The organism is Mucilaginibacter conchicola, assembly GCF_003432115.1.
GTDB lineage: Bacteria > Bacteroidota > Bacteroidia > Sphingobacteriales > Sphingobacteriaceae > Mucilaginibacter > Mucilaginibacter conchicola.
Map to the genome: position 1 here is coordinate 749,304 of NZ_QWDC01000001.1, position 57,509 is coordinate 806,812.

Sequence of the window (57,509 nt, forward strand, 5' to 3'; positions counted from 1 at the left end):
ATATTTTGCTGGGTGGCCGTGTCTAAAAACAAATCTAAACTGGCTAAAGACGCCGCACAAGCAACGGGATTAGCGGTATAAGAATGCCCGTGAAAAAGCGTTTTCATCTTATCGTCAGATAAAAAAGCATTGTATATTTCCTGCGTACAGGTTGTTAAACCGAATGCCATGGTACCGCCAGTCAATCCTTTAGAAAAACACATGATGTCCGGCTGGGTTTGCACATGGTTGCAGGCAAATGGTTTACCCGTACGGCCAAAACCGGTGAATACCTCATCATCTATCAGCAACACACCCTCTCGTTTGCAATGTGCCATTAAAGTTTCCAGATGGCGTGCTTCGTACATGATCATCCCTGCTGATCCTTGTACCAGCGGCTCGAAAATAAAGCAGGCTAACTGAGATTTGAGATGCGAGATCTGAGATTTGAGACTATCAACGTTATCGTCGGTAGGCAGATCGATAAACTCTACCTCGAACAATAAGCTATCGAAAGCAGCGGTAAAAGCACTCCTGCCACTAACGGACATGGCACCGAAGGTATCGCCGTGATAGGCATTCTTGAAGGCTAATATCTTTGTGCGCTGCTCGCCCTTGTTGTGCCAGTACTGCAGGCACATTTTTATAGCCACCTCAATAGCGGTTGAGCCATTGTCAGAATAGAAAGCTTTCTTTTGATTATCAGGCAGGATAGCTAAAAGCCGCTCGGCCAGTTCAACTGCGCCGGGATGGGTAAAGCCGGCAAATATCACATGCTCAAGTCGGGTCAATTGCTCAGCTACTTTTTGAGCAATGTAAGGGTGCGAATGCCCGTGAATATTTACCCACCATGATGATACGGCGTCGATATATTTTTTACCGTCCTCGTCAAATACACAGGTACCCTCGCCACGCACTATCGGGATAGGCGGTTGGGCGGTTTTCATTTGAGTATAGGGGTGCCATATTACGGCAAGGTCGCGTTCTGATAAATTCATAGGCTTTTAATTAATAGCTCAGCCACGTGCTGGTCTATCGGGAAAGTAAAATCTTCAACGGTAAGTTCGCTCAGTTTAACCCAGCGAAAGGATTGCAGAATATCTCCTTCACCGTCAAAATCAAACACATTGGTTTTGATGATAAAACGCAGATCAGAGACAGCCTTAACGGTATAATAAACACTGATGATCTGCGAATCGTTAAAGGCTGATTTTACAAAGAAATCCGTAGTGTAAAAATGGTCGACTATCTCAATTTCAGTATTGCATTCTTCAACAAACTCGCGCTTAAGGCCTTCAATCAGGCCTTCGCCGTATTCTAAGCCGCCACCGGGCAGTTTGGTAAAACGCATACCCTGCTCCTGCTCGTCGCTTATCAGCAACTCATTATTATCGTTAATGAGCAGGCCATAAACCCGCACATTGAAAAAACCTTTACTGCTCATAATGTTTCTTGTTTGCCATCACGTTCTCTAAAGTCCATGGTATATCCTCGCGTTTGGCCTCGCTGCGTATAGGGCAGTTAGGCATGCTGCAGTAGTGGCAGCAATACGGCAGACAGGGGTCGGTGTGGATAAAGAACTCCGTACGGATACCAGCATTCTCGTTGATCAGTTTATCTACCAGTTTAACCTCATCATGCACCCTGTTCAGGTCGAAGTAATTTGGTAGCGTTAAATGGCAATCGATATGCAATTCGTGGCCATATTTCTGTGCACGCAGGTTGTGGATATCTATCCATTCCTCGTGGCGTTGCTCGCTCAATACTTTTACTACTTCGGTAACAATATCAAAGTCGGTTTCATCCATCAAACCTGCTACCGAACGGCGAATGAGTTTATAACCGGTAAATACAATATAAATACCCACTAAAATTGACAGTGCGCTATCCAGCCAAAGTATTTTGGTAAAGTAGATAAGCAATAAGCCCACTACTAAACCAGCGCTGGTAACAGTATCTGTCAATAAATGACGGCCATCAGCCTCAATAGTGATAGATGGGATGGATTTACCTTTCTGGATCATGTAATAGCCCAGCAAACCGTTTACTAAGCCAGTAACGCCGATGATGCTGGCACCCAACAACAGATCATGGATTTCCTCGGGATTAAAAAAGCTATAAGCCGATTTTAGGATGATCATCACCCCGGCAATGCCTATCAGCGCACCTTCAATAAATACTGAGAAAAACTCTACTTTACCGTGCCCGTAAGGGTGATTTTCATCACGCGGCATTGATGCCAGGTAAATACTGTAAAACGCAAAACCACTGGCCACAACGTTCACAATGCTTTCGGCAGCATCAGTCAGTACAAAGTTGGAGTTGGTAAGCAGGTAGGCGCTAAACTTTAACACCATTAAGATGATGCCGGTAATTAACGAGACGAGGATTATCCGTTTTTGCTGTTTCAAAACCTGCTTTTATTTGGATGGGCAAACTTAGTAAAATTTACCCTTGAGCGCGCTCTGAAATTGTAACGATTGAGTTAGTGGATGGTTTAAAGAGATTTAAATATCAGAAACCCGACACCAATATATTTAAAGCGGTTGACTGGCTGCACTTTTGATATTTAACGTAAGCAGCCACTGCCCTGTTTCTTATTTGCTTATTAGACTCATTATTAAGATAACCCGTTATCGCATCATGCAGAGTATACGCTTCCGGGCACATCAGGCTGGCCGTCCACACTAAAGGTTTGGCTTTCGCATTCTTTATAAAATAACCGAAATATTTTTGACTGGTACAGGCCAATATAATGCAGTCGCGGGTTTTGCCATCAGCATTATTGAACTTATCGCTAAGGCTAAAGTTCATTAAGCCATCGTGACCTATATAGGATAGCAATTGGGCATTTCCACCAATGCCAATCACCTTATCTTTATAATGCACGGTATCTTTCAGTTGTCCTGCACAGCTGAACAGAAACTCTTCTGTTGTTTTTTCAATGGTTCTCCCATCCCAGGCATCGGCAACCAGATAAACGTTTTGCTTGCGGTGCTTGTAGATAACACGCTCTAACAACTGGTTCTTCTGCTTACGTTTTTGCAGCAATTGCCAATCTTTACTTTTATTAAAGTAGGTACGCACACCATTATCACATCCCCAATACAGGTTGGTTTCGGGGTCTTGTCCATTACCTATGGCTTTGGGTACGGGTACAATTCCCTGGTATTTATTATCGCATAAGGCAACAAATACATGGATAACTTTGGCTGATGGATCCGTGTACGCGATATTCTTAAGCTTTGCTGAACCTTTAACCGCGTTACCTTCCACAGGTTTATCTGCGGCCGGTTGCGTGCACCCGCAAATACCTACGATAGACAACAGGATTAATGCGGTGTTTGCAAAGCGGTGCATAAGGCTTTAGTTTAAGCCAATATAACTAAATAATATAACATCATCCTGGCCTGCCGCATTATCAATTCGTTTATGCATCCCCCTTAATTACATCCCGATTTATCATTTTCTTAAAAGTTAGTAAATCAACAGGGTCTTCGGCCCATGGGCAAACTAATTTTTTATATTTGCCGCACTAACATAAATTATATGAGCGCATTAAGTAACAGGATAAACAACCTGTCAGAATCTCAGACCATTAAAATGGCAAAAATGGGCCGCGAACTGGCGGCTAAAGGCGTAGATGTGATAAGCCTTAGTTTTGGTGAACCCGATTTTCATACCCCTGAGTATGTAAAGGATGCTGCCAAGACCGCCATGGATAAGAACTTTACTTACTACACCCCTGTTGCGGGCTACCCAGATCTGCGCAAGGCTGTTGTAAAGAAGCTGAAGGATGAGAACAACCTGGATTATACTGATACGCAAATTGTAGTTTCAACCGGTGCTAAACAAGCTATTGCCAACGCGGTACTTTGTTTGGTTAACCCCGGCGAAGAAGTTATTATCCCTACTCCTTACTGGGTATCATATTCTGAGGTAGTTAAACTGGCCGAAGGCGTAAGCGTTTTCATTGATACTACTGTTGAAACCAATTTTAAAATTACACCTGAGCAATTAGAGGCAGCTATTACGCTAAAAACTAAACTGTTCATGTTTTCATCACCATGTAACCCAACGGGTAGCGTTTACAGCAAAGATGAACTGGAAGGTTTGGCTAAAGTATTTGAGAAAAACCCTCATGTATACATCATGAGTGATGAGATATACGAGCACATCAACTTTATTGGTGGCCACGAATCTATTGCGCAGTTTGAGAGCATTAAGGACCGCGTAGTGATCATCAACGGTTGGTCTAAGGCATTTGCCATGACAGGCTGGAGAATTGGTTACACTGCATCAAACAGCGAATTTGCAGCTGCTTTTGATAAGATGCAGGGGCAGGTTACCTCAGGTACTTGCTCTATCACCCAAAAAGCTGGTGTTGCCGCTTATGAAGGTGGTTTAGAAACCGTTCACCAAATGCGCGATGAGTTCCAGAAACGCCGCGACCTGGTTTACGGCTTATTAAAAGATATCCCGGGTATTGAGGTTAACCTGCCCGATGGTGCTTTCTACTTCTTCCCTAACGTTACTGCATTCTTCGGCAAAAGCTACAATGGCAAAACCATTAAAGATGCCGATGAACTATCTATTTTCCTGTTAGAAGAAGCGCACGTTGCTACTGTAGGTGGCGATTCATTCGGTGATAAAAAATCTATCCGTATCTCTTACGCAGCTGCAGAAGATAAATTGGTAGAAGCAGTAAGCAGAATTAAAGCTGCACTGGCGAAGTTAGTCTGAACCCGAATTAATTGAATTGAAAGAATTAAAAAAGCCCTTCCGGATATTCGGAAGGGCTTTTCTTTTAACTTATTCTCTTAGTAGGTTTGGTTACAATGGGAAACCGTAAGCTATGCGCAGGCCAACTGTACCGTAGTTGTTGCTTTGGCCAGAGAAGTTCTCGTAACGCGCACCTACATCCCAGCTACTGTTAGCCCAACCAATACCTGGTGATGCGATCAGCTTGGTGTTACCATTTTCACGGGTTTCAAAACCGGCACCTATCTCAGCACCTAAGTAGATATTGTTAGCTACGAAAGCTTTGATACCAGCTTTAACCGGTACTATACCTAAATCATCGCCTTTAATGCCATTTACTTCTTTAGCGAAGAAATTATAGTAACCTGATGTTAATGATAACGCTACGTTTGAGCCAAGGCCATATTGTAGGCGGGCAGTACCACCTAAACCAAAGTTAGAGCCTGTATGCAGATCACCAACCGGTGCTAAACCTTCTACACCTATACCTAATCTCCAGTTACTTTTTGGAGTGGTTTGTGCGTTTACATTTGTTCCGATAAATAAAGCTGCTGCGGTAAATGCTGCAGCTATCAGTTTGTTTACTTTTTTCATTGTCGTGTTGTTTTAGATTAAACAATATTTCAATTGTGATATACCCCCTTAATCAAATACTTTGCCAATTAATGCCAAATGCATGCAAAACAATACAGCGACAGCTAAGGACTAATGTTAATTTTTACACGTGAAAATATAATTTATATACTGATAATCAATTTGGTTCATCGGTTTTAAAGGGCTTAATTACGCTTTTGAAAGCTATATGAAATAATATTGGTCTGCATATTTTTTCGTGTATGATATGATACAAAAGTGTATGGTGATAGATATAGCATAGATATCAGGCCTTGTAATTTTCATCTCTTTTTCATGCCATTCTAATCAAATACCAACAAAAAAGTCCCAACTAATGAGTCGGGACTTTGAATATTATTGACTGTCGTGGTCGAGATGCGGATCGGGCTTATAATTTTTCTCAAGCTCGGCCAGCTTTTCTTTGCCATAGGCAAACTTTGTAATGATATAGTATAATACCGGTACGATGAATATAGCTAAGGATGTTGCGGCCAACATACCACCAAACACCGTCCAACCGATAGTTTTACGCGACTCGGCACCTGCACCTGATGCAAATAGCAATGGCACAACACCCAGGATAAACGCAAGCGATGTCATCACAATAGGGCGCAAACGGAGCCTTACTGCTTCTAATGTTGCTTTCTCCAGTTCCATACCTCTATCTACACGCTCTTTGGCAAACTCCACAATAAGGATGGCATTCTTAGCAGCCAAACCTATCAGGGTAATCAAACCTATCTGCGCGTAAACGTTGTTGGTTAGTTTTGGCCAAAAGGTAAGGAACAATATCGCGCCAAACGCACCAAGCGGTACAGCTAACAATACCGAGAACGGTACCGACCAGCTCTCATACAACGCGGCCAGGAACAGGAATACGAATACGATAGATAATATGAATATGTATACGGTTTTAGATCCCGATAGCAATTCCTCGCGGCTTAAGCCCGAGAACTCGTAACCGTAACCTTGCGGCAGGTTCTGCGCAGCAACTTCCTGCAAGGCCTTAATAGCGTCGCCGCTACTGTAACCCGGTGCAGCGTTACCGTTTATCTCTGCAGAACGGAACAAGTTATAGTGCGATATCAGCGGTGCATTTTCTATTACCTTATAAGTAGTAAGCGTGCTTAATGGCACCATGGCACCAGCATCATTACGTACAAAGTATTGGCCAATGTTGCCAATGCTGGTACGGTAGTTAGTATCTGCCTGTGTAACTACCCTGAAGTTACGACCGTAGATGGTAAAGTCGTTAACGTAAGAGCTACCCATGTATGTTTGCAGGGCGTTATTTACGTCAGATAGCTTTACACCCAGCTTTTTGGTCTTCTCACGGTCTATGGTGAGCTGGTAAGCCGGTGTATGCGCAGTAAAGAATGAGAAAGCTTTAGATATCTCAGGGCGCTTATTAACCTCGGCCAAAAAACCTTGCAGTACCTTCTCAAAGTTAGTGATCTCACCGCCTGCTTCCTTTTCTTGCAAGATGAACGAGAAACCGCCCGTATTACCCAAACCCGGAATTGCCGGCGGAGATATTACCACCACACTTGCCTCTTTGGTTTTAGAAAGCTTTTTCTGCATGATACTGATCAGCGAGTCTTTCTGTGTCTCAGGGGTTTTACGCTCGTCCCAAGGTTTTAGCTGAACGAATATGGTAGCACTGTTTGATTTGGTTGCAAAGTTAACCGCGTTTAAGCCGCCCAACGCTGCATAGTGATTTATACCCGGGATGCTGTCCAATTGCTTCATCATCGTGTGCAATACATCTACGGTACGCTCAGTTGCAGAACCTTCAGGTAAGTCGTAAGTGATAATGATACGCCCCTCATCTTCCAAGGGTATGAAACCTGATGATTTACCCTTAAACAGTAGGATAGTTCCAATAATGATACACACCAATACGATAATAACGTACTTAGAGCCTTTGATGCTCTTATCAACAGCGTTACGGTAACGGCCCGTTACCCTATCAAACCATTGGTTGAATTTGTAGAAGAACTTATTTAAACCACCAGAGTTCTCATCAATCTTATGCGGACGTAATAATAAGGTACACAATGCAGGTGTAAGCGATAACGCCACGAAAGCCGAGATCAATACCGAAATAGCGATGGTGATAGCGAACTGTTGGTACAGCCTGCCCACAATACCCGGCACAAAACCTACCGGCACAAATACCGCCGCCAGGATCAATGCAATGGCAATTACCGGTGCCGAGATCTCCTTCATGGCTTCATGCGTAGCATCCTTAGGGCTCATGCCGTTCTCGTCCATGTTATGCTGCACGGCCTCAACCACTACGATCGCATCATCTACCACAATACCTATGGCGAGTACGAAACCGAAGAGGGTAAGCGTATTGATGGTAAAGCCTAACGGGATGAAGAAGATGAACGTACCTACAATAGATACAGGGATAGCCAATACCGGAATAAGTGTTGTGCGCCAGTTTTGCAGGAATAAGAACACCACCACAATTACCAGCCCCAAAGCAATAACCAAAGTCTCGATCACCTCATGCAATGATACACGCACCACAGTTACCGACTCAAATGGCACCACATAAGCAATATCCTTAGGGAACGACTTTTTAAGCTGTTCCATAGTTGCAGTTACGTTATCAGCAGTTTCGATAGCGTTGCTACCCGGTGCCTGGTATATCAACAGGTATGAAGCTCTTTTGCCATCAATAAATGAGTTACCTGCGTAGTTAAATTTACCTAACTGCACACGGGCTACATCTTTAAGGTGAACTATAGTACCACTGCTCGGGATAGTTTTTACAACTATATTTTCAAATTCTTCTGGCTTTACTAAACGGCCTTTTACCAATACGGTGTACTCAAAGGTTTGCCCTTTGGTTTGTGGTGTAGCACCTACCGTACCTGCGGCTACCTGCGCGTTCTGCTCTGATAACGCAGCGGTAACATCGGCGGCTGTCATGCCAAGGGCTGCAAGTTTATCAGGCTTAAGCCAAATACGCATACTAAAATCATCGGCGCGTGTAAATACGTCGCCCACACCTTTAGTACGCAACAGAGCATCCTTAACAAATATATTAGCGTAGTTGTCAGTAAACGTTACGTCGTGGGTGCCATTGGGTGCATACAAAGCCACAAGCATCAATATACTTGGGTTACGTTTACGCACTGTTAAACCTAAACGCTGTACTTCTTGCGGTAGGGTTGGCTGTGCAATACCTACACGGTTCTGCACGTCCAAAGCAGCAATATTAATGTCTGTACCCACTTCAAAGTTAACGGTCATGCTCATTTGGCCGTTACCTGTGCTGTTACTTTGCAGGTAGGTCATGCCGGGTGTACCGTTTACCTGCACCTCTACCGGGGTAGCTACGGTTTGTTCAACCGTTAACGCATCAGCACCGGTGTAGTTACCGGTAACCTGTACGGTTGGCGGCGTAATTTCAGGGTATTGCCCAATAGGCAGGCTCGATATAGCCAGCACCCCTACTATGAGGATCACCAGCGATATCACGATTGCGGTTACCGGGCGTCGTATAAAAGTATCTGCGATCATTGTTTATGTCTTTTTTCGGTAGTTGCGGCAGGGCCGCCAAATAACTTTAGTTCTTGATGTCGGTACTACTTAGCTTGTGCACCGGCCTTAGCACCATCCTTACCTTGCGCAGCAGCGCCTGCAGGTGGGCCAAGTGTTATTTTGCCGCCATCGCGTAAGCGTTGGAAACCTTCTGTTATCACCTTATCGCCTTGTTGCACGCCATCCATAATAACTACGTTAGCTTGTATGCGTGGGCCTAAAACAACTTTACGTTGCTCGGCCACAGTATCTTTGGAGATAAACACAAAGAACTCGCCCATTTGCTCGGTAATAGCTTTGTAAGGGATCTGTACACGGTTACCAGAATTATCATTCAGTACTTGTAGCACGCCGCTCATACCATCTTTTAACTCATCGTTAGGATTGGCAAACTCAACACGCACTTTTATGCTACCGCTTTGGTCAGTTACACCACGATCAATAGCGAATATCTTACCTGTTTTATTATAAATATTGCCATCAGCCAGTTGCAACTTGAATGTTGTGTCTGTATAGGCTTTTTGAAGTTTATAAAAACGGTTAATGTCTTGCTCATTCACCACCACATCAATACCTATAGGATTACCGCTTGATATAGTGTTTAATAAGGTAGTACCCGGACTAACCTGTGCGCCCAGCTTAACCTGCGATATACCAATGCGGCCGGTGAATGGTGCACGGATAGTAGCGTAAGAAAGATCGGTACCGGCAGATTCAACACCTGCTTTTGCAACCGCCACCTGGCTTTTTGCAGTTTCGTAAGCTGCGGCAGCCTGGTCAACCGTTTGGCGGGCAACGGCATCATTCTTTAACAACATATCATAACGGTCAATATCCTTTTGCGCTTTGCTAAGGTTTGCTTTAGCGCTTATGAGGTTTGCCTGTGCCTGCTGATAGGCAGCTTCGTACTTACGCTTATCTATCTCATATAAAGGCGTGCCCTTGGTAACTACTGTACCTTCTTTAAAGAATATACCGGTAATAAAGCCCGATACCTGGCTACGCAATTCAACATTGTTAAGCGCAACAACGGTACCCTGGTATTTATCGTAATACAAGGCGTCGGCCTTTTTGGCCTCAATAACATTTACCGGGGTTGGTGGCATAGCAGCGGCTTGCTTACCGGATTTGCTTTTACAGGCAGATACCGACAATAAAGCAAGCGCGGCGATGCAGTAATTATATGTGTTTTTCATTTTATGTGTTGTCTCGTGTTGAGTGATGATGTTTGAGTTTTCTTGAGTTTTTATTGTACAGGTAAAGTACCTAATGATCGTTGCAGATCTATCTTGCTTGCCAGCAACTGGAACAAGGCGTTATAGTAATTAAGCTCGGCAGTACGCAGATCGGCCTGGGCTACAATAACATCCAGGTAAGTTTTTATCCCCTCGCGATATTGCAGATCAACTACCTTATATACATCGTTAGCTAAAGCCACGTTCTCGTTTAAAGCTTTCCAGTTTGCATAAGCGCCTTTATAATTAGCCAATGCCTGCGTATATTCTGTATTGATAGAATTACGGCTGTTGATCAGGTCAAGATCGGTACGTTCAACCTGCAGGCGTGCTTTTGCCAAATTCTGCAAACGTTTACCACCCTGAAAGATTGGGATACTCAAAGTTAACCCTGCAAATGAGGTAGGAAATGCATCGTTGTACAATTTGGAGAAATTATCATTAAAATAAGCCAGGCTGTAACCCCCAATTGCTGATATAGATGGCAAAAAGCCCCATTTATAATAAGATACATTTACAATATCCAGGTTCTTTTGCGTTTGCAGCATGCGGTATTCAACACGGCTGGCATAATTAAGCACCTGGTTAGTGTCTATCATGGCTTCGGCTTGCAATGCGGCAGAATCATACGATAAACTCAGCTTACGGTCGGGGTTAAAGCCCATCACCTGTTTAAGGTAAGCCGATTTACTTTTAATAGCTTCCTCGGTTTGCTTTTGCGATGCTAATGAGTTATTCAGCGCTATAGTAGCTTGTTTGTAATCGGTTTTATCAACCACGCCTGCCTGATAGCGCGAGTAAGCATCCTTTAAACTGCGGCGAAGCCTTACAATATCTTCTTTAATAATATCCAGCTGGCGTTGTGATAACAGTACATCGTAAAATGCTTTGCTCACATCACTCACTACATTGATCTTCGCACTCTCGGTATTATCCTTATAGTATAATCTCGAGTATTTTGAAGCTTTAGAAGCTTGTAATACCTCGTTATTGTATAGCACCTGGCTTGCTGATGCACCTAAGGTTGATGTATTATGTGCTATTGCCAGATTCTGCTGCGTTGTGCCGCCTGTACCAGTTCCGGTGCCACCAGTACCAGTGCCTGTACCTACACCGCCGGCTATAAACGCCGGGCGTTGAAAATAGTGCTGGTACTGATTGCTTGATGTTACCTGTGGCAACCAGGCTGATAATGCGATTTTGATATCGCGCTCGTTGATCTGTTCATCAATGTTGGCCTGTTTTAACTGCGGTTGGTTGCGCAAGGCAAACTCAATGCTTTGTTGAAGTGTTATAACAGCCGCGCCGGTATCAGGCTGCGTTTGTGCAAACAATGCTACAGGTAAAAAAAGCGTTATATTAGTGAGGAAAAAGTAACCAATTTTTTTCATAAGTGCTTAGATGCGAACCTTTAAAACGAAGATCAGACACAAAGGTTTTGCGCCTTATTCATTAAAAAAATATTAGGATTGGCGAATATGATATTATTCTGACCTAATAAAAAATAGGCAACAGAAATTTTACCTTTTTAGGAGATTATGATGATAATTGGCACGATTTTTCAACTTTTTACAACATTTTGAAAAATAGTGGTGGCGAATAAATAAAAATTTTAATTAATTTGCCTGATGAAATTGTGTTAAGTCTGTATTAACAGTATGTATAAAAAATTACATTGATAATGCATGACATGAACAGATTCATGGTATTTTTACAAAAAATTTAAGCAGTGTTTATAAATGGTTAAAAAACTACACGAGAAGATCGCCCAGTTCCAGGATGCAAATATGATCAGGGCACAGGGACTGTATCCTTTTTTCAGGCCTATCGAGTCGGGTCAGGATACAGAAGTAATGATCAATGGTCACCGTGTTTTAATGTTTGGTTCTAATTCGTATTTGGGTTTAACCAATCATCCTAAAATAAAAGAAGCCACTAAAAAAGCTATTGATAAATACGGCTCCGGCTGTGCAGGTTCACGTTTTTTGAATGGTACGCTCGATATCCATATTGAATTAGAGAACCGCCTTGCCCAATACGTAGGTAAAGAAGCTGCTGTATTGTTCAGCACTGGTTTCCAGGTTAACCTGGGGGTGTTATCTTGCATCACCGGCAGAAATGATTATTTAATATTAGACGAGTACGACCACGCCTCTATTATTGATGGCACACGTTTGTCGTTCTCAAAAACCATCAAATACGGCCACAATGATATGGCCGATCTTGAGCGTAAACTAAGCATCCTGCCAGAAGAAGCTGTTAAAGTTATCGTGGTTGATGGTATCTTCAGCATGGAAGGTGATATTGTTAAATTACCTGAAATTGTTGAGTTAGCTGATAAATACGGCGCTAACATTATGGTTGACGATGCGCACAGCTTAGGCGTTATTGGCCACAATGGTGCCGGTACAGCATCGCACTTTGGTTTAACCGATAAGGTTGACCTTATTATGAGTACTTTCAGTAAATCATTAGCGTCATTAGGTGGTTTTATAGCTGCTGACAATGACACTATCGACTATATAAAACATCGCGCACGCTCATTAATGTTCAGCGCGAGCATGACACCAGGTTCTGTTGCCAGCGTTATTGCTGCATTAGATATCATCGAAAGCGAACCTGAGCGTATCCAAAAGCTTTGGGATAATACTAATTACGCCATGAAGCTTTTAACCGAAGAAGGTTTTGATATCGGTGCTACCGAAAGCCCTATCCTGCCTATCTATATCCGCGATAATGCAAAAACCTTCCAGGTTACCAATTATCTGCAAAAAGCAGGTGTGTTTGTTAACCCGGTAGTATCGCCGGCCGTTCCGTCAGATTCATCGTTGTTGCGTTTCTCATTAATGGCAACACACACCTTTGAGCAGATAGACGAAGCCGTTGGAAAACTGGTAGAGGCATTTAAAGCCGTTGGTGTAACTGCAATGAAAGAGAAAATCCAATAAGAACATAAATTATTATACGGAGCGCCAGTTTTTTTAAACTGGCGTTGCTGTTTAACCCCTTACCCACCCACAACCCACAAATGAAAACAATTATCCCGGTAGAGTCGAAAAAGCAACTTGGCGCTTTTATCGATTTTCCGCATGAGCTTCACAAGAACGACAGTAACTACGTACCGGAATTATTTATTGCCCAGCGCGACCTGCTTACAACGCACCCGTTTCATAAGCACTCATCGCTGCAAACCTTCCTGGCTTATGACGGCGATAAAATTGTGGGGCGTATAGCTGCCATTTACAACACCAACCACAACAGCTTCAACAACGTTAACGAAGGTTTCTTTGGTTTCTTTGATGTAATAAACGACCAGGAAGTTGCCAACCTGTTGTTGGATACCGCTACTAAGTGGGTGAAAGAAAAAGGCGCTACTAACCTTGTTGGCCCTGTTAACCCGTCAACCAACGAAGTAGCAGGTTTACTGGTAAAAGGTTTTAACAGTTCGCCAATGGTGATGATGCCGTACAACCCGGAGTATTACATCACCCTGTTAGAGAACTACGGCTTTGCAAAACAAACAGACCTGCTGGCCTGGCACTGGGATGGCGGCAACTACAACGATAAATCGTTACAGATGCTGGATAAATTGCAGGAGCGTTTAAAACGCAACAGCAACATTACCATCCGTAAAATAAACATGAAGAACTTTAAGCAGGAAGCCGATACCCTGCGCGATGTTTACAATAGCGCATGGGATAAAAACCTTGGTTTCTTCCCGATGACCAACGAGGAATTTGACTACACTGCCAAAGACCTTAAGATGATACTCGACCCTGATTTTGCTTTACTGGCCGAGCAGGATGGTAAAATTGTTGGTTTTGGTGTGGCTATACCTGATATTAACCCTATCCTTAAAACCATCAAAAAAGGACGCCTGCTGCCAACCGGCTTATTCAAATTACTTTTCAGTAAAAAGAAGATCAAAGGTATCCGCATTATGCTTTTAGGTGTAATTGATGGTTACCGTAAGCTGGGTATCGAGGCTTGTTTGTATGGCTCTATCATTAAAGCATACAGGGCCAAAGGGTTACAGTATGCTGAAGCCAGCTGGACACTGGAGAACAACGATATGGTAAACCGTGCTATAGAAGCCATTGGCGGCGATCAGTACAAAACTTACCGCATCTACCAAAAAGCTATTTAAATTACCTTTTTTCATCTGCCTGTAATCTTTATAACTTTTGTAAATATTACCACTTGAATTTTGGTTATTTGCCGAGTGTTTGACCCAAACCCCTATAGAGTCAAACACACATTTAACAACGATAGTAAAGGCGATCTGTATTTGCAGATCGCTCCACTATATAACAAGTAATGAAAAACTGATGTACTATTATCCGGCACTGCCCCCTATAGCAGGGCCGCAAGTAAAAGCTACATTGCCTTTTAAAACAAACAATAAATAATGAAAATTAACATTAAACCTGCTGAAGGGAAATTAGGTATTCTGATCCCCGGTTTAGGTGCAGTAGCTACTACTTTAATTGCCGGTGTTGAGGCTGTAAAAAAAGGTATCGCCCAACCGGTTGGTTCTTTAACACAAATGGGAAGCATCCGTTTAGGTAAACGTACCGAAAACCGCAACCCAAAGATCAAAGATTTTGTTCCGTTGGCTAACCTTAACGATATTGTTTTTGGTGGCTGGGACGTGTACGAAGATAACGTGTACGAAGCTGCAGTTAATGCTGCTGTATTAGAGCGTGGCCTGATAGAACAAGTGAAAGATGGCTTGGAGAAAATCAAACCAATGAAAGCCGCTTTTGATAAAAACTACGCTAAAAACCTTGACGGTACCCACGTAAAAACCGGTACCCGTTACGAGCTTGCACAGCAGGTGATGGAAGATATCCAAAACTTCCAGAAAGAAAACGGTCTTGACCGCGTTGTTTTAGTATGGTGTGGTTCAACCGAGGTTTACTTCGAAGGTTCTGAGATCCACGAAACTCTTGCGGCTTTTGAGCAAGCATTAAAAGATGATGATAAGCGTATCGCTCCAAGCATGATCTACGCTTACGCAGCTTTAAAATTAGGCGTACCATTTGCTAACGGCGCCCCTAACTTAACAGTTGATATCCCTGCTATGATAGAGTTGGCTAAAGAAACCAACACCCCTATTGCAGGTAAAGACTTTAAAACCGGCCAAACTTTAATGAAAACCATCCTGGCACCAGGCCTTGCTGCCCGTTCATTGGGTGTACATGGCTGGTTCTCAACCAACATTTTGGGTAACCGCGATGGTTTGGTACTGGACGATCCGGATAACTTTAAAACTAAAGAGGTTTCTAAACTGGGTGTATTAGAAGATATTCTTAAACCGGAAGAAAACCCTGAGTTATACGGTGAGATCTTCCACAAGATCCGTATCAACTACTACCCGCCACATGGTGATAACAAAGAGAGCTGGGATAACATCGACATTTTTGGCTGGTTAGGCTACAAAATGCAGATCAAGATCAACTTCCTTTGCCGCGACTCTATCCTTGCTGCACCTATCGCTTTAGACTTGGCTATTTTCTGCGATATGGCTAAACGCGCAAACATGAGCGGTATTCAGGAGTGGTTATCATTCTACCTTAAATCGCCGCAAACTGCGCCGGGCTTACAGGCAGAGAATGATATCTTTAAACAACTGATCAAGTTAGAGAACACGCTTCGTTACCTGATGGGCGAAGATTTGATCACTCACTTGGGTTTAGATTATTATGATGATGTGTTTGCCGGCCAGCAAGCATAACCAAACAAATATTTAAATTAATAAAACGGGATGTTTCCTTACGGGAAATGTCCCGTTTTTATTTTGGGCTTATTTTGCGATATTCGCCCAAGCCAAAGACAATTAGCTTATTCCCCTGTTTTTCGCGGCGCCAGGGCAATAATCGGGTATATTTTTCGTAGATTGTAACAGTTACATTACAATTGCGTCTACGAAGTGGGACAGCTATGGTAAGGGCGCAAAACGGATATTCATTTAAATCAAAAATGAATTTAAACCGTTGATTAACAAGTAATGGCAACATTTGTAAAAGCACAGGCCTCATCGTTAGCGGCATCGGTAGTAGATTTTGGGCTAACCATTTTCTTAAAAGAAGTGGTAGGCGTTTGGTATGTTGCTGCAAGTTTTATAGGTACAATAAGCGGTGGCGTAACTAATTTTATGCTGGGCCGTAAATGGGTTTTCAGGAAAAAGAAAGAAAAAAAGATACCCGCGCAGGCTGCTAAATACATACTGGTATGGTGCGGCAACCTGGCGTTAAACACAGGCGGTGTATTCCTGGTAACGCACTATTTAAAGTTAGATTACAAGATATCAAAGGTGGTGGTATCGCTTTTGGTAGGCATATTTTATAATTACTTTCTTCAAAAGAAGTTTGTATTTGCATAATTTTAAATTTATAAATGATTTTTAGCGACACGTATAAGCATCTATTACTTATACTTTTTTTATTTACAAGCATTTGTGCATCAGCACAAAACACAGTGGTAACCGGTACGGTAACCGATGCCACTAATAAACAGCCTTTACCTTTTGTAAGTATTGCTTTTACCCGCACCACTGTGGGTACCAATACCGATAACAACGGTAAGTATGCTTTAAGCACTTCGCAGGCTGTTACCGAGCTAAAGATCAGCTACCTGGGTTATAAAGAAACCTATATTAAGGTACAACAGGGCAAAGAACAGGTTATAAATGTTAAGCTTATGCCTACCTCGCAAAGCTTAAGCGAAGTTACCGTTCAAACAAAAAAACGCCCCAAGTACGACAATGAAAACCCTGCTGTGAAACTCATACGCCAGGTTATTGCCAACAAACCCAAAAATCGCCCCGAAGCATACAACTACGTAGAGTACAAAGAGTACGATAAAATGCAGTTCTCGCTCAGCAACATCTCTGAGAAAACCAAAAACCGCAAGATCTTCAGAAAATATAAATTCATTTTCGAGAATAAGGACAGCACCACTTACGCAGGTAAAACACTGCTGCCTATTTACATGAAAGAACGCCTTACCCAGGTATTTTACCGTAAAAATCCCGAGGTTACCCGCAACCGGATACTGGGCGAAAAATCTGTCGATTTTGGGCCGGGTTTTGATACCGAGGGTATTGGCCAATACTTTCAACACTTGTACGCTAAAGTAGATATCTATGATAATGACGTATTGCTGTTGGGCCGCCAGTTCCTGAGCCCGATATCAGACAACGCCCCTACTTTTTACAAATATTTTATTACCGATACCATCACGTTAGAAACGGGTAAAAAGCTTGTTCAACTAAGTTTTACGCCGCGTAACACCAACAACATTTTGTTTGAGGGCGATATATTCATCACTCTTGATGGCAACTATGCTGTGCAAAAAGCCGCCCTCATTGTAAACGGCAACATCAATGTGAACTTTGTGCGCAGCATGAATATTGATCAGGACTTTGAATTAAGTCCGGATGGGCGCTACCACATGAGCCGCAGCAACACTTTTGCCGATTTTGGTATTACAGCCAAACGCAAGAGCGGACTCTTCGGTTCGCGAACAATAGTGCGGCGCGATTTCACCATCAATAAACCAAGGCCCGATACTACTTACCAAACCCCGCCCGAGGTTGAAGACGAAGAACTGCGTAACCGCCCCGATAGTTTCTGGGTACAGGCGCGTTATGATACGCTAACCACTGCCGAGTCAAAAGTTTACAAAAACATTGATAGCCTGGTACACATGCCATCGTTTAAACGGACGGCTAATTTGATCAACTTACTGTTTGCCGGCTTCAAAAACTTTGGCAAATTTGAGATAGGCCCGGCAAGTACCTTCTACAGCTTTAACCCTGTTGAGGGTTTACGCCTGCGCGTAGGCGGGCGTACCACTGCTGATTTCAGTAAGAAAATCTTCTTTGAAGGATATACCGCTTATGGTTTTAAAGATGAAAAGTGGAAATATTTCTTTGCCACTACTTACTCATTAAACGGCAAGAGTATCTATCGTTTCCCGCAGCACTACATCAGGGCCAGTTTCCAGCGCGATACCAAGATACCGGGCCAGGAGCTGCAGTTTATCTCAGAGGATAACGTATTGCTATCATTTAAACGTGGCCGTAATGATAAATACTATTATAACGACCAATACCGCCTGGAGTATGTTAGCGAATACGCCAACCACTTCTCGTACAAAATTGGTTTACGCAATTTGATCCAAACGCCGGCAGGCAGTTTGGTACCTTTCATCAATACAGCAGGTACGCAAACATTTGATAAGCTTACCACATCAGAAGCTACAATTGGTTTCAGATATGCACCAAATGAGCAATACTACCAGGGTAAATTGTTCCGTACACCTATCATCAACCAATACCCAAAACTATCGTTAGAATATACTGCAGGTTTAAAAGTATTGGATGGCCAGTATCAATACCACAAGATCGATTTCCGCGGAGAGAAGCGCTTCTATCTCGCGCCATTCGGTTTTTCTGACGTGATACTGGAAGGTTCAAGAACATTTGGCCAGGTGCCTTACCCACTGCTGAACATCTCTCGTGGTAACCAAACCTTTGCTTACGTTATTGATCAATATAACTTAATGAACTTTTTAGAGTTTGTGAGCGATAAATCGGCAAGTATCATTATCGACCATCACTTTGGCGGTTTCTTCTTTAATAAGATCCCATTGTTTAAAAAACTAAAATGGCGAGAAACAGCCTCGTTCAAATCACTTTGGGGTGGCTTAAGTGCCGAGAATACACCAGCACTACACCCTAACCTTTACCGTTTCCCGGCTGATGAAAACGGCGTGCCTATTACCTATGCATTACAAGGCAACAGGCCTTATACCGAAGTAAGTGTGGGCGTTGAAAACATTTTTAAGTTTGTTAGGTTGGACTATGTTAGGCGATTAACATACCTGGAAAACCCTGATGTTGCTAAGTGGGGGATCCGTGTGAAAATCAAATTTGACTTTTAATCAATAATAGTTAATTTAGGTTTATCTACTTTTACCGTCGAAATGGCACAACAAACTTCCATCCGCACCAGCGTGCAATTAGGGATATACAAAGTTATAGATCCTTTTGTTAAGTTATTGATAAAGTTAGGTTTAACTCCTAATGCGGTTACCTCTATCGGTTTTGTGTTAAACGTAGGCGTTGCTGCCATTTTCATCATAGGTTCTGAGCACGGCAACCGTGGCGACCTTAGCTATATTGGCTGGGCTGGTGGCCTTATCCTTTTTGCAGGTTTATTTGATATGTTAGATGGCCAGGTTGCCCGTTTGGGTAACATGAAATCAGTTTTCGGTGCGCTTTATGATTCTGTTCTGGATCGTTACAGCGAATTGATCATGTTCCTGGGTATTTGTTACTACCTGGTTGCGCACCACTACTTCTTAAGCTCAATATTTGCATTTATAGCGCTTATCGGTTCAATGATGGTAAGCTATGTACGTGCCCGTGCCGAAGGCCTGGGTGTTGAAACCAAAGGCGGCTTAATGCAACGCCCCGAGCGTGTTATCACTATCGGTGTATTTGCTATTGCCTGTGGCATCAGTTCATCATACATAGGCGGCGATTACAAATTGTTTATTCCCGGTATCAAATACCACGTTTTCGAAACCATGTCTATCTTCACTTTCCCTATCGCGATACTGGCTGTTTTAACCAACCTTACCGCTTTCGGCAGGTTAATGGATGCAAAAAAGGCATTGTCTGAAACCGAAGAATGATCAAAAACTTACTAAAGCTTTTTCTTTCTTTCACAATCTTATTCGCCGGTTTTAGGGCCGGAGCCAACGGTATTGCTCTACGCGACACGCTAATGGCCGATACTATCCCGGAACGTGTTGCTGCAGATGGCAGGGCATTCCCTACGCCGCCGGATAACCCCTATCGCCTTTTTTATCTGCAACGAACACCCAACATCAACGCACTTTGCTATGATGTAAATATTGATAAAAAAACCGGACTGCCAGACGAAGACTCGCCCGTACACGTTTATTGGTTACAATATGCCAAACATAACGGCGAACCCGAGGAGCTAAATTTTATACAACGTAGATTTGCGTACGGCTATTCGTCTACTGCATTGGGGAATGGCAAGTATGATATCAGATTGGTGTCATACAAAAAAATTCCGTTTACTTTGATGAAGGGTGCCGACGGAAAATATCATATCTTCGCAGTTGTTTCTAAAAAAACGATACAGCTGAAAAGTATTTTTATTCAGATCAATGGTGGGTCTATGTGGTCGCCAAATGTTATTTTTGTAGAAATGAAGGGTACTGATCCTGCAAGTGGCAAAGAGGTGACCGAACGTTTTAAACCCTGATTATTATGGCTAAGAAAAATTTTGTTTCCAACTCAACCGAGTCGGTAAGGATGTTTAAAAGCAACTTCCTGGAGAGCTTGTCAAAAGTGCACTACTTTGTGCCGCTTATCATATTTGTACCGGTTATTCTGGCTTGCAGCTATTTTGCTTATGATAGAAACATCGGCATACTCAACTATATCTGGTTGTTTTTGGCCGGACTGTTTGTTTGGACGCTTACCGAATATATTATGCACCGCTTTGTGTTCCACTTTGTGCCAAAAGCAAAATGGGCTTTGCGCCTGCACTTCATTTTCCACGGCGTGCACCATGATTACCCAAGCGATGCCATGCGTTTGGTAATGCCGCCATCAGCAAGCATTCCGCTGGCTACAGGCTTTTATTTCCTGTTTAATGCCATGTTGCCTGCCAACTATATTTTTGGCTTTTTCCCGGGCTTTATTTTAGGTTACCTGGTTTATGACATATCGCACTACGCTATACACCACTTTAACTTTAAAGGCGCTTTCTGGAAAAAGATCAAACAACACCACATGCTGCACCACTACCAGGACCCTACCAAAGGTTATGGTGTAAGCTCACCACTGTGGGATAAAGTTTTCAGTTCAGATTTCATTAAAAAGCAGGATGACTAATGTTTCGGGCAATGAGGTCCGTATCAACGCTAAAAGTGTAAGCATTGTTACGGGTTTATCTCTTGCGTACCTGGTTCTGTCGTATTTTATGGTTGGCTTTAAAACCGACCAATTGGTTCTGTTAGGCATTTTTAACGTTCTGTTTTATGCCTCTGTTATAACGCGCAAATTTATTTTAGGCTTTACCATTTTTATTGTCTACTGGATAATATTTGATTACATGAAAGCCTTTCCCAACTACAACTACAATGATGTAGCTATTGGCAGCTTATATGGCGCCGAGAAGAGCATCTTTGGAATAAACGTAAACGGCACCATCCTTACCCCTAACGAGTACCTGCGCCTGCGAAGCACCGATATTGTAGATGCCATTACAGGTTTCTTTTACCTTTGCTGGATCCCCGTTCCGCTGGGTTTTGCTGCATACCTTTTCTTTAAAAACAAACGCCAGTTTTTATATTTCTCATTAACTTTTGTACTGGTTAACCTGCTTGGCTTTGTTGTTTATTATACTTACCCTGCCGCACCACCCTGGTATGTTCAGTTTCATGGCTTTAACTTCCACCCGCTAACACAGGGCAATACCGCTGGTTTGGCAAGGTTTGATAAATTGTTCAATATTACCTTGTTCAAGTCCATCTACGAGAAAGGTTCAAACGTATTTGCAGCAATGCCATCGTTACACTCATCTTATCCTGTAATCGTATTATATTACGGTATCAAGAATCGTTTGGGTTTGATAAATATCTTCTTTGGCCTGGTAACTGTTGGTATATGGTTTACGGCAGTTTATGCCAGCCACCACTATGTGCTTGACGTTTTGGCAGGCATACTTACCGCAACATTGGGTATTGCACTCTTCAATTGGTTACTGCGTACCTCAAAAAAACTACAAAACTTCCTTTCGGGTTACGAGGCTGTTATTAGATAACACTGTACAGAAAAAACTACTATATAGTTTATTAACGCAGGTTATTAACAGTTGTGCAATACCTTTATATAATTATAAATACTTATTAATCAATGAGATTAGGTATTTCTGTTTGTTTATTGTAATTTGCATGCCCCCGCCAACATAAATCTATCATCGGGGCACGTGTTTTGAATAAGTAATTGTGTGCTTATTTGGCCCTTTACCAGATGAAGAAAATATTACTACTTATTTGCCTGTTTGCCGCTGCTACAATTGTGCACGCGAGTGATGATACGTTGGACAGCCTTAAACAAAAGCTCCAAAACACTAAAAACGATACACTTAAAGGTGCTATCTGTACCCAAATTGCGGGCGAGTATCTTAAATTTGATACAATAATTAACCGTAACGTTCGCAACTATTATCAAACAGAGGCCATTCACTGGTCGTTAACGGCATTGCAGAATTATTCTTATTACGAAGACACCCTTGGCATGCGCCGCAGCTTTGATGACCTTGCCAAAGTTTACGTAGCCCAGCACAAATACAGCCAGGCCAAATGGTTCCTGTTACAATCAACCAATATTTCGCGCAAACGCAAGGATGTTCGGTCCACCATTGTTTCATTAGTGAGCCTGGCCAATGTAAAAATGGCCAATAAAGAAACTAAACTGGCTTTACGTGATATGAACGAAGCGCTTAACCTTGCTACCAAATACAAACTGACAAGATCAGAAGTGCTGGTTCAGCAAAATTACATGTACTTCTACAACCGCCTTGATGATACCGAAAAAGGTGATATTGCCGCCAAACGCGTGACCGAGTTAAACGAGCAGATCAGGAAAGCAGATGAGGCCCGTGCACTTGCTGCAGCTATGCCTAAAGATTCTATCGCTGTTAAAAAGCCCGATTCTATCAAGAAGAAAAAGGTATATACTGATAAAAAGAGCTCTAAACCGGTTGCTATCACTGCTAAAAAATTCGCTTCATTATAATTGCGCTATCCTTTCCTATAATCAGATACGCTTTTAAACTTCCTATCGTTTAAAGTGTCAATAACTGATATGAAGAAATACCTTTTAGGGATATTGTTTTGTGCCTGTATCACGGCTCTCAGCTCATTTATATGGCAGGGTAATGATTATGCATCATTCAAAAACGACTTTTTAACCCTCATCAATAAAAAGCGGGCTACCGGTTGCAACTGCGGCAACAAATGGTACCCGCCTGCACCGCCCCTTGTTTGGAACAACCAGTTGGAAGATGCGGCCATCGGCCACGCCAAAGATATGGCAGGCAAAAACTATTTTAGCCATGACAGTAAGGACGGGCGCAGCATGAGCACTCGCATAGTGCAGGCCGGCTATGAATTTAAAGGATGGAAAAGTTTTACTACCGGCGAGAACATTGCTTTTGGACAGCAAACTATTGAGGAAGTGCAGGCAGGCTGGTTTAAAAGCGAAGGCCATTGCAGGAATTTGATGAACCCTGCTTTTAAGGAAGTTGGCGTAGCAGAGAAAAACCACTTCTGGGTGCAGGATTTTGGCGGTCGCGTAGCCTTTAGCCCCGAGCAGCAGCAAATGATAAAAGAAGGCAAGTTTAAGTTAATACAACATTGAGTCAAGTCAAGAGTCTGAAGTATTAAGTCATAAGTCCCGAAAGGAGTTTGTCCTACTCTTCCGATTTTTCAATTTTGACTTCTGACTTTTGACTTTTGACTTCATTCTTCGCCGGCATTGGCCCGCGCAGGTGTATAACCAAACCGTTAAGGAAATTGCGCAATAACTGGTCTTTACATTTCACAAAGTTGGGATGATCTTCGGCACGAAAGATGGCACTCAGCTCCGTTTTAGTGGTACGGAAGTTTACCAAGGCCAGTATGTTGATGATATCCTCATCGCGAAGCTTTAACGCAACGCGCAGTTTTTTCATGATCTCGTTATTGCTCATGTTACAAATATACGCTATTAAAATTCATCATTTGTCCAACCCATCAGTTGCATTACCTCTTTAAATTCGGGCTGCAATTGCGCACTGATAACTACATCTTCTTTACTTACAGGGTGGATAAAGCGTAACTCTTTTGCGTGCAATAACATGGTTTCCATCTCCCACTTCTCCTTAAACATCTTGTTTTGCTTGTTACAGCCATGCGTACGGTCGCCGATGATAGGGTGAAAAACATGGGCTAAGTGCTTGCGCAACTGGTGCATGCGACCGGTCTCAGGTTCGGCCAAAACAAGCGAATATCTTGAGGTGGGATGCTTGCCCAAAGCAACATCCAACTCTGCACGTTTGAGTGTTCTGTATCGCGTCAGCGCGTCCTGCAGCGTGCCATTTTCTTTACGGAGTGCGTAATCTATCGTTTCCTCATCGGGCGTAAAGCCACGCACAATGGCCAGGTATTTCTTTTTAACAAGATTCTCCATAAAAGCCCGCTGCATGGCTATCTCGGTTTCTTTATCCAACGCAAAAAGCAGCACACCGGCGGTTTTACGATCGATACGATGCGCAGGATTAACCTTTTGGCCGATCTGATCGCGCAGGATCTGGATGGCAAATTCGGAAACATCGGCAGCTATAGATGAACGATGTACCAGTAAGCCATGCGGCTTATTGATGGCGATGAGGTGCTCGTCGCGGTAAATGATCTCCAGCATTAACTTAGGGCAAATTGAAATTGGCCGGTAACCTGGTTAAGCGTATGGCTCTCGCCAGGCGCAAGAGGTTGCGGATCTATCACAAAAACCTCGCTCTCAAAAAATCGCGAAGCAACACTAACGTGGGTGCTACCGGCATGGGGTGTAAACATTTGCAGGGCCAGCTCAGGGTCGTTATTATCTTTGGATAAGTGGGCAAGCAAAACGTGGCTCATATAAGCGGGCTTATGCTCAATAAACATATCCAGCGCCTGTTTATTTGATAAGTGGCCTTTACCGCCGCTAATGCGTTTTTTGAGAAAATAAGGGTATCTGCCATTTGCCAGCATTTGCTCGTCGTAGTTAGCCTCTAAAAACGCGGCATGGCATTGGGCAAAGTGGCGAATAAGGTGTTCGCAGGGTACACCGATATCTGTAAACACACCTATGCGCGTTTCGCCATTGGTGATCATAAAACTGTGCGGCTCCACGGCATCGTGGTGCTTAGGGAAAGGCATTACTTCCAACTCCCCTATTTTAACAGACTCATACGAACGCAGGCTAAAGCAAAGCTCGCGCGGCACCTCGCCGCAATGATGAACCGTGCCATCAGTAACATAAACCGGCAACTGGTACTTTTTAGCCAGCACAGGTAAACCGCGAATATGATCGGTATGTTCGTGAGAAATAAAAATGGCTTTTACTTTTTGGATGGATAGACCCAGGCGAAGCATTCGCTTCTCGATTTCGCGGCAAGATATTCCGACATCAACCAATACCGCTTCATGTTCGTTACCAACATAATAGCAGTTGCCGTTACTCCCCGAATTCAATGACGCTATATACACCGGCATAAGCTGCAAGTTAAAAATTTGCCGGCAAATACTAAAAGTTTTAGTTGAGGGATTTTTCAACACTAAATACTCCCCCGTTTGTCATTTCGAACGAGCGACAGCGAGGAGAAATCTTCTGCGAGCGATTGTTATAGCGTAGAAGATTTCTCGGCGCTCCATTCCACGCTTCCACCCTTCTGCTCGCTCGAAATGACATCTTGAAAAACAGAACTATCAAAACAATATCACTTTAAAAACATTAAGAGCAACAGCCGCAGATATTGGTTATTATTGTATTGAAAAATTATACCTATGCTGTCAGAACCCACATACATACCGGCCCGCATTGTTGCGTCGGAAATTGAAGCGCATTTCAGAAAGCACCAACTGGCTGCCCGGAATGATACTGACAGCGCCGTAGCCTCTGCTCCGGACCATACCATCATTGAGGCGGTAATTGATGTGGCTTTTTGGGCCAGCATGCGCCGCGAGGAAGGGCATTCGCCAAATATATCGATGGCGTTACTGCAGCCTTATCAATCTGATAAACCTTTGATATTTGGTGAAAAACTACGTTTAACACCACAGAATCTCATTAAACTGGCCCCTGCAGTTGAGCAGCCCGGTATCCATTTAGGCGTATGGCTTGATGGTGACGATTTGTTTATTTGGGGAACCACCCACAGCGTACCGGCAGTTTGCTTTGTGTTGGAAGTGATTGAGCCGGGCCTTTTGGTGATCAAACACCGACGAGTAGATGGCTTTGGTAAATATGTGAACGTCGCGGTATTACAAGGCGACCAGATAAAAGTGATCGACGAGGACAGTATGGGCATTGCCGACTGCCCGCAACTGATCAAATCACTTGAAGCCATGCCGCTGCCCGCTTACATGGGCGAATCGTTCAACGTATTGGTGCAATTAGCTGCATCCATGCGGCAGCATAAACGCGGTGGCTTAGTATTCATCGTCCCTCAGGGGACGGAGCAATGGCGGGAATCCATTGTGCAGCCTGTTAAGTATCCGGTAGTACCTGCCTACACTGCTATTAATGACCTGATGCGGACCAAATGCGATGCATCAGATAAACTAGAGTGGCGCGAATCGTTACTGGAAGCGATAGACCTCATCGGCGGTTTTACAGCCGTAGATGGCGCTACCATCATCACTGATAAATATGACCTTTTAGCTTTTGGGGCGAAAGCAGCGAGGGCAGAGCATAGCCAGCCTGTAGGCGAGATCATCATGACAGAGCCCGTAGCAGATGGCCGGGCACGACGCGTGCACCCTGCCCAAAACGGTGGCAGCAGGCACCTGGCAGCTGCACAATTTGTAAGCGACCAGCATGATGCTATTGCATTGGTAGCCTCGCAGGACGGGCAATTTACGGTATTTGCATGGTCGCCGCAGGTGGGTCTGGTACACGCGCACAGGATAGATTCGTTATTATTGTAGTATATTTCATATCTCACTGTAACACAGCAATACATCTCTAATTTGTAGGATTCTGGTTCGAATCCAAATGGGATCACTAACAAAATACAAAAGCCGCAAAGGATATCTCCTTTTGCGGCTTTTTGGTAAACCTCATCATCTACAAAAAATCAGGCAACTACCCTGTTCCATTCAGGATGTTTCTTTAAAAAGATCTGTACATAAGCACAAAGCGGCACTATCTTTTGCCTTTTACCTTCAATGTAGGTCAAAGCCTTTTCAACCAGTGCTTCGGCAACACCGCGGCCTTGCAATGCTTCGGGAACTTCAGTGTGGATCAAATAAACTTTCTCTCCCCGTACCTGGTAATCAATAAATGAACGGTGACCATCAATGGTTAGTTCAAAATTGTGGATGGCTTCGTTGTTAACCAGTTCTACATCTTCAAATTTCATCTTATTTTGCTTTAAATATCAATTCATTAGCCAGTTTTAACTCGTCATAAGCAACCGTATGCGGCCTGCCGGGATAAATTTTTAAAGTAACATCGGCACCTAAACCTTTTAGTACCTCTACACTTTCTTCCACTCTTTTCAACGGCACATGCGGGTCGGGGTTGCCGGTTGCAATAAATATGGGTGTATTATTAAAATCGCCTTCGTAATTGTTTACATCCAATTGCTCTCCTATCAGGCCACCAGTAAAAGCAGCAACGCCGCCATATTGTTTGGCATTGCGGGCCACATATTCTAAACTTAAACATGCGCCCTGTGAGAAACCTGTGAAGTAGATATTCTCTGCAGAGAAACCATTTGCTATCGCCTGCTTAACCGTTTCGTCTATCAGTTCCAAAGCCGACGATAAAGCGGGTTCGTTCTGTTCCACCGATGCTAAAAAGCTGTAAGGATACCAACTATTGTTGGTGGCTTGCGGTGCGTAAATAGCAGCGTTGTCTAATTTAAACTCACGTGCCAGGCGCATAATATCCTGCGCATTTGCGCCCCTGCCATGTATGGCTATGATGGCAGCATCGGCACCGGCAGCAGGTGCGCCGCCGGTGAATATTTGATTGCTGTGCGTGTACATTAGTTTAGTTTTGGTAAAGTGGTTTCTAAACTTGCACGGTATTCTTCGTATTGTGCAGGCAATTTTAAATGCGTGCCCAATTCTTCAACCGTTTCATCAACAGCAAAACCCGGGTTATCAGTAGCTATCTCGAACAACACGCCACCCGGTTCGCGGAAGTACAGTGAGTAGAAATAGTTACGGTCTATCTTCTCGGTGATGTGCAAGCCTAAAGCTGCTATTTTCTCACGATACTGCATCAGGATCTCATCATTTTTAACCCTGAAGGCTACGTGGTGTACTGAACCACCTGCTACATGACCGGCAACTTCGCCTGCAACTTCAACCAGATCAACAATGTTGGCATTATCAACCGCATCGGTTACAAAACGGTAGCGGTTTACGTGCTGCTCTAACAACTTGTACCCGAATACATTGGTGAGGATATCTGCCGTTGGCTGTATCTTGTTGGTGGTGATGGTGATATTGTGGAACCCTTTAGTAGCGTTCTCTGCTTTGATCTCATCAGTTTCCCAAGGCAAACGGTTATCTAACGATTTAGACACGATCAGCTCCAGTTTCAAACCATCAGGATCTAAGAAGGTCAGATACTGTTCGCCAAATTTTTCGGCCGGTTTGTTATAGATCACATTGTGTTTCTCAAAACGGTTCAGCCAAAAGTCCAAACTACCTTCCGGTACTGAATAGCCTATCTCGGTTGCTTGCCTTGCGCCTCTCCTGCCTGCACTGATACCTTCCCACGGAAAGAAAGTTAATATAGTGCCCGGCGTCCCCTGTTTATCGCCATAATACAGGTGGTATGTTTCAGGGTCATCAAAGTTCACGGTCTTTTTAACCATCCTTAAGCCCAATGTTTTAGTATAAAAATCGTGATTACGTTTTGCATTGCCGGCTATCGCGGTAATGTGGTGAATGCCGTTTATTGTGTTGTTTTCCATGATCTTGTTATGTGTGTGATGTGTTTTTTATGATTAAAATTCAAGTGTGCCGAACAGGCCGTTTTTATAATCTTCAATGGCTTGGTTCGCTTCCTCTATGGTATTCATTACAAAGTTATCTTTAGCAGCTACCGGCTCATCAATCGGCTCGGCAGAGAGGTAGAGCAGTTGAGTATCTTCATTGGCGGTGATCACAATCTCCTCGTTATCTTTCTCAAATACAATGAGATTATGCTCCGCGATATTCTCCTGGTTTACGGCAATGCTACCTTTGGCGATGTAAAGGACTGTCCAGTAACCGGCGGTTGCCGTAAACTGCACCTGTTTACCTTTTGCCACCTCGCCGGAGATAGATACCAGCGGCGTAAAGCTTTTAAGCGGACCAACCTTACCATCAAACTCACCGCTCGCCAGGCGAAGGTTAACACCTTCCTGCTGCAATACATGTGGCTGTTGATCTTTGGTGGCCGATTGATAAAACGGCTCGTCCCATTTGTGGGCCTTAGGTGCGTTTATCCAAAGTTGGATCAGCTCTTGCGTGCCGCCATTCTTTAACAGTTCTTCTGTGGGGCCTTCGCTGTGCAGAACACCTTTACCTGCAAACATCCATTGCACGTCGCCGGCTTTGATAATTCCGTTATGACCTGCGCTGTCTTTATGGTAACCCTCGCCTTGCAGTTGAAAAGTTACAGGTGCAAAGCCACGGTGCGGGTGCGGATGGATGCGCAGTTTACCACCTGCGGCAATTTGCTTTGGTTTTAAATGGTGCAGAACAATGATGGGGTTGGCAAACCTGAAATCGATATGTGGCAGGGGCTGCAGAACAGTTTCGTCTTTAGTGATCTGTTTCTCGCGACCTTTTAAAATATGCTGAATTTTCTTTTTCATGATGCTTTTCCGTTTTGTATGATACAAAGATAGCGGCAAAGCAAACCCAGCCCAATAATGTAGTTTAAGGCAAAAAGTTAATGTAGATTAAGAGGAATTGTGGTGAGGGGTTGCGTACCTACGGCACGCAAGAAATAATTGGGTTGGTTTCTACAAAGCGGTAGCTCCTACGGAGCAAGATTGGTGGCAAATAAGATTGCCGGCCACACCGCTAAATGTTGCGTACCTATGGCACGCATTGGCTTTTGATGTTGCTTTGCTACCGACCTTAAGCTCCTACGGAGCTAAATCAAACACTGAACATTATCGTATCTATCGGCCAAAACGTCAAAAAGAAAATGCCCATCGGAGCATCAGGTTGGTAGTAATTAATTAAAGGATTTTCTTTGGATGTTAATTACAAAAGCCTTAGGAAACTAAATCTTCCTTAGGATAAAAAAGAAAATGCTCCATCGGAGCATCAGGTCGGTAGTAATAGGTAAACGGAGATCTTCGTGCCGTAGGTACGAAACTTCACGGGCATTATTTCACCAAGGTCGTATTTAGCATCTTGCTCAAAAACTCAGGCGTTACACCAATGTATGATGCCACCTGCTTTTGAGGCAGAGAGCGGATAAGTGATGGATACAACTCGCAGAAATTAGCATAGCGTTCCATCGCGGCAAGGATGGTGTTATCTATTTGGCGATGCTGGTAGGTGGCCAAAGCCTTTTGCGCCAACACCCGGTTAAAATGTTCAAACTTGGATATGTGGGCATTCAGTTCTTCAAAATCGGCTTTGCTTACGTAGAGCACTTCCGTTTCTTCTATGGCATCAATGCTGAGGCGGGCAGGTTCGCCGGTGAGGTAGCTGCGCATATCGGTTATCCACCAGCCGGTGGGGGCAAATTGCAGTACGTGTTCAGTGCCGTTCTTATCAACTGCATAACTGCGCAGGCATCCCGATATCACAAAGAGCGACCGGTTACTTACGTCGCCGGTCTCTAATAAAAACTGCTTTTTCTTTACCTTTTTATAATGGAAGCGGGAGATGATCTCCTGCTGCTCATCTGCAGAAAGTGAAACATATTTTGCGATACCGTCTAATAAAAGCTGATGCTGCATAGGCGAATATACGCTTTTACACTTTCTTAAATACCGCAATACCGTTATGCCCGCCAAAGCCAAAAGTATTGCTTAGGGCAACATTTACCTGTTTGTCTATCGCTTCTTTAGTAACGATATGCAGATCGGCAGGTATTTCGGGATCAATAGTATGGGTATTGATAGTTGGCGGGATAATATTATCCTGGATAGCTTTAATAGATATGATAGCCTCAATAGCGCCCGCTGCACCTAAAAGGTGCCCCGTCATTGATTTGGTTGCGCTTATTGCGAAGTTCTTATTATCGGCAAACACTGCGTGGATTGCTTTTGATTCGCTCAGGTCGCCTACAGGGGTTGATGTGGCGTGAGCGTTTACGTAGTTTACGCTATCTGCGTTAAGGCCGCCATCTTCAAGCGCCAGTTTCATACCGCGGATAGCACCTTTACCTTCGGGATGGGTGGCAGTGATGTGATATGCATCAGAGGTCATGGCAGCGCCTGCAACCTCGGCGTAGATCTTAGCGCCGCGGGCTTTAGCGTGTTCGTATTCTTCCAGCACCAAAACACCTGCGCCCTCGCCCATTACAAAACCATCACGTTCTACATCAAAGGGGCGTGACGCCGCTTCAGGAGAGTCGTTACGGGTTGATAATGCTTTCAGCGCGTTGTACCCACCTATAGATCCTTCGCTGATAGGCGCATCGGCACCACCGGTTACAATGATCTTGGCTTTTCCCCAACGGATGTAGTTCAAAGCATCCATAATTGAAGTATTAGCGGTAGCACATGCCGAAGCTGTAGAGAAATTTATCCCCATAAAACCGTATTTGATAGAGATAAGGCCCGATGCCATATTTACCAGTGTTTTAGGGATAAAGAAAGGGTTAAAATGCGGCGTATGGTCTGTGGCAGCATACCCACGCATTTGTTCCTCAAAAGTGATAAAACCACCCTGTGCCGAGCCTAATATCACACCTATATCAAACGGATCTACGGTGGTAATATCAAAACCGGAATCTTCAACAGCTTGTTTGGCCGCGGCTAAAGCATATTGTGTATAAAGGTCGCTGCGTTTTACTTCGTTACGATCAAGAACATCCGCAGGGTTAAAACCTTTTACTTCGCAGGCAAAATGGGTTTTAAAATACTCTGCATTAAAATGGGTAATGGCAGCTGCATTGCTACGGCCATTCACTATGTTATCCCAAAAGTTTTTTATATCGTTTCCGGCCGGCGATATCACACCAAGGCCTGTAATAACAACTCTCTTCATATCAATATGCATTGCTAAAAGTCGGCCAAAAAGTTTAGGGGAGCCGGCGCAATTCGCGGCGCAAAGGTAAACAAGTATGGCATTAAAAACATAGGCTTAACGCGAACTTTATTTACAGGTTAACCCAATTAACTTAAAATAGTAAATTCGCCCCAAAATATTAAGCCATGCAAGAGCCATTTGACGTATTGGTTAGCGGGGTTGTGTACTCCGTTTTCCCCGAAGAAGATAACATTTATACCATATTTAAAGCCGGCGAAGAGTTTGGTAAAATTGAGAAGGATACCGAGAACGTTTGGATAATGCTGAACCCTGAGACCGAAACCCCAATGTTTGGCGACATACCTGAGGTTGATGCCATTGGCCAGGCCATTACCAATTACGTACCCGAAGAAGAGGATGATGAGGACGAGGCAGAAGATGAGTAAATCTTTTATATATTAGGGCAACCTCTTTAAACCCCTAAATAATGAAAAGACGTTCGTTTGTTAAGCAATCCCTTATTGGCGGGGCGGTTGCTGCCGTTACCCCTTCTTTAGCTATGTCGCAACCTAAAACAGCCGCTGTTGAATATTATGAATTGCGTGTTTATACTTTTAAGGATGAACGCCAGCAAAAACTCACAGAAGATTTTTACCGCGATGTTTTTATCCCAACGATAAAGAAGGCTACAAATGAACCTGTAGGTGTGTTTACCGAGTTGGCACCAACCGGCCAAACCAAACTATTTGTGCTTTTGCCTTACAGCAACTTTGCACAAATAGACCATCTTTTCGATCAGTTAGAGAACAACAAAGATTACTGGACCAAAGGCGAAGCTTACCTGAATGCGCCTGCCAGCAACCCTGCTTTTGAGCAATTAGATACATCCATACTAAAAGCCTTTAAACACTCGCCGGTAAAAGAACTGCCTGCACGCGAAGAAAGGATCTTTGAACTTCGCCAGTACAAAAGCGCTACCGAGGCAGCCGGTAAAAAGAAGATAGAGATGTTTAACGATAAAGGCGAAATAGACATATTTAAACGCCTTGGCTTTAAACCGGTATTTTTTGGAGAGACCGTTGCCGGCGATAACCGCCCTAACCTTACCTACATGGTTACTTTTAAGAACATGGATGATAAGGCCGCACATTGGAAATCGTTTGTGGATGATGCCGAGTGGAAAAAGATAAGCGCCCCGGCCGATTATGCTGATGCCTTGTTGGTTTCAAAGATCACATCAACCATGCTAAAACCTACGGCATACTCGCTAATATAGATCTGTACAAACACTTCCGCCCATCAGGGGTTGTTTAATAAATAACCTTGAGGATGAAAGAGATCAGATTAAAAGGGAAAACCATCGTTATAACCGGCGCATCAAGCGGTGCAGGCCGTGCCGCCGCCGTTGAATTTTCGCAACATCAGCCAAATTTAGTACTGGCTTCCCGCAATTTAGAAGCGCTTGAAGAAGTGGCCAACGAGTGCCGCGAATTTGGTGCCGATGTACTTACCGTAGAAACAGACGTTACCGACCCAAAAGCTGTTATAGCTTTAGCAAATGCCGCTAACGACTGGCATAACCGCCTTGATATTTGGATAAACAACGCAGGCGTTTTAGCAGCCGGCGATTTTGACAGCACCCCTATCGAGGTGCATGAACAAGTAATAAAGACCAATCTGCTGGGCTATATGAATGGCGCACATGCAGCCATGCCTTTCTTTAAAGCGCAGGAACATGGTGTATTGATTAATAATATATCGGTAGGTGGTTACCTGCCGGTACCTTACGGTGCAGGTTACTCGGCCAGTAAATTTGGAATAACCGGATTTACAGAAGCATTGAGAGGGGAACTAAGCCAATGGCCCGAGATACACGTATGTGACCTGTACCCTGCCTTTTTAGATACACCGGGCATACAACACGCAGGTAACTATACCGGTAAGCAATTAAAACCTGCCCCGCCCGTGTATGATCCCAAACGCTTGGCCGAAGCGATGGTGAACGTTGCTAACGACCCGCAGAACAGCACTTACGTGGGCAGCACATCTGTATTGTTAAAAATATCGCACGCTTTATTCCCAGGATTGACTACCAAACTGACGGGCGCGATAATGCGCAGGTATTTGAAAAAAGCCGCTCCTATCCAATCAACCAGTGGCAACGTGTTCAACACCGTAAATTATGGTATGGCACCTTATGGCGGGTTCGGTATTGCCGGCAAACCGAGGGCACACCGAAAATACATTGCAGCAGGTTTAGCTACGGGGCTGATAGCCGGCGTATGTTTAACCTTGTTTAGGAAATAATTAGAAATTGCAGAGGGCCGGTTTATCCGGCCTTTATTTGCCTAATACGTAGCCCAGCATAGGTACACGGGTTTTAAAACCAATGCGCTCGTAAACACTTACAGCACCTGCGTTTTCCTGCAACACATGCAGGAATGGAATTTTGCCTGCGCCAATTATTCGCTTTATCTGTTCTGTCAATAGTTTGGCAGCATAACCGCGGCCTGTGTGTTCCGGATGGGTACAAACGGCGCTTATTTCTACGTAAGGCAGCGGTTGCATGCGGTGACCGGCCATAGCAACCAGCTTGCCATCGCTTATAACGCCCGTGTAGTTACTAAACTCAATGGTACGCTGCAGAAACGGACCGGGGTTGGTTAACTTTGTCAGCGTAAGCATTTCATCGATATGTTCGTTGGCAAGGTCGCTTAACAGGCTGTTCATTTGAGCTGCAGGCGTATCGCCCTCGTAAACCATCTGGAACATTTTAAAATGCCTCAACACTTTCAACCCTTCAGGGATAGCTACTTCATTGCGGGAAAAGATCACAAAAACGCTTTCATCGGGCATATTATTGATCAACGCAGCAAACTCGTCTGCCGAGTTATCTTTCATACCGGCAAAAGGTGCTACATCCTGCTGAAAGTAAAATGCGGTGTCATCGCCAACGGCAAAATGTTTGTTGCCTGAAGTTAGCGCGCTATAGATGGGATTATCAAGTACGTGTGTCATGGTAAGGCGCAAACTTAAAAGATAGCTTGCACAAAGGCAATCGGCTTATTAATTATTACGGTTGCGTGGCTTTACGTAAGGGTTAATTCGTTAATAAATAAGCTAAAAATAGCTTTTGGGAATATATGCATCGTGGGTATTTTTAGATAAATCTAATCAATTCTCACAATGCTCACAGACAATTCAAAATCACTACCTAAAGGCTTCGTGCGGCTGGGTGGCTCACAGGCAGAAATTGCCCAACAACTTGGCCCGCTGGCCGACCTGGTTGGCACATGGCGCGGCAACAGCGGCTGGAATATAATAGCCGTACCATCAAACACTAATGGCGTTGCAGGTTTTAAACTGCTGGTTCAGAACTATTCTGAAACCATCACTTTTACCCCTATCAGCGCTCCGGTACCTAACCGTGGCGGTGTTGATATGCAGTTTATTACAGGGCTAATGTATGATCTTACCATTACCGATAATGCCACCGAAGGCATCCTGCACCTGGAGAACGGCATGTGGCTTTACATGGCCGATATACAAAAGCAACCTGATAAAAGCGATGATCCTTTTAAAGCGACTGCCCCTGTAGAACATACCTTTACCATCGCGCGCCAGGCCAGCATACCTCATGGTGATGTGGTGATTGCGCTTGGCGATGCAACAACATCAACAGGTGCACCTGCATACCCGCCAATTAACGCTGTACCGGCTGATATTGGCAAACCTACAATGGTAGGTTACCTTGACCCGTATATCTATACCGGTTTCCCGCGCGACCAGTTCTCGGCAGCAGACCCTAATATGATGCTTCAGAATGCAATAGCCGGCCAGAATATCGGCAACGTAACTAACATAAGTGTTGACACCTTGAATAAAGGCGGCACCATAGCCAACATCCCGTTTGTACAACAGGTGGTAGATCCTACGCGCTTTGTTTCAAACCACTGGATACAGGATGTAACCCTTGCTGATGGTACCACATTTAAACAGCTGCAATATGCACAGCAGGCAGATCTCAACTTTTTGCCTAAACTGGGCGGTGTGCCCGGCGTTATTATGTGGCCGCACGTAAACGTAAATACCTTAAGAAAACAATAATCAAAAAAGGCCCTCAATTATTATTGAGGGCCTTTTTAATTTTAGAAATCCACCGAATACCGTGTGGATACGCGCAGATAAGGATACCTTTTATTTACGTCGGGGTGTTCATCGTATTTGCCCCGCAAAAACAAATAGCCGGGCTCTGCAGCAAGCGAAAGGCTTTTGTTAAAGGCGTATCGTATCTCGCTGGTTACAGTATGTAAAAAATAGTGCGATTTATTACCGTTAACCGTGTAGAGCCAGCCGCCACGATAATCAACACTGTAAAAAAACTTATTGGCAAAATTTAGTCCTGCGCCACCGTTTATGCCAAAGCCCGAGGTATAATCATAGTTGCGCCCGTTGGCAACATAAGTATTGGGCACAGCCGCCAGCAACGTTGGCCCCAGCCCTACGTTAGTATTAAAGGTGAGTTTTTTGCTGGCCTCAAAAGTTGAGTATAGGTTAGCTTTAACACTTTGTCCGCCATAAAAGAAAGCTTCGTTACTTATATAATCATAGTTGGCTGATAGGATGATCAAATGCTGTAGATCGCGGTTTGAGCGGATCTCCCACCCGGCTAACGAACCAGAAACACTTAGCATATTAACCAACGAGCTGTCATCCTGCCCCATCTCCACGTTAATGTAGATGTTACTGAAAGGTGTGCGGTAATCTTTGTAGCGGTTACCGTACATCAGTTTTGCCCTACCGAACAAGCCCGTTTTGCCTTTACCGCTTCCGTTACCTGTAATACTGCTAAAGCGGCGTGCACCAAGATCAAACTCTGCTGATACCTGCGATGAGTCGCGATCTGCAGGGTTACCGTAAACCTTGCCCCACTTACCATCGAGCAAACGGTTTAAACCATTCATGGGGTTTGTTAAAAACGCAGCTATCTCTTCCATTTGGCGTCCAAAACCACGGTGGCGATTATTCACTATCTTGTTCGACAGGCGGTAGCTCATCTCGCCCAAAACTATACCGCCAAAGCTTGTGTTGATAAAATCGTTTGGAGAGGGCCGCTCGTTCTCGCCAAAGGTTTCCCAAAAGTAACTGCCCGCAACAGCTGCCGGTGCCGATTGCCAGAAAGTATAACCATTACTCCTGAACGAGCTAAAGTACAAACTCCCCTGGTAAGGGTGCCCAAACTGGTTGGTACGGAAAATATCCTGATCCCATTGCCAACTACCGGGATTAAGGTTTCGCCAGATGGTAGCGCCCGTTACATTTGAGTACGGTGCATGCACAATAAATTTGCCGTAGCTAAACGGAATAGCCTGTGCCAGCCCCCACTCTGCTGCGGCCCTGCCAAAACGTTTGGTGGTATCGGGTACGGTTCCAAAAAAAGGCGTGCGCCTGCGCTTTATGGGTTTGGCGGTGGTATCGTTTATTAATTTTTGCGCATCCTGGGCTCGCTGCGCAAAGGTTTCTACCGGCATAAACAGGCTTGCTGCTATGGATAAAATAAAGAGGCGGCTAAGTAAAAATTTCAATATCTGGGCAGTTTTGAGGTAAACAAATCAATAACGTGATGTTAAATAAATCACCAACAAAACCTATAATCACTTATGCCTCAAAATAGTTTTTAAAATTTATCACCAATATGTAATTGTTGTTACACTCAATTTCTTTACAAGGGCAAATAATTTTATTCTAAGTAGAATTTGCTATTTACTGTTTGCTAAGTTTTTTTATTTTTGAGAGGGTATTAATAAGCTATAACAGATCAATTGGAGCCAACAGAAAGCACTTTCAGGGATATGGTAAATTTATCGCCCTTCCCTGTCTATTTATGTACAGGCAAAGATCTGGTGATAACCGTAGCCAATAATGCTACCCTAAAGGCCTGGAGCCGCGATGCTTCTGTCATCGGTAAACCCCTTGCTGTTGCCCTTCCCGAATTAACAGGCCAGCCATTTTTAGGTTACCTGCTTGATGTATACCACACCGGCAACCCGTTCCACAGCGATATTTCAAGAGTTGATATTGATGTTGAAGGTTCCCTGCAGACCTATTACTACAAATTTAATTACCTGCCCATGCGCAACAGCGCGGGCGAGATATATGGAGTGGCGGCTTTTAATACCGAAGTTACCGAGTTAGAGCGCGCCAAGCAGGAAGTTGAAGAAAGCCGCATGACGCTTTATAACCTGGTAAGGCAGGCGCCCGTGGGCATTTGTATCATCCGCTCGGCCGACCTGGTGGTGGATGTAGTGAACGAATCATACCTGGAGCTGGTGGGCAAAAAACGCAAACAGGTTGAAGGCAAAAATATATGGGATGCCATACCCGAGGCTAAAGATTTTTATGCCCCGGTAATGGATAAGGTGATCAGTACCGGTGTACCCTTTATTGCCGAAGAGGCCGAACTGGTTCTGATACGTGATGGCATTGCCGAAAATGTATTTGTAGATTTTGTTTACGAACCTGTAAGGCATTTTGATGGCACCATAAACGCCATCATGGTCATCGCTTTTGAAGTGACCGATAAAGTGCTGGCACGCCGCTCTATTGAAGATATTGAGGAACGTAACCGACTGGCGATTGAAGCTGCCGAAATAGGCACCTTTGACTTTGATATGGTTAAGTTAACAACCGTTACATCCGACAGGTTTAACCAGATCTTTGGTTTTGATGGCCCCGTACCCCACAGGCGACTAACAGATGCTATACATCCCGAAGATAGATCCATCCGCGAACGTGCACATGATGATGCCTTGCGCAGCGGTTACCTGTATTACGAAGCACGCATAGTACGGCCTGATGAATCGGTACATTGGATACGCGCCCAGGGAAAGATCTATCGCGATAAGGATGAGAAGCCAGTGCGTATGCTGGGCACCATACTGGATATTACCGAGTTTAAACGCCTGCAACAACAAAAGGATGATTTTATAAGTGTTGCCAGCCATGAATTGAAAACCCCGATGACATCTGTTAAGGCATCTATACAGATATTGGATAAGCTGATAAAGAGCGGAACACAGCCCGATAAGATCTCCACCTTTATTGATAAGGCCAATTCCAGCCTAAATAAAATGCAGCATTTGGTGGAGAGTTTGCTGAATGTATCGCGCATCAGCGCAGGGCAACTGGAGCTTTCTAAATCGAGGTTTAATGTGGCCGAGATGGTTAACGAGAGCTGCGATTATGTACGCCTTGCCGGCGACCACCAAGTGATCATTAAAGGCGATAAAGAGCTGGAGATTGTTGCTGATAAGCAAAAGATAGAACAGATACTGGTAAACCTGGTAAACAATGCGGTTAAGTATGCACCTAACTCAAAGGATATCATCATAGAGTTTACCAAACGCAAAACTACCGTAAAAATAACCGTGCAGGATTTTGGCGAGGGTATCCCTTATGATAAGATACCTCACCTTTTTGAGCGCTATTACCGGGTTGATTCCTCGGGCGTGCAGTACTCAGGGCTTGGCCTGGGCCTGTACATTAGTGCCGAGATAGTAGAACGCCACGGCGGCAAAATAGGCGTAAACAGCGATACCGGCCGCGGCAGTACTTTTTGGTTCACCCTTCCGCTGGGCGATTAATTAATCCCAGATACCGTTTTTATCAGTGAAGATAAACGGCTCGCCGCCGGTTACCATAATGGTATGCTCGTGCTGTGCCACAAAACCGCCCTTGTTACCTAAAAGCGTCCAACCATCAGCCTGTGTTTCGGCAATAGTTGATTTGGTGGAAATGAAGGTCTCTATCGCCACTACCGAGTTTTTCTTGAAACGGGTAGTATTGAACCTATCGCAATAGTTGGCTATCTCGTGCGGTTCTTCGTGCAAGCTACGGCCTACACCATGGCCGGTCAGGTTTTTGATCACCGTATAGCCCATTTTTTTAGCTTCGGTCTCAATCAACTTACCTATTTCAGATACACGCACTCCGCCTTTAATGTTGCTGATGGCTTTCTTCAGGATTTCCTTTGAGGCCTCAACCAGTTTACCATGGCCATGAATATCCTCGCCCAAAATAAATGAGCCACCGTTATCAGCCCAAAAACCGTTCAGTTCGGCAGATACATCAATATTAACAAGGTCGCCCTCTTGCAGAATACGGTTTACCGAAGGGATGCCGTGCGCAACCTCTTCGTTAACGCTGATACAGGTAAAGCCCGGAAATTTGTAGGTAAGGTATGGTGCCGAGTTTGCGCCCATCTCTTCCAGTATCTGACGACCAAGTTCATCCAGTTCTTTTGTAGAGATGCCCGGTTTAGCATGCTCGCGCATCTTTTTAAGGGTTATCGCTACGGCATCGCTTGCCGCCTGTATTCCTGCTTTTTCCTCTTCGGTTGATATTGACATTTTAGAAATATTATAGGCGCAAAGTTAACAATTTATACATTTTACAACGTTTACCTACTGTCAGTTTATAGCATGGCTACGCCATACAAATGAATGATAATATTAAAAATTTAGCTTAAATCAGCAATTATGCTTCCTTAGATATTTCTTGCTTCACATCCATAGCAAAGGTAAATGTGGTGCGCTCTTCACCCGACTGTACCTGTAATTTACCGCCGTGCGCTTTAGCAATTTCTGATGAGATATAAAGCCCCAAACCTAAGCCCTGCTGGTTAGGGCTTACCTCACCTCTTGAGAAAGGCTGGAAAAGTTTATCCTTTATAACATCCGGTATCTGTTTACCGGCATTGCTGATACTTATTTTAAATTCGCTGTCAGAACTTTCAACATCAACCACAACAGGGCTATCGGGGTTACCGTATGATAATGCGTTACCTATAAGATTCGATGCCATTTGTGCAATGCGTTTTGAGTCACATTTTACGCAGGCATCAAGGTTAAAATTAGTCTCTATTTTTCTATCAGGCCAAACCAGATGTAGTTCGTCAATAACCTGTCGCAGTACCTGCTCTACAGGTTCGTCATCCTTTAACTGCAGGCTTATGCCATCGCCAAGGCGGCCGCGGGCAAAATCCAGGATATTATCTATCAGTGCCTTCATGCGGTACGATGCATCCTGCAGGATATTAGCCAGGCGCTTGGTACGGTCATCAAGCGGCATGCGTAATAATAACTGGGCTACATTTAATACCGCACCTACGGGGTTACGCAGATCGTGCCCTAAAATGGCTATGAACTGTTCGCGCAATTCTGCAGTTTGTTGTTCTTCTAATAATTGTGTAGCCGACTGATCGAGCTGGTCTAAAACATTAAGGTGAAAAGCTATAAGATCAGCCATGAGGCGGAACATCTTTATAGTTTCGGGGTTATTCAGCCGGGCAGGCTTAGGATCTATTGCGCAAAGAGTACCAAAAAACTCGCCCGTTTTACGATAGATAGGGATAGATATATAGCTTTGAAAACCGTACATGGCCGGTGTATGGTGAGCAGCAAAGGCCGGATCTTCGGCTACATTATCTATTACAACATGGTTACCATGCTGGCGTATCTCGTTACAAATGGTAGTTTCCAGCTTCAGCTCGCCACCTGGTGTAAGGCCAAAATTTATCTCATCGCGTACGGCGCAGGCTATCCATTTATCGTCGGTAACGCGGGCAACCGCAGAAAAACCCATACCCGTTGTACGGCATACTACTTCAAGGATTGAAGGAACCGCATCAATACGCCCTATCGCGTCAATGTCTGCCGAAATATTGTTCAAGGTTAATGTATTAAAATCTGATACAATATAACCAAATAAAAAACAGAAATACAATTCACAAATATGTAACAATTGCCACTGCGCCGCAATGGTTTTATGGTTTGCGCGTGACAGGTACTTAACGCCCAAAGGTTATTTTTGTATAGTTAAATTAATATGAATAAGAGATTTTTACTTTTCCTGACCATATCACTTTTTGCAATAAGTGCTTTTGCTCAAACAGATTGGGTGCTTAAGTCAAACACTAACGGCATAAAGGTTTATGCAGCTAGCGTGCCCAATTCAAAGTTTAAAGCCATAAGGGTAGAGTGTACCTACAATGCCACCCCTGCTCAGATAGCGGCCGTGTTACTTGATGTAAATACTTGTACCGAGTGGGTTTATCATACCAAATCAATCAAATTATTAAAGCAGCCTGCCCCTAACGAGGTGTATTACTACTCTGAAGTAAGCCTGCCATGGCCTGCATCAAACCGCGATTTTACGGCGCATCTTACTGCTACGCAGGATGCCGAAACCAAAGTAGTAACAGTTGATGGCCCTGCAGTTAACGGCCTTGTGCCCGCGCACGATGGCGTGGTACGCGTTACCGAATCTACAGGTAAATGGATCATCACCCCTCTTGAAGGCGGCAAATCAAAAGTTGAATATACCCTGCACGTAAACCCTGCGGGTGCATTACCTGCCTGGCTGGTAAATATGTTTGCCACCGAGGGGCCAACAAAAAGCTTCGAGGGTCTGCGCAGTCAGTTGCAAAAGCCTCAGTTTCGTAACGTGAGTCTGGCTTTTATTAAGAATTAATTTTCCGGGCTGTGCTCCAATTTCCTGATCACTTTTGCAGGGTTACCAACAGCCAATGAATCATCAGGAATATCTTTAGTGACTACTGAACCAGCACCTATTACACAGCGCTTGCCAATAGTTACACCAGGGCAAATAACTGTACCACCACCTATCCAGCAATCATCGCCGACAGTAACAGGCTTACCGTTCTCCTTGCTGCGCCTTAAAACGGCATCTAACGGATGCGATGCCGTATACACCTGCACAGCCGGGGCAAAGAAAACATTGCTGCCAATTTTTACCTCGCAAACATCCAGCACCACGCAGTTAACGTTGAAATACACATTATCGCCGGCTGTAATGTTATAGCCATAATCGGCATGGAATGGTGGCTCTATGTAAAAGTTCTTGCCTTTGTTGGGTATCAGTTCGGCCAATATTTTATCCGTGGCTTCGCCTACTACAAATTCATCAACGTTGAGTTGTTTTAAAAGCTGCTTGCAACGTTTGCGATCGGCAGCGAGGGTTGGGTCGTTTGCCAGGTAATACTCACCGGCAATCATTTTCTCTTTCTCGGTCATATAAGAGGTATTATTTGGAAGGCAATATATATAAATATCGTTTACTTAAATATCCTCACGGTTTTAACATAGCGTTTTTTGTAGTAGTCATTCAGTGGCGTTTCTACCACCCCCTTATTATCATGCCCTGATGTTGAATGGATAAACACCGTAGAATCCGGCGATTGCAGGGTGATGATGCCCATGTGGCCAACGTCCCTGTCGGTTTCATCAGTGCCGGTAAACAGTATCAGGTCGCCGGGTTTGGCGTGTTTGATGTCCACCTCATGCTTTACATGCAGAAAATCGAACGAGCGCCTTGGCACAATGATGCCAAAATGATTGAAAACATAAGTAATAAAGCCCGAGCAATCGAACCCTTCAGCAGGATCGGTAGAAGCGTATTTATATGGAATGCCTTTCAGCTTTTGTGCGTAGGCCACTAACTCTGCGGGTTGCAAAGTGCCCACATCAACTTTTGTAAACACGCCCGCACTATCCGGCAAAGCAGATGGCAGCGTGTCTCGCTTGCCCGCGGTTACGGTATCGCCTGCGTCGGTGATCACATAGGTGGGTTCGGGATTGTGGCAGGCCGAAATCAATAATGCTAAGGATATGATGTATTTCAAACGCATTCATAAGTAATACATTACCCGTGAATTAAAGTTTGATGCTTATCGCTTTGCGTTCTCTAAAAGATACCTGAGTTCTGTTACTTGTTCGCCTGAAAGGTCAGATTTTGAGATAAAACTAACAGACCGCACATCATGGTAGATGAGGAACCATTTTTTCAACTCGAGAAACTTATATAACTTATTTAGCCGCCACTCTGATTTAAAACTTTCTCCCTTAACTGATAATATTTCATCAGTAAAAGTGTATTCTAACACTTCGGATACGCGCGCATTTGAATAGAAGTTCTTCTTTATCGCGCGCAAAACAAAGTAAGGCCATGCTATGATCAACAGAATTGCAAATATGAGATTACCAACAGGATCTGCTTCATAATCTATTAATTTAAATAATCCTGCTAACGAAGATATTAGATAGAATGCAATTATAAACAATACCAATTTTACCTTCCAACTACGGAAAGCCAATGTTAGTGCCATCTTTCTGTACTCAGCAAACTCGATCTTAGTTTTAAAAGTCATGATATGGGTTTAGATAACAAATATAAAAATCCACCCAACAAAAAAGGCGAACAACCAACCGGTTGCTCGCCTTTGAGAATTTATTAAACAATAAACGCTTACAGTGTTGCCATATCAATCACGAAGCGGTAACGTACATCACCTTTCAGCATACGTTCGTATGATGCGGTGATATCTTTAATGTCGATCATTTCGATATCTGATACGATGTTGTTGGCGGCACAGAAATCAAGCATTTCCTGAGTTTCTTTGATACCACCGATACCAGAACCGGCAACGCTTTTACGGCCACCCAATAACGAGAAAGGATGGATTGCATAAGGTTTTGATGGTACACCAACGCACATCATTACACCATTGGTTTTCAACAGCGCCAGGTATGCATTCATATCGTGCTCGGCGGATACTGTATCCAAGATAAAATCAAATGAACCTGCTGCCGCTTTCATTTGCTCTTCATCTTTACTTACCACAAAGTGATGAGCGCCTAATTTTTTAGCGTCTTCTTCTTTGCTTGGAGAGGTACTTAATACCGTAACCTCGGCACCAAAAGCCACGCCAAATTTAACGCCCATGTGGCCTAAACCACCCAGGCCTAATACCGCTAATTTGTGGCCTTTGCCAACGCCCCAGTGGCGTAACGGCGAGTAAGTGGTGATACCTGCGCAAAGCAATGGCGCAGTTGCAGCAAGGTCTACATCTTCAGAGATGTGCAGTACAAACTCTTCGCGTACTACAATGGTGTTTGAGTAACCACCGTAAGTAGGGCGTGAGCCGTCGCGCTCCATACCGTTGTAAGTTTGGGTGTTACCTTCAAGGCAATATTGCTCAAGGCCTTCTTTACAATTAACGCAAACCTGGCAAGAATCTACCATACAGCCGGTACCGGCAAGGTCGCCCACTTTAAAGTTTTTAACGTGGTCGCCTACTTTTATAACGCGGCCAACAATTTCATGACCGGGCACCATCGGGAAAATACCCGGGAACCAGTCGTTTTTGATCTGGTGCAGATCTGAGTGGCATACGCCACAATAAAGAATGTCGAACTGCACGTCGTGAGGGCCAACTTCGCGGCGCTCAAAATCCCATGGAGCAAGGTCTGTTTCAGGGTTTTGTGCTGCGTAACTTTTTGCTTGGATCATAATGATGTTTGTTTTTCTAAGTTAGTTTTTCGTTATGCGATATTAATAATATCCTTTTTTAGAACCGCAATCTTATTGCAATAATGACGCCATATCGTCAATCTACTAAATTACGTAAGCCACAAACCGCAGGTTGCTTGTAACAGGCTTTATTGCGGTTTTTGGCTGGTATTATTGTTTTTTTTATACTTCTTCGGTTTCTTCTACTGCCGCAAAGCCTGTAGTTGTGCTTACAGCTCTCCAGCATTCAAGGTCTTTGGTTACGGCGCCCATTTTCTGGTAGGCCAGATCATAAGCATCCTGACCAAGGAACAAATGCAACGGCGCGTGGTCTGATTCCGCAACGGCTATCATCGCTTCGGCGGCTTTTACAGGGTCGCCGGCCTGGTTGCCGTTTATCTCATTTTGGTGGGCCGATTGCACATCGCGTACTTCTTTGTACGCAGCTATCTCATTCTGTGGTACAGCCAATGAATCGGCAGCCAGGAAATTGGTGCGGAAATATCCCGGAGAAACTACTGTAGCTTTCACACCGAACGCTTTTACTTCGGCGGCTAATGATTCGGTAAAACCCTGCACCGCAAATTTTGTAGCACAGTAGATACCAAAGCCAGGAAAGTTACCGGTAAAGCCACCTATAGACGATACGTTAAAGATGTGACCAGTGCCTTGTTCCCTAAGGAAAGGCATCACCGAACGGATCACATTCAGCGAGCCAAATACATTCACATCAAAGTTTTCGCGGGCTTCGCGGTCGGTTAATTCCTCCAGGCTGCCGGCAATGCCGTAACCTGCATTGTTTACCACCACATCTACCCTGCCGAAGTGTGCAATAGTGCGGGCAATGCCATCGGCCACGCTTTCTTCATTTTTAATATTCATGGCCAGCGGCAGGAAATCTGCGTGCGTGCCTACTGCATGTTCAAGGTCGGTAAGTTTGCGCGATGTTGCTGCTACTTTGTAGCCGTGTTGTAGTAGTTGTTTTACTAAAGTTAAACCAAGGCCTTTTGAGGCACCGGTTACAAACCATATTTTCTTGTTGTTTTCCATGTTGATCTGAGTTTTGAGGAGTTTTTTAGTTCAATTTAACCTTTACTAAATGGATGGTTTGATCTTCATGCGCCGTCAGGTGCATCTCGTAGGTAGACCTTAGTCATTTTACAAAGCGTTCCGACGGATCGCCTCGTGTTTTTCGATGTGACTTGCTACCGACAAAATGTTCCTACGGAACAAAAGCTGCCGGAATTTTACTTATTAAGCGTTGTAAGCCATTGCGCGGCTCAACTCTTCGTTCAGCTTAAATTCTTTCTCTAACCTGTCCAGTTTGTTCATGGCACGGTCATAAGCGTCTGAGCCTAAGAGCAGGTATAACGGCGGGTTCTCTTCTCCTGCCACTTCAATAATTGCTTTTGCTGCTTTCTCAGGGTCGCCGGCTTGCTGGCCGTCCATATTTAAGTAGCGGGTATGCATTTCACGTACTTCGCGGTAGGCATCTATTGGCTGCTCGGCCATCACCAGTGATTCTTTACTCAGGAAGCTGGTGCGGAACGCGCCCGGTGCCACTACAGTAACTTTTACCCCGAAAGAGCGTACATCATCGGCCAATACTTCTGATAATCCTACTACCGAAAATTTTGTTGCCGCGTACACTGCCCAGCCGGTAACACCAGTAATACCTGCTATTGATGCGATATTAAAGATATGGCCCGACTGCTGCGCACGCAGGATAGGCATTACGCTGCGGATAACGTTGATGGTACCGAATACATTAACATCAAAGCTGTCGCGGGTTTCGCGGTCGGTAAGTTCTTCAATACTACCGCCAATGCCGTAGCCGGCGTTGTTGATCACTACATCGATAGATTTGAATTTATCATGAGCAGCGGCAACAGCTGCATTCACACTGTTTTCGCTTGTCAAATCAACCTGTAGCGGCAGGAAGTTCTCGCCGGCATTACCGGCTGCAGTTGTTAGTTCTGTTAGATTCCTGGATGTAGCAACCACGCGCTGGCCGCCCGCCAGCAACTGCTTCACCAGGCTTAAGCCAAAGCCTTTAGAGGCTCCTGTAATAAACCATGTTCTTTTGCTTTCCATAAAATATCTGTGATTTTTGATACCACAAAATTATGTCGGCAAAAGGCCGGAGCGTTTGCGCTAATCAAACCAATACTTACAAAATTCAAACAACTCTGAAATTTGTTGGCGTGGTGTTAGTTTGCTTTTTGAAAAAGTTATTGAAGTGTGCCGGCTCATCAAACCCAAGGGTGTAGCTGATTTCTGATACATTCCAGGTAGTGTGGCGCAGCAGAGCCTTAGCCTCAGATACCAGCCTTTCGGTGATATGGCTGGTGGTGGTTTTGCCTGTTGTTTGCCTTATGGCGCGGTTAAGGTGATTAACGTGCACCGATAGCTGATCTGCAAAATCCTTTGCCGAACGCAGGTTAAAACGCTGCGATGGTGTTTCTATAGGGAACTGACGCTCCAGCAGTTCGGTAAATACTGCCGTAATGCGCGAATTAGCATCAGGGTGGCGGTATAAAGTTTCGGTAGGCTGAACCTTTAATGCGTAGTGGATCAGCTCGGTAACATAATTACGCAGCAGATCATATTTAAAACGATAATCTGAATTGATCTCTGCCAGCATTTTTTCAAATATACCCGATGCATTGGCAAACTGATCTGCAGTTAATTGATATGCAGGATTACCACCTATAGCAAACATAGGCAGGTCATGCGCATTACTACGTAGGCTCTCGGTAAAAAATGCCTCAGTAAATATGCAGAAATGGCCTTTACGGTCTTCTCCAAACATTTCTATAGTATAAGGTACGTTAGGGCTAAAGAAAAGCAGCGAGTGCCCGTCCACCTCTATACTTTTATCGGCATAGTGTATAATACTGCGCCCGGTTGATAGGCTCACCTTATAAAACTCCCTGCGGCTGTATTGCACAGGTGCTGCACCGGGTGCCAGGCAGTCTTCTATCCTGAAAACATTAAAGTGACCGATGTCCCTGCTCAGGTTATCGGGTAGCCAGTTAAACTTTTTCTGGTAAAATTCTTCGAGTGTTTCTGCAGATGCCATATTCAAAGTTACATAATTCAAACTATATGCCAACTTTATCAACAAATGCAATTGAACTTTACATTCAGATGAAATTAACCTTTAATGGTTCCCTCTATCAGCTGGCCATAAAATTCGGTAACATTCATACCTGCTGCGCGTACCTGTTGCGGTATTAAACTATTGGCAGACTGCCCCGGCGTGGTATTGATCTCGATGAAATAGAAATCCTCAGAGCCTTCTAACAAGATGAAATCAACGCGCGTCATCCCGCGGCAATTGAGGCGCAGGTAGGCTTGGGTAACTATCTCGGCAATCTGCTGGTTCTTTTCGGCAGAGATATCTGCGGGCGTAACTTCATTGGTAACACCTGGGGTGTATTTAGCTTCGTAATCAAAGAAATCCTTCGAGCTGATGATCTCCGTAGCAGGCAGCACAGTTACTTTGCCATTTAGTCTGGCAATGCCTATACTGAACTCGCGGCCTTTGATAAACTCTTCTATCAGGATCTGGTCATCCTCTTTAAAGGCCTTCTCGATTGCCTCGTGCAGGCCGCTTACATTGTAAACCTTGCTCATGCCCACGCTGCTGCCGCCGTTGTTTGGTTTGATAAACAGCGGAAATTTAAGCGTAGCCGCAATCGCCGCAATATCATGATCGTCCTTTTGGTGCAACTGTACCGATTTTGCAGTGTGCAAACCGTGTATACCATTTACAATAGCTTTGGTGTACGCCTTGTTCATGGTAAGGGCCGATGTGGTAGAATCGCAGGTATTATATGGGATGCCTATCATATCCAGGTAGCCCTGCAGTTTGCCATCCTCGCCGGGGGTACCGTGCACGGTGATAAAAGCAAAATCAAATTTTATCTTTTCGCCATCAACAGTGATCGAAAAATCATTTTTATCAACGTGAATAGTTTCCTCTCCATTTTGATAAACCCACTCGTTACGGCCAATTAATATGGTGTACACCTTATACTTTGATGCATCCAGACTGGCGGCGATATTTTTGGCACTGTTTATCGATACTTCGTACTCGCCGGTATAACCGCCGGCTAAAAGGGCTACGTTGATGGTTTTCATGATAGCCAAAGATAGTTTTTTAGGCTTTGATGAACAGCGTCTCAAAATAAATTTTGATTTCATAAATACCAATCGTAATATTGCGATTGATATGGGTATTACAAAAACAGAGATCTTTACCGACGAACAGAACAGGCTCGCTATACAGCTAAAGGCAATAGCCCACCCTGCCCGTATTGCTATTTTGCAAGAACTGATAAAAGCCAACGCCTGTGTATGTGGTGATTTGGTAGGCGAATTGGGCCTTGCGCAGGCAACCATATCACAACACTTAAAAGAATTGAAGAATGCCGGCCTGATACAAGGCACCATTGAAGGCGTAAACGTTTGCTATTGTATTGAACCAACCGCATGGAAAAACCTGCAGGATGAGTTGAATGGCTTGTTCTCGTCCTATCAATGCGGCAATCAAAATTGCTGCTAAAAAAAATTTACCATATTCAATCGCAATATTGCGATTGAATAAAAAAATACAATTATATGGAACCGATAAACTGGAAAGCTTTTAGAGCTAAATTATCAGACAACCCAAACCTGGGTTTGCAATTTAAATATGCGGAGAACAAATTTGTAGACCCGGCATACCACATCACCGAAATAAAACAAGCGCCCATTACCTCGGTAGATTGTGGCGGCGTACTCAATAAATGGACGGAGATAATCATCCAACTTTGGGTACCCGACGAAGCAGAGCCAACTGATGCCATGAAGGTAAACAAGGCATTATCTATAATTGATATTGTAGAAAAACAGCTACCCTTAGATCCATTCGCTTCCGTTAAAATTGAGTTCGGTAACTCTGAATTTGATACGCGACAGATGTTCCCCAATGAAATGACCATTGACGACCAGAATCTTGTTATTGATCTCCGCCCTGATGCGGTGCAGTGCAAAGCCATTAGCCGTGGTGGCAGTTGTGGCACCAATGATAAAGGTGAAGAATGCTGCGCTCCTGTTGAGGGCAAAAGCAAACCTAAATTACAACTGATCAACCTTACCCCAGGCAACGAAACCTGTTGCACACCCGGATCAGGTTGTTGCTAAACAAACACATTGTATGAATAAGAAAAATATACTGGTGCTATGCACCGGCAACAGTTGCCGCAGCCAGATAGCCGAAGGGTACCTCAGATATTATGCAGCCGACAAGGCTAATATTTACAGCGCCGGAATTGAAACTCATGGCGTTAACCCAAAAGCCATACAGGTTATGGCTGATGACGGTATGGATATCTCCGGCCGTACATCAAACCATGTGGACGAATACATCAGCATCCCTTTTGATATGGTAATAACCGTATGCGATAACGCCAATGAAGCTTGTCCGTTTTTTTCCGGCAATGTTGAACGCTTTCACCAAAACTTCCCCGACCCTGCTAAAGCGACCGGCACTCCTGAAGAGATTATGGCCGAGTTTAAAAGCGTAAGGGATATGATAAAAACCTGGACGGAAACTTTTGTTAAAACTCACCTTCAGTGAGAAAATATCTGGCCGAGTTTATCGGCACTTTCATTCTCGTTTTTTGCGGCACAGGGGCAATAATTACAGATCAGCAAACCAATGGCGCAGTAAGCCATACAGGTGTATCCCTAACCTGGGGATTAACCGTTATGGCTTTGATATACAGTATCGGCAACATTTCCGGCTGCCATATTAACCCCGCTGTAAGTATAGCATTCACTGTAGCGGGGCGCTTTAAAACAAGGCTGTTGCCTGGCTATATCATAAGCCAAATAGCGGGCGCATTATTGGCGAGCATGACTTTGAAGCTATTTTTCCCGGCCTCTGTGCTTCTGGGGGCGACATTACCCGCCGGCACTGAGATGCAATCGTTTTTGCTTGAGGGATTCCTTACCTTCTTCCTGATGTTTGTGATATTGAACTTAGCACATGGCAGCAAAGAACAAGGGCAAATAGCCGGAATTGCCATCGGCGCGGTGGTAGGTTTAGAAGCTTTGTTTGCCGGGCCGACCTGTGGTGCATCAATGAACCCCGCACGCTCAATAGCCCCCGCAATTATCTCGGGACATACCCAACATCTTTGGATCTATATCATCGCACCGGTTTTAGGCACAGTAGCCGCTGTACCTGTTTGGAAATACTTAAGGAGCTAACAGATCAATTCAGCATTTTTATCTGCTTCAACCAGCCGCGCACCTCGCCTCTCGCTTGTGTCTCCTTCTCTCCCTTCATCACAAACAACACCCCATCCCTTTCAACGCCGCCTTTGGTTGTAAATCCTTCTAAAACCTTACTGTTGGGGCATAACTCTTTTACGGTATCGAAGGTAGTGCCTACACCGTAACCTGCATTTGTATTAAAAGGCACAATGGTTTTGCCGCTTAGGTTGTATTGTTTTAAAAAGCTTTTTACAGGTGGCGGCAACTTCATGCCCCAGGTAGGGAAGCCGACAAAAACAACATTATACTTCTTCATACCATCAATTTTTGTTTTAAGCGGCGGCAAAAAACCCGACTCGTTCTCGGCAGCCACCTGGTCTACCGTTGCCTTGTAGTTTTCGGGATAAGGCTTAACCAACTCTAACGATACAAGCGTACCACCAATTTCTTTCTGAATAATCTGGGCGATGGCTTTTGTGTTATTTGTCCGCGATAAATAAACGATCAATACGTTCTTACCGGTTACCGGTTGCGCATCAGAACAGAAAGTCACCGTACTAAAGGCGAATATCAATATTAGTAAGAATGTGTTTTTCATTTTGTTTAATGTTGTGGCTGCGCAGGCGCACCAGCCATTTTAACAGGCCTCAACAGCGTAGAAAAAGTTAACGAGCCCATTTTCCATTTGCCACCTTCTTTTACATAAACCTCTGTTACCATAAAAGCGTGTACCACTTCGTTGCCACCCACTACGGCCAGCAGGTCGATATCATTTAACAATATGGCCGTATTACCGAATATGTTTACAGACGATCCATACACTTCTGCTTTCTTGTACCAGATAAAGCCGCCTTTAATGGTATTCAGTTCCTGCGTTTTGCCCCAGCTGCCGCCCATGTGTACAAATACACAGTTTTCGGCAAACAGTACGTTCAGGGTTTCTACATTCTTGTCGGCCATCCATTGCCATTTGGTTTTGGATAGTTCTAAAACATCCTGCTCGTCTTTAGTACCGGTTGTTGTTAAAGTGGCCGGCAATTTAGCCTGGGCATGTGATAATTGCGTAGCTGCTACACAAAGCAGCATTAATATGATAATCTTCTTCATGATGATTTATTAGTTTAAGTACTGTTAATTTTTAACGCTGTTGTACTCCGCATCACTTACCCGTTGCAGCCATTCGGTTTTATTGGTAGCACTTTTGGTACTCACTGCAATGTAAGTGAACTGGCTTTTAGCGGCAGCACCATGCCAATGCGCCAAACCGGGCGTGCATTTGATCACATCGCCTTTATTCACCACGAGAATGGCCTTACCTTTTTCCTGGTAATAGCCCGTGCCCTCGGTAACAATTAAGATCTGACCGGCGGGGTGAATATGCCAATCGAGCTTTGCTGAGGGCGAGAAGGTTGCGGTGGCAATGGTGATATCTATCAGGCTATCGGGATTGTTTAAATGTGTAAGCCATACATCGCCGGTATGGTTATTGGTTTTAGATAGTTCTCCCTTTGGGAAAATGGATGTGCTTTGAGCCGCTGCGCCTAAAGTGATCAGCATGCCGGCTACTAATAAAAGAGTTATCTTTCTCATGCTATTAACGGTTTATCATTTTTTGTGCCTGTTCAGAATATCTGTTGCCAACGATCTCAATATCGGCTAATGCCTTTTCTATATCAGTAAGATCACTTCCTGATAGTTCCACATCGGCCCCGCCTAAATTCTCTTCTAAACGATGCAGTTTAGTGGTACCGGGGATAGGTACTATCCATGGTTTTTGCGCAAGCAGCCAGGCTAACGCGATCTGTGCAGGCGTAGCATTTTTATCGGCGGCTATTTTCCCTAAAAGATCAACTAAAGCCTGGTTGACTTTGCGATTCTCTTCAGAAAAACGCGGAACGGTATTACGGAAATCTGTCTTATCAAACGTGGTACTCTCGTTGATAGCGCCGGTTAAAAAACCCTTACCCAGCGGACTAAAAGGCACGAAGCCAATGCCCAGCTCTTCCAGCACAGGAATGATATCCTGCTCTGGCTCGCGCCACCATAATGAGTATTCGCTTTGCAATGCCGCAACAGGTTGTACAGCATGCGCTTTGCGGATAGACTCCACACCTGCTTCAGACATACCGAAGTATTTTACTTTACCTTCCTGTATCAGATCTTTAACCGCGCCGGCAACGTCTTCCATCGGTACGTTAGGATCAACACGGTGCTGATAGAACAGGTCTATCACATCGGTGCGCAGGCGTTTAAGTGATGCCTCTGCTACTGCCCTTATATTCTCAGGGCGACTATCCACGCCCAAAGCAGGCTTCCCTTCTTTAAAACCAAATTTGGTGGCTATAACTATTTTATCGCGATATGGCGCTAATGCTTCGCCCAGTAATTCTTCATTATCGTTAGGGCCGTAGGCTTCGGCGCTGTCAAAAAAAGTAACACCGCGCTCAACAGCCTGGTGCAATAATTTAATGGCATCGCTTTTATCAGTAGCCGGGCCGTAACCAAAGCTAAGCCCCATGCATCCTAAACCAAGGGCCGATACTTCTAATCCGCTTTTTCCTAATTGTCTCTTTTTCATATTTTGGTATAATTTATAATCTACAGAAACTGAAATCCTGTTATCATTGATACAAATGTCAGTCGTTTAAGTTACTTAAACAGGATACATATTACTGATGTTTATACCATTATTACCGATTGCCTGCCAAAGCCGCTTTTATACAGTAAATTCGGTAACAATTTAAATGAGGTAGCCATGAAACGCTTTGATACCATTAGCCAATACAACGCTTTTAATAATAACGAGACCAAACACCCGCTGGTAACAGTGATAGACCTGAGCAAAGCCGACCCGCGCCAGGGCTCGCAGATGTATTTTGGCTTTTACATTGTGTTTTTAAAAGATGTGGTATGCGGCGACCTGGTTTACGGCCGCAACACTTATGATTACCAGGAAGGCACCCTTGTGTTTATGGCACCTGGGCAGGTAGCGGGCGTTAACAGCAGCGGCGATTTTTATCAGCCCAAAGGCTATGCGCTTGCCTTTCACCCCGATCTCATACACGGCACATCGTTAGGCAAACAGATAAGAGAGTATAATTTCTTCAGCTACCAATCTAATGAGGCTCTGCACTTGTCAGAAAAAGAGAAGGCAATTGTATTGGATTGCTTAACAAAGATCGACTACGAGCTGGAGCAATCGATAGATAAGCACAGCAAAAGGCTTATCGTATCAAACATTACCCTGTTTTTAGATTACTGCATCCGTTTTTACGACAGGCAGTTCATCACCCGCAACCATGTTTACCAGGGTGTTATAGAGCGGTTTGAGCAATTGCTTGATGATTATTTTGCATCTGATAAACCGCAGAACATCGGCCTGCCATCAGTAGCTTACTGCGCCGGAGAGCTTAACCTCTCTCCTAATTACTTTGGCGATCTGGTAAAGAAAGAGACCGGAAAAACACCATCAGAATATATCCAGTTCAAACTCATCAATATTGCCAAGGAACGCATATTTGATCCTCAAAAGAACGTTAGTCAGGTAGCTTATGAACTGGGCTTTAAATACCCACAGCACTTTGCAAGGCTGTTTAAAAAGCAGGTTGGACAATCACCGCTGGAGTACAGGTCGATGAATTAAGCCCCCTCTAAATCTCCCCCGAAAGGGGAGACTTCAAAATAAGAAAATCTTTTAGGCCCCTCCCCCTCGGAGAGGGGTTTGGGGAGAGGCTCCCCTAACAACTTTCCCCCACCCTCATTAAAATTTCCCAAATCAAATTGTTATGTTTGGACGTTAATTTCTTAACTACACGCATGAGTAATTTTTGGGCTTATTTAAAAACCAGGCAATTCCGCAACACCATATTATTAGTTGTAGCAACAACCATTGGCATTGTGCTTATTGCGTTTTTCAGCCTCAGTTCATATACCCGTCATGGCCAGGGCATCCCCGTTCCTGCATTAAAAGGGATGAATGTAGATAAAGCCATGGCTACATTAAAAGAGCAAGGTTTTAACTATAAAATAGATTCGGTTTTTGTGTTAGACCAACCGCCGGGCACCATTGTAGAGCAAGACCCCGATGCAGGCACCAACGTTAAAGAGAACCGTACTATATACTTGACCATGGTTACCCAACTGGCGCCAAATGTATCGCTGCCTGATGTGGTTACCGACCAAAGCATTTACCGCGAGGCGGTTGCCATCCTGTCAAACTATGGTATCAAAGTCGGCGATACTACCTACGTATCAGACATAGCCCGCGACCGCGTGTTAGAAGTGCGCATGGGCGGCCAGGTGATAAAACCGGGTACCAAAGTACCAAAAGGCACCAAAGTTGATCTTGTACTGGGTAACGGCGAGGGCGCAAGCGAGGTAGAGATACCGGAGCTGGTTAACTTAGACCTTGATGCTGCTAAATTTGCTATCCGCGGAGCTAAACTTACTGTGGGCACCATTATTTACCAGGGCGCTATTACCGACAGCGCAAATGTTGTTGTGGTATCGCAATCACCGATGAAGATCGATTCGCTGAGTACTACCAGCATAGGTACACGCATTAACTTAACGGTTACACAAGGCAAGGCTTCTGATGTTCCAAATTGATGCAAAACAGTTTAATGAGCGTTTGCAGAGCGGCACACCGATAAATATACTTGACGTTCGCGAACCTATCGAGTACCATAGTTTCAATATTGGCGGGCAAAATATCCCCGTGAATAAACTGAAGGATAGCATTGATAACATCGGCTACAACAAAACCAACGAGATAATCGTTATTTGCAGTGCGGGTATACGCAGCGAGGCAGCCTGCGAAATACTGGATGCTAACGGCTTTAAAAACGCTGTAAACCTAAAAGGTGGTTTAATAGCTTTACAGAGAGAGAAAAACCAATAAAAAAGAATCTACCTTAACATACTATGAAAAAATTTTGGATAGCACTTATTGTCATTGTAGTGCTTTCGTTAATTGGTACCGGCGTGTTCTACTACCTGCGCTTTATGGGGCCAAACGTTACCGATAATCAGGATTATCTTTATATAAAAACAGGATCGAACATTGATGATGTTTACAAAACCATTGAGGAGAAAGGCATCGTAAACGATACTAATTCGTTCCTGCAGGCGGCGCAGAGCATGAAATATCACACCGTTAAACCGGGTAAATACCGATTAACAGCCGGCATGAGCAACCGCGCATTTATCAATATGCTAAAAGCGGGCAACCAGGAAGCGGTTAAATTCTCGTTCCATAACTTCAGGCTTAAAGAGCAGTTTGCCGGCTATGTGGGTAAAAACCTTGAACCGGATTCGGCATCGATGCTTGCCTTGCTTGATTCTGCAAAGTTTGCCGAGCAATACGGTTTAACAACTGATAACATTTACACCGTATTTATCCCGAATACTTACCAGATCTACTGGAACACCACACCCGAAAAACTTTTCAAACGCCTGTACGCCAACTATGAAAAATTCTGGACGGCTGAGCGTAAGCAGAAAGCGGCCGCTATAAACCTAACCCCGCAAGAAGTTTACATCCTGGCCTCAATTGTAGATTCTGAGGCTTTGTTTGATAGCGAGATGCCAACTATTGCAGGTTTATATCTTAACCGCTTAAGGAAAGGCCAAAAGCTGGAATCAGACCCTACGGTAATCTTCGCGATAAAAGATTTCACCATTAAACGTGTGCTTAAACGCGACCTGCTTACC

General features: G+C 44.2%; 60 protein-coding genes (2 of these 60 cut by a window edge). 27 read left to right on the forward strand and 33 right to left on the reverse strand.

The genetic code is table 11. The annotated features are described in order from the left end of the window. The 4 genes from bioA to D0C36_RS03225 form a co-directional block, all read right to left on the reverse strand. A protein-coding gene (bioA, locus tag D0C36_RS03210; protein ID WP_117390131.1) for an adenosylmethionine--8-amino-7-oxononanoate transaminase crosses the window boundary here: on the reverse strand, window positions 1-977 show its 5' portion. Its footprint begins 289 nt before the window's first position; 977 of the gene's 1,266 nt are visible here — the first part of the coding sequence; the start codon lies at window positions 975-977; its stop codon lies off the left edge, out of view. Next, window positions 974-1,423, reverse strand: a complete 450-nt coding sequence (locus tag D0C36_RS03215) for an NUDIX domain-containing protein (RefSeq protein WP_117390132.1) — start codon at window positions 1,421-1,423, stop codon at window positions 974-976. The genes bioA and D0C36_RS03215 overlap by 4 nt, the downstream gene beginning before the upstream one ends. Continuing rightward, complete coding sequence (locus D0C36_RS03220) at window positions 1,413-2,390, reverse strand: cation diffusion facilitator family transporter (protein ID WP_117390133.1); 978 nt, start codon at window positions 2,388-2,390, stop codon at window positions 1,413-1,415. Before D0C36_RS03220 ends, D0C36_RS03215 begins: the two co-directional genes overlap by 11 nt. Window positions 2,391-2,493: 103 nt before the next feature. Then, window positions 2,494-3,339, reverse strand: coding sequence for a hypothetical protein (locus D0C36_RS03225; protein WP_199501958.1), 846 nt, complete (start codon window positions 3,337-3,339; stop codon window positions 2,494-2,496). Window positions 3,340-3,528: 189 nt separating this feature from the next. Here D0C36_RS03225 and D0C36_RS03230 point away from each other — a divergent pair, with 189 nt between their 5' ends. Further along, window positions 3,529-4,722 (forward strand): pyridoxal phosphate-dependent aminotransferase, encoded by a 1,194-nt coding sequence (locus D0C36_RS03230; RefSeq protein ID WP_199501959.1) that lies wholly within the window; start codon window positions 3,529-3,531, stop codon window positions 4,720-4,722. A gap of 90 nt (window positions 4,723-4,812) precedes the next feature. On the opposite strand, the gene D0C36_RS03235 is transcribed toward D0C36_RS03230, so the two are convergent. The 4 genes from D0C36_RS03235 to D0C36_RS03250 form a co-directional block, all read right to left on the reverse strand. Continuing rightward, the gene (locus D0C36_RS03235; RefSeq protein WP_117390134.1) at window positions 4,813-5,334 is read right to left on the reverse strand and encodes a hypothetical protein; all 522 of its coding nucleotides are present in this window, start codon (window positions 5,332-5,334) and stop codon (window positions 4,813-4,815) included. 375 nt (window positions 5,335-5,709) lie between these two features. Further along, a complete protein-coding gene (locus D0C36_RS03240; protein ID WP_117390135.1) occupies window positions 5,710-8,892 on the reverse strand; it encodes an efflux RND transporter permease subunit in 3,183 nt (1,060 codons plus the stop codon). Window positions 8,893-8,957: 65 nt separating this feature from the next. After that, window positions 8,958-10,109: an efflux RND transporter periplasmic adaptor subunit gene (locus D0C36_RS03245; protein WP_117390136.1), complete on the reverse strand. Its 1,152-nt coding sequence runs from the start codon at window positions 10,107-10,109 to the stop codon at window positions 8,958-8,960. 50 nt (window positions 10,110-10,159) lie between these two features. After that, the gene (locus D0C36_RS03250; protein WP_117390137.1) at window positions 10,160-11,539 is read right to left on the reverse strand and encodes a TolC family protein; all 1,380 of its coding nucleotides are present in this window, start codon (window positions 11,537-11,539) and stop codon (window positions 10,160-10,162) included. Between the two features lie 348 nt (window positions 11,540-11,887). Here D0C36_RS03250 and spt point away from each other — a divergent pair, with 348 nt between their 5' ends. The 11 genes from spt to D0C36_RS03305 all read left to right on the forward strand — a co-directional run bounded on the left by spt (window position 11,888) and on the right by D0C36_RS03305 (window position 23,622). Continuing rightward, window positions 11,888-13,096 carry a serine palmitoyltransferase gene (gene spt, locus D0C36_RS03255; RefSeq protein WP_117390138.1) on the forward strand — a complete coding sequence of 403 codons (1,209 nt, stop codon included), beginning with the start codon at window positions 11,888-11,890 and terminating at the stop codon, window positions 13,094-13,096. A gap of 80 nt (window positions 13,097-13,176) precedes the next feature. Beyond that, window positions 13,177-14,295: a hypothetical protein gene (locus D0C36_RS03260; protein WP_117390139.1), complete on the forward strand. Its 1,119-nt coding sequence runs from the start codon at window positions 13,177-13,179 to the stop codon at window positions 14,293-14,295. A 261-nt stretch (window positions 14,296-14,556) separates the two neighbouring features. After that, the gene (locus D0C36_RS03265; RefSeq protein ID WP_117390140.1) at window positions 14,557-15,885 is read left to right on the forward strand and encodes an inositol-3-phosphate synthase; all 1,329 of its coding nucleotides are present in this window, start codon (window positions 14,557-14,559) and stop codon (window positions 15,883-15,885) included. Window positions 15,886-16,158: 273 nt separating this feature from the next. Further along, window positions 16,159-16,533: a GtrA family protein gene (locus D0C36_RS03270; protein ID WP_117390141.1), complete on the forward strand. Its 375-nt coding sequence runs from the start codon at window positions 16,159-16,161 to the stop codon at window positions 16,531-16,533. A 95-nt stretch (window positions 16,534-16,628) separates the two neighbouring features. Beyond that, window positions 16,629-19,097, forward strand: coding sequence for a DUF5686 and carboxypeptidase-like regulatory domain-containing protein (locus D0C36_RS03275; RefSeq protein ID WP_233524391.1), 2,469 nt, complete (start codon window positions 16,629-16,631; stop codon window positions 19,095-19,097). 42 nt (window positions 19,098-19,139) lie between these two features. Next, window positions 19,140-19,853 (forward strand): CDP-alcohol phosphatidyltransferase family protein, encoded by a 714-nt coding sequence (locus D0C36_RS03280; protein WP_117390143.1) that lies wholly within the window; start codon window positions 19,140-19,142, stop codon window positions 19,851-19,853. Next, the gene (locus D0C36_RS03285) at window positions 19,850-20,455 is read left to right on the forward strand and encodes a DUF4833 domain-containing protein (RefSeq protein WP_117390144.1); all 606 of its coding nucleotides are present in this window, start codon (window positions 19,850-19,852) and stop codon (window positions 20,453-20,455) included. The genes D0C36_RS03280 and D0C36_RS03285 overlap by 4 nt, the downstream gene beginning before the upstream one ends. Window positions 20,456-20,460: 5 nt before the next feature. Next, complete coding sequence (locus tag D0C36_RS03290; protein ID WP_233524392.1) at window positions 20,461-21,090, forward strand: sterol desaturase family protein; 630 nt, start codon at window positions 20,461-20,463, stop codon at window positions 21,088-21,090. Beyond that, window positions 21,083-22,021 (forward strand): phosphatase PAP2 family protein, encoded by a 939-nt coding sequence (locus D0C36_RS03295; RefSeq protein ID WP_117390145.1) that lies wholly within the window; start codon window positions 21,083-21,085, stop codon window positions 22,019-22,021. Before D0C36_RS03290 ends, D0C36_RS03295 begins: the two co-directional genes overlap by 8 nt. A gap of 209 nt (window positions 22,022-22,230) precedes the next feature. Next, complete coding sequence (locus D0C36_RS03300) at window positions 22,231-22,998, forward strand: hypothetical protein (protein WP_117390146.1); 768 nt, start codon at window positions 22,231-22,233, stop codon at window positions 22,996-22,998. 69 nt (window positions 22,999-23,067) lie between these two features. Further along, on the forward strand, window positions 23,068-23,622 hold the full coding sequence (locus D0C36_RS03305) for a CAP domain-containing protein (RefSeq protein WP_117390147.1): 555 nt from the start codon (window positions 23,068-23,070) through the stop codon (window positions 23,620-23,622). 52 nt (window positions 23,623-23,674) lie between these two features. Here D0C36_RS03305 and D0C36_RS03310 read toward each other — a convergent pair whose 3' ends face one another. From D0C36_RS03310 to D0C36_RS03320, 3 genes are read right to left on the reverse strand one after another with little or no spacing between them, the layout of a single operon-like run. Continuing rightward, the gene (locus D0C36_RS03310; RefSeq protein WP_117390148.1) at window positions 23,675-23,953 is read right to left on the reverse strand and encodes a DUF1456 family protein; all 279 of its coding nucleotides are present in this window, start codon (window positions 23,951-23,953) and stop codon (window positions 23,675-23,677) included. 17 nt (window positions 23,954-23,970) lie between these two features. Further along, window positions 23,971-24,663 (reverse strand): pseudouridine synthase, encoded by a 693-nt coding sequence (locus tag D0C36_RS03315; protein WP_117390149.1) that lies wholly within the window; start codon window positions 24,661-24,663, stop codon window positions 23,971-23,973. Further along, window positions 24,663-25,496 carry an MBL fold metallo-hydrolase gene (locus D0C36_RS03320; RefSeq protein WP_117390150.1) on the reverse strand — a complete coding sequence of 278 codons (834 nt, stop codon included), beginning with the start codon at window positions 25,494-25,496 and terminating at the stop codon, window positions 24,663-24,665. The genes D0C36_RS03315 and D0C36_RS03320 overlap by 1 nt, the downstream gene beginning before the upstream one ends. 291 nt (window positions 25,497-25,787) lie before the next feature. Between D0C36_RS03320 and D0C36_RS03325 the strand changes: the two genes are divergently transcribed. Continuing rightward, complete coding sequence (locus D0C36_RS03325) at window positions 25,788-26,930, forward strand: putative sensor domain DACNV-containing protein (RefSeq protein ID WP_117390151.1); 1,143 nt, start codon at window positions 25,788-25,790, stop codon at window positions 26,928-26,930. 149 nt (window positions 26,931-27,079) lie between these two features. On the opposite strand, the gene D0C36_RS03330 is transcribed toward D0C36_RS03325, so the two are convergent. The 6 genes from D0C36_RS03330 to fabF form a co-directional block, all read right to left on the reverse strand. Further along, on the reverse strand, window positions 27,080-27,364 hold the full coding sequence (locus D0C36_RS03330) for a GNAT family N-acetyltransferase (protein WP_117390152.1): 285 nt from the start codon (window positions 27,362-27,364) through the stop codon (window positions 27,080-27,082). A gap of 1 nt (window position 27,365) precedes the next feature. Beyond that, on the reverse strand, window positions 27,366-27,995 hold the full coding sequence (locus D0C36_RS03335) for an alpha/beta hydrolase (protein WP_117390153.1): 630 nt from the start codon (window positions 27,993-27,995) through the stop codon (window positions 27,366-27,368). Further along, window positions 27,995-28,933, reverse strand: a complete 939-nt coding sequence (locus D0C36_RS03340) for a ring-cleaving dioxygenase (RefSeq protein ID WP_117390154.1) — start codon at window positions 28,931-28,933, stop codon at window positions 27,995-27,997. The genes D0C36_RS03335 and D0C36_RS03340 overlap by 1 nt, the downstream gene beginning before the upstream one ends. 33 nt (window positions 28,934-28,966) lie before the next feature. Beyond that, on the reverse strand, window positions 28,967-29,821 hold the full coding sequence (locus D0C36_RS03345; RefSeq protein WP_117390155.1) for a pirin family protein: 855 nt from the start codon (window positions 29,819-29,821) through the stop codon (window positions 28,967-28,969). 522 nt (window positions 29,822-30,343) lie between these two features. Further along, entirely contained in the window at window positions 30,344-30,925 is a 582-nt protein-coding gene (locus D0C36_RS03350) for a Crp/Fnr family transcriptional regulator (protein WP_117390156.1), read from the reverse strand. A 16-nt stretch (window positions 30,926-30,941) separates the two neighbouring features. Beyond that, window positions 30,942-32,180 carry a beta-ketoacyl-ACP synthase II gene (gene fabF / locus D0C36_RS03355; protein WP_117391351.1) on the reverse strand — a complete coding sequence of 413 codons (1,239 nt, stop codon included), beginning with the start codon at window positions 32,178-32,180 and terminating at the stop codon, window positions 30,942-30,944. 167 nt (window positions 32,181-32,347) lie between these two features. Between fabF and D0C36_RS03360 the strand changes: the two genes are divergently transcribed. Genes D0C36_RS03360 through D0C36_RS03370 form a run of 3 tightly spaced genes read left to right on the forward strand, consistent with a single transcriptional unit; the run spans window position 32,348 to window position 34,469 of the window. Then, a complete protein-coding gene (locus tag D0C36_RS03360) occupies window positions 32,348-32,608 on the forward strand; it encodes a hypothetical protein (protein ID WP_117390157.1) in 261 nt (86 codons plus the stop codon). 41 nt (window positions 32,609-32,649) lie between these two features. Next, a complete protein-coding gene (locus D0C36_RS03365) occupies window positions 32,650-33,438 on the forward strand; it encodes an NIPSNAP family protein (protein ID WP_117390158.1) in 789 nt (262 codons plus the stop codon). A 53-nt stretch (window positions 33,439-33,491) separates the two neighbouring features. Next, on the forward strand, window positions 33,492-34,469 hold the full coding sequence (locus D0C36_RS03370; protein ID WP_117390159.1) for an SDR family oxidoreductase: 978 nt from the start codon (window positions 33,492-33,494) through the stop codon (window positions 34,467-34,469). A gap of 33 nt (window positions 34,470-34,502) precedes the next feature. Here D0C36_RS03370 and D0C36_RS03375 read toward each other — a convergent pair whose 3' ends face one another. Beyond that, entirely contained in the window at window positions 34,503-35,180 is a 678-nt protein-coding gene (locus D0C36_RS03375) for a GNAT family N-acetyltransferase (protein ID WP_117390160.1), read from the reverse strand. 168 nt (window positions 35,181-35,348) lie between these two features. On the opposite strand from D0C36_RS03375, the gene D0C36_RS03380 reads away from it, so the two are divergent. Beyond that, window positions 35,349-36,269 (forward strand): heme-binding protein, encoded by a 921-nt coding sequence (locus D0C36_RS03380; protein ID WP_117390161.1) that lies wholly within the window; start codon window positions 35,349-35,351, stop codon window positions 36,267-36,269. 41 nt (window positions 36,270-36,310) lie between these two features. On the opposite strand, the gene D0C36_RS03385 is transcribed toward D0C36_RS03380, so the two are convergent. Continuing rightward, window positions 36,311-37,747, reverse strand: coding sequence for a DUF3943 domain-containing protein (locus D0C36_RS03385; RefSeq protein ID WP_117390162.1), 1,437 nt, complete (start codon window positions 37,745-37,747; stop codon window positions 36,311-36,313). 237 nt (window positions 37,748-37,984) lie between these two features. Between D0C36_RS03385 and D0C36_RS03390 the strand changes: the two genes are divergently transcribed. Next, window positions 37,985-39,805 (forward strand): PAS domain-containing sensor histidine kinase, encoded by a 1,821-nt coding sequence (locus D0C36_RS03390; protein ID WP_117390163.1) that lies wholly within the window; start codon window positions 37,985-37,987, stop codon window positions 39,803-39,805. Here D0C36_RS03390 and map read toward each other — a convergent pair whose 3' ends face one another. After that, complete coding sequence (map, locus tag D0C36_RS03395; protein ID WP_117390164.1) at window positions 39,806-40,570, reverse strand: type I methionyl aminopeptidase; 765 nt, start codon at window positions 40,568-40,570, stop codon at window positions 39,806-39,808. Between the two features lie 127 nt (window positions 40,571-40,697). Further along, the gene (locus D0C36_RS03400) at window positions 40,698-41,891 is read right to left on the reverse strand and encodes a GAF domain-containing sensor histidine kinase (protein WP_117391352.1); all 1,194 of its coding nucleotides are present in this window, start codon (window positions 41,889-41,891) and stop codon (window positions 40,698-40,700) included. Window positions 41,892-42,047: 156 nt separating this feature from the next. Here D0C36_RS03400 and D0C36_RS03405 point away from each other — a divergent pair, with 156 nt between their 5' ends. After that, complete coding sequence (locus tag D0C36_RS03405) at window positions 42,048-42,692, forward strand: START domain-containing protein (protein WP_117390165.1); 645 nt, start codon at window positions 42,048-42,050, stop codon at window positions 42,690-42,692. Here the strand turns inward: D0C36_RS03405 and D0C36_RS03410 are convergent. From D0C36_RS03410 to D0C36_RS03445, 8 genes are all read right to left on the reverse strand, one after another. Further along, the gene (locus tag D0C36_RS03410) at window positions 42,689-43,255 is read right to left on the reverse strand and encodes a sugar O-acetyltransferase (RefSeq protein WP_117390166.1); all 567 of its coding nucleotides are present in this window, start codon (window positions 43,253-43,255) and stop codon (window positions 42,689-42,691) included. The two genes, D0C36_RS03405 and D0C36_RS03410, sit on opposite strands and share 4 nt — an antisense overlap. 41 nt (window positions 43,256-43,296) lie before the next feature. Further along, window positions 43,297-43,869, reverse strand: coding sequence for a C40 family peptidase (locus D0C36_RS03415; RefSeq protein WP_117390167.1), 573 nt, complete (start codon window positions 43,867-43,869; stop codon window positions 43,297-43,299). 39 nt (window positions 43,870-43,908) lie between these two features. Beyond that, complete coding sequence (locus D0C36_RS03420) at window positions 43,909-44,388, reverse strand: YcxB family protein (RefSeq protein WP_117390168.1); 480 nt, start codon at window positions 44,386-44,388, stop codon at window positions 43,909-43,911. 98 nt (window positions 44,389-44,486) lie between these two features. After that, a complete protein-coding gene (locus tag D0C36_RS03425; protein ID WP_117390169.1) occupies window positions 44,487-45,530 on the reverse strand; it encodes an NAD(P)-dependent alcohol dehydrogenase in 1,044 nt (347 codons plus the stop codon). A gap of 183 nt (window positions 45,531-45,713) precedes the next feature. Then, a complete protein-coding gene (locus D0C36_RS03430) occupies window positions 45,714-46,580 on the reverse strand; it encodes an SDR family NAD(P)-dependent oxidoreductase (RefSeq protein ID WP_117390170.1) in 867 nt (288 codons plus the stop codon). Window positions 46,581-46,784: 204 nt separating this feature from the next. Further along, window positions 46,785-47,624, reverse strand: coding sequence for an SDR family NAD(P)-dependent oxidoreductase (locus D0C36_RS03435; protein ID WP_117390171.1), 840 nt, complete (start codon window positions 47,622-47,624; stop codon window positions 46,785-46,787). Between the two features lie 85 nt (window positions 47,625-47,709). After that, complete coding sequence (locus tag D0C36_RS03440; RefSeq protein WP_117390172.1) at window positions 47,710-48,612, reverse strand: helix-turn-helix domain-containing protein; 903 nt, start codon at window positions 48,610-48,612, stop codon at window positions 47,710-47,712. Between the two features lie 74 nt (window positions 48,613-48,686). After that, a complete protein-coding gene (locus D0C36_RS03445; RefSeq protein WP_117390173.1) occupies window positions 48,687-49,676 on the reverse strand; it encodes a D-alanine--D-alanine ligase in 990 nt (329 codons plus the stop codon). Window positions 49,677-49,767: 91 nt separating this feature from the next. Between D0C36_RS03445 and D0C36_RS03450 the strand changes: the two genes are divergently transcribed. Genes D0C36_RS03450 through D0C36_RS03465 form a run of 4 tightly spaced genes read left to right on the forward strand, consistent with a single transcriptional unit; the run spans window position 49,768 to window position 51,791 of the window. Next, window positions 49,768-50,100, forward strand: coding sequence for an ArsR/SmtB family transcription factor (locus D0C36_RS03450; protein WP_117391353.1), 333 nt, complete (start codon window positions 49,768-49,770; stop codon window positions 50,098-50,100). Between the two features lie 56 nt (window positions 50,101-50,156). Beyond that, on the forward strand, window positions 50,157-50,720 hold the full coding sequence (locus D0C36_RS03455) for a DUF6428 family protein (RefSeq protein ID WP_117390174.1): 564 nt from the start codon (window positions 50,157-50,159) through the stop codon (window positions 50,718-50,720). Window positions 50,721-50,733: 13 nt separating this feature from the next. Continuing rightward, window positions 50,734-51,156 carry an arsenate reductase ArsC gene (locus tag D0C36_RS03460; protein ID WP_117390175.1) on the forward strand — a complete coding sequence of 141 codons (423 nt, stop codon included), beginning with the start codon at window positions 50,734-50,736 and terminating at the stop codon, window positions 51,154-51,156. Further along, window positions 51,153-51,791 carry an aquaporin gene (locus tag D0C36_RS03465; protein ID WP_117390176.1) on the forward strand — a complete coding sequence of 213 codons (639 nt, stop codon included), beginning with the start codon at window positions 51,153-51,155 and terminating at the stop codon, window positions 51,789-51,791. Before D0C36_RS03460 ends, D0C36_RS03465 begins: the two co-directional genes overlap by 4 nt. Window positions 51,792-51,795: 4 nt before the next feature. On the opposite strand, the gene D0C36_RS03470 is transcribed toward D0C36_RS03465, so the two are convergent. Genes D0C36_RS03470 through D0C36_RS03485 form a run of 4 tightly spaced genes read right to left on the reverse strand, consistent with a single transcriptional unit; the run spans window position 51,796 to window position 54,375 of the window. Next, complete coding sequence (locus D0C36_RS03470) at window positions 51,796-52,395, reverse strand: flavodoxin (RefSeq protein WP_117390177.1); 600 nt, start codon at window positions 52,393-52,395, stop codon at window positions 51,796-51,798. A 5-nt stretch (window positions 52,396-52,400) separates the two neighbouring features. Next, entirely contained in the window at window positions 52,401-52,904 is a 504-nt protein-coding gene (locus tag D0C36_RS03475; protein ID WP_117390178.1) for a nuclear transport factor 2 family protein, read from the reverse strand. A 24-nt stretch (window positions 52,905-52,928) separates the two neighbouring features. Next, window positions 52,929-53,387, reverse strand: coding sequence for a cupin domain-containing protein (locus D0C36_RS03480; protein ID WP_117390179.1), 459 nt, complete (start codon window positions 53,385-53,387; stop codon window positions 52,929-52,931). A gap of 4 nt (window positions 53,388-53,391) precedes the next feature. After that, window positions 53,392-54,375: an aldo/keto reductase gene (locus tag D0C36_RS03485; RefSeq protein ID WP_117390180.1), complete on the reverse strand. Its 984-nt coding sequence runs from the start codon at window positions 54,373-54,375 to the stop codon at window positions 53,392-53,394. 177 nt (window positions 54,376-54,552) lie between these two features. Here D0C36_RS03485 and D0C36_RS03490 point away from each other — a divergent pair, with 177 nt between their 5' ends. From D0C36_RS03490 to mltG, 4 genes are all read left to right on the forward strand, one after another. Then, window positions 54,553-55,440 (forward strand): helix-turn-helix domain-containing protein, encoded by an 888-nt coding sequence (locus tag D0C36_RS03490; RefSeq protein ID WP_117390181.1) that lies wholly within the window; start codon window positions 54,553-54,555, stop codon window positions 55,438-55,440. Window positions 55,441-55,613: 173 nt separating this feature from the next. Next, window positions 55,614-56,405 carry a PASTA domain-containing protein gene (locus D0C36_RS03495; RefSeq protein WP_117390182.1) on the forward strand — a complete coding sequence of 264 codons (792 nt, stop codon included), beginning with the start codon at window positions 55,614-55,616 and terminating at the stop codon, window positions 56,403-56,405. Continuing rightward, window positions 56,392-56,697: a rhodanese-like domain-containing protein gene (locus tag D0C36_RS03500; RefSeq protein WP_117390183.1), complete on the forward strand. Its 306-nt coding sequence runs from the start codon at window positions 56,392-56,394 to the stop codon at window positions 56,695-56,697. Before D0C36_RS03495 ends, D0C36_RS03500 begins: the two co-directional genes overlap by 14 nt. A 23-nt stretch (window positions 56,698-56,720) precedes the next feature. Continuing rightward, window positions 56,721-57,509, forward strand: the 5' portion of a protein-coding gene (gene mltG, locus D0C36_RS03505) for an endolytic transglycosylase MltG (RefSeq protein ID WP_117390184.1). 231 nt of this gene lie beyond the right edge of the window; 789 of the gene's 1,020 nt are visible here — the first part of the coding sequence; its start codon is at window positions 56,721-56,723; its stop codon lies beyond the right edge, outside the window.

Bases quoted from the DNA above. Each gene is read 5' to 3' on its own strand.
- D0C36_RS03215 (WP_117390132.1), bottom strand. From the start codon at position 1,423: ATGAGCAGTAAAGGTTTTTTCAATGTGCGGGTTTATGGCCTGCTCATT.
- D0C36_RS03225 (WP_199501958.1), bottom strand. From the start codon at position 3,339: ATGCACCGCTTTGCAAACACCGCATTAATCCTGTTGTCTATCGTAGGT.
- D0C36_RS03230 (WP_199501959.1), top strand. From the start codon at position 3,529: ATGAGCGCATTAAGTAACAGGATAAACAACCTGTCAGAATCTCAGACC.
- D0C36_RS03235 (WP_117390134.1), bottom strand. From the start codon at position 5,334: ATGAAAAAAGTAAACAAACTGATAGCTGCAGCATTTACCGCAGCAGCT.
- D0C36_RS03240 (WP_117390135.1), bottom strand. From the start codon at position 8,892: ATGATCGCAGATACTTTTATACGACGCCCGGTAACCGCAATCGTGATA.
- D0C36_RS03245 (WP_117390136.1), bottom strand. From the start codon at position 10,109: ATGAAAAACACATATAATTACTGCATCGCCGCGCTTGCTTTATTGTCG.
- D0C36_RS03250 (WP_117390137.1), bottom strand. From the start codon at position 11,539: ATGAAAAAAATTGGTTACTTTTTCCTCACTAATATAACGCTTTTTTTA.
- spt (WP_117390138.1), top strand. From the start codon at position 11,888: ATGGTTAAAAAACTACACGAGAAGATCGCCCAGTTCCAGGATGCAAAT.
- D0C36_RS03260 (WP_117390139.1), top strand. From the start codon at position 13,177: ATGAAAACAATTATCCCGGTAGAGTCGAAAAAGCAACTTGGCGCTTTT.
- D0C36_RS03265 (WP_117390140.1), top strand. From the start codon at position 14,557: ATGAAAATTAACATTAAACCTGCTGAAGGGAAATTAGGTATTCTGATC.
- D0C36_RS03270 (WP_117390141.1), top strand. From the start codon at position 16,159: ATGGCAACATTTGTAAAAGCACAGGCCTCATCGTTAGCGGCATCGGTA.
- D0C36_RS03280 (WP_117390143.1), top strand. From the start codon at position 19,140: ATGGCACAACAAACTTCCATCCGCACCAGCGTGCAATTAGGGATATAC.
- D0C36_RS03285 (WP_117390144.1), top strand. From the start codon at position 19,850: ATGATCAAAAACTTACTAAAGCTTTTTCTTTCTTTCACAATCTTATTC.
- D0C36_RS03290 (WP_233524392.1), top strand. From the start codon at position 20,461: ATGGCTAAGAAAAATTTTGTTTCCAACTCAACCGAGTCGGTAAGGATG.
- D0C36_RS03295 (WP_117390145.1), top strand. From the start codon at position 21,083: ATGACTAATGTTTCGGGCAATGAGGTCCGTATCAACGCTAAAAGTGTA.
- D0C36_RS03300 (WP_117390146.1), top strand. From the start codon at position 22,231: ATGAAGAAAATATTACTACTTATTTGCCTGTTTGCCGCTGCTACAATT.
- D0C36_RS03305 (WP_117390147.1), top strand. From the start codon at position 23,068: ATGAAGAAATACCTTTTAGGGATATTGTTTTGTGCCTGTATCACGGCT.
- D0C36_RS03310 (WP_117390148.1), bottom strand. From the start codon at position 23,953: ATGAGCAATAACGAGATCATGAAAAAACTGCGCGTTGCGTTAAAGCTT.
- D0C36_RS03315 (WP_117390149.1), bottom strand. From the start codon at position 24,663: ATGCTGGAGATCATTTACCGCGACGAGCACCTCATCGCCATCAATAAG.
- D0C36_RS03320 (WP_117390150.1), bottom strand. From the start codon at position 25,496: ATGCCGGTGTATATAGCGTCATTGAATTCGGGGAGTAACGGCAACTGC.
- D0C36_RS03325 (WP_117390151.1), top strand. From the start codon at position 25,788: ATGCTGTCAGAACCCACATACATACCGGCCCGCATTGTTGCGTCGGAA.
- D0C36_RS03330 (WP_117390152.1), bottom strand. From the start codon at position 27,364: ATGAAATTTGAAGATGTAGAACTGGTTAACAACGAAGCCATCCACAAT.
- D0C36_RS03335 (WP_117390153.1), bottom strand. From the start codon at position 27,995: ATGTACACGCACAGCAATCAAATATTCACCGGCGGCGCACCTGCTGCC.
- D0C36_RS03340 (WP_117390154.1), bottom strand. From the start codon at position 28,933: ATGGAAAACAACACAATAAACGGCATTCACCACATTACCGCGATAGCC.
- D0C36_RS03345 (WP_117390155.1), bottom strand. From the start codon at position 29,821: ATGAAAAAGAAAATTCAGCATATTTTAAAAGGTCGCGAGAAACAGATC.
- D0C36_RS03350 (WP_117390156.1), bottom strand. From the start codon at position 30,925: ATGCAGCATCAGCTTTTATTAGACGGTATCGCAAAATATGTTTCACTT.
- fabF (WP_117391351.1), bottom strand. From the start codon at position 32,180: ATGAAGAGAGTTGTTATTACAGGCCTTGGTGTGATATCGCCGGCCGGA.
- D0C36_RS03360 (WP_117390157.1), top strand. From the start codon at position 32,348: ATGCAAGAGCCATTTGACGTATTGGTTAGCGGGGTTGTGTACTCCGTT.
- D0C36_RS03365 (WP_117390158.1), top strand. From the start codon at position 32,650: ATGAAAAGACGTTCGTTTGTTAAGCAATCCCTTATTGGCGGGGCGGTT.
- D0C36_RS03370 (WP_117390159.1), top strand. From the start codon at position 33,492: ATGAAAGAGATCAGATTAAAAGGGAAAACCATCGTTATAACCGGCGCA.
- D0C36_RS03375 (WP_117390160.1), bottom strand. From the start codon at position 35,180: ATGACACACGTACTTGATAATCCCATCTATAGCGCGCTAACTTCAGGC.
- D0C36_RS03380 (WP_117390161.1), top strand. From the start codon at position 35,349: ATGCTCACAGACAATTCAAAATCACTACCTAAAGGCTTCGTGCGGCTG.
- map (WP_117390164.1), bottom strand. From the start codon at position 40,570: ATGTCAATATCAACCGAAGAGGAAAAAGCAGGAATACAGGCGGCAAGC.
- D0C36_RS03405 (WP_117390165.1), top strand. From the start codon at position 42,048: ATGAATAAGAGATTTTTACTTTTCCTGACCATATCACTTTTTGCAATA.
- D0C36_RS03410 (WP_117390166.1), bottom strand. From the start codon at position 43,255: ATGACCGAGAAAGAGAAAATGATTGCCGGTGAGTATTACCTGGCAAAC.
- D0C36_RS03415 (WP_117390167.1), bottom strand. From the start codon at position 43,869: ATGCGTTTGAAATACATCATATCCTTAGCATTATTGATTTCGGCCTGC.
- D0C36_RS03420 (WP_117390168.1), bottom strand. From the start codon at position 44,388: ATGACTTTTAAAACTAAGATCGAGTTTGCTGAGTACAGAAAGATGGCA.
- D0C36_RS03425 (WP_117390169.1), bottom strand. From the start codon at position 45,530: ATGATCCAAGCAAAAAGTTACGCAGCACAAAACCCTGAAACAGACCTT.
- D0C36_RS03430 (WP_117390170.1), bottom strand. From the start codon at position 46,580: ATGGAAAACAACAAGAAAATATGGTTTGTAACCGGTGCCTCAAAAGGC.
- D0C36_RS03435 (WP_117390171.1), bottom strand. From the start codon at position 47,624: ATGGAAAGCAAAAGAACATGGTTTATTACAGGAGCCTCTAAAGGCTTT.
- D0C36_RS03440 (WP_117390172.1), bottom strand. From the start codon at position 48,612: ATGGCATCTGCAGAAACACTCGAAGAATTTTACCAGAAAAAGTTTAAC.
- D0C36_RS03445 (WP_117390173.1), bottom strand. From the start codon at position 49,676: ATGAAAACCATCAACGTAGCCCTTTTAGCCGGCGGTTATACCGGCGAG.
- D0C36_RS03450 (WP_117391353.1), top strand. From the start codon at position 49,768: ATGGGTATTACAAAAACAGAGATCTTTACCGACGAACAGAACAGGCTC.
- D0C36_RS03455 (WP_117390174.1), top strand. From the start codon at position 50,157: ATGGAACCGATAAACTGGAAAGCTTTTAGAGCTAAATTATCAGACAAC.
- D0C36_RS03460 (WP_117390175.1), top strand. From the start codon at position 50,734: ATGAATAAGAAAAATATACTGGTGCTATGCACCGGCAACAGTTGCCGC.
- D0C36_RS03470 (WP_117390177.1), bottom strand. From the start codon at position 52,395: ATGAAAAACACATTCTTACTAATATTGATATTCGCCTTTAGTACGGTG.
- D0C36_RS03475 (WP_117390178.1), bottom strand. From the start codon at position 52,904: ATGAAGAAGATTATCATATTAATGCTGCTTTGTGTAGCAGCTACGCAA.
- D0C36_RS03480 (WP_117390179.1), bottom strand. From the start codon at position 53,387: ATGAGAAAGATAACTCTTTTATTAGTAGCCGGCATGCTGATCACTTTA.
- D0C36_RS03485 (WP_117390180.1), bottom strand. From the start codon at position 54,375: ATGAAAAAGAGACAATTAGGAAAAAGCGGATTAGAAGTATCGGCCCTT.
- D0C36_RS03490 (WP_117390181.1), top strand. From the start codon at position 54,553: ATGAAACGCTTTGATACCATTAGCCAATACAACGCTTTTAATAATAAC.
- D0C36_RS03495 (WP_117390182.1), top strand. From the start codon at position 55,614: ATGAGTAATTTTTGGGCTTATTTAAAAACCAGGCAATTCCGCAACACC.
- D0C36_RS03500 (WP_117390183.1), top strand. From the start codon at position 56,392: ATGTTCCAAATTGATGCAAAACAGTTTAATGAGCGTTTGCAGAGCGGC.